The 55760-nt window shown below is 56.8% G+C and carries 53 protein-coding genes and 5 pseudogenes (2 of these 58 running past the window's edge); 22 read left to right on the forward strand and 36 right to left on the reverse strand.

All coding sequences use genetic code 11. The features are described 5' to 3' along the window. Positions 1–253: the end of an acyltransferase family protein gene (locus tag ACZ1GM_RS13945; RefSeq protein WP_472676978.1), read on the forward strand. Its footprint begins 755 nt before the window's first position; only the last 253 of its 1008 coding nucleotides appear in the window; its start codon lies beyond the left edge, outside the window; it ends in the stop codon at positions 251–253. A gap of 85 nt (positions 254–338) precedes the next feature. Further along, positions 339–749, forward strand: coding sequence for a hypothetical protein (locus ACZ1GM_RS13950; protein WP_472676979.1), 411 nt, complete (start codon positions 339–341; stop codon positions 747–749). A gap of 545 nt (positions 750–1294) precedes the next feature. On the opposite strand, the gene ACZ1GM_RS13955 is transcribed toward ACZ1GM_RS13950, so the two are convergent. The 3 genes from ACZ1GM_RS13955 to ACZ1GM_RS13965 are packed head-to-tail and all read right to left on the reverse strand — an operon-like array spanning position 1295 to position 4365. After that, positions 1295–2542, reverse strand: a complete 1248-nt coding sequence (locus ACZ1GM_RS13955) for a dicarboxylate/amino acid:cation symporter (protein WP_472676980.1) — start codon at positions 2540–2542, stop codon at positions 1295–1297. 10 nt (positions 2543–2552) lie between these two features. Next, on the reverse strand, positions 2553–3689 hold the full coding sequence (gene dapE, locus ACZ1GM_RS13960) for a succinyl-diaminopimelate desuccinylase (RefSeq protein ID WP_472676981.1): 1137 nt from the start codon (positions 3687–3689) through the stop codon (positions 2553–2555). 7 nt (positions 3690–3696) lie between these two features. After that, positions 3697–4365, reverse strand: coding sequence for a glutathione S-transferase family protein (locus ACZ1GM_RS13965; RefSeq protein WP_472676982.1), 669 nt, complete (start codon positions 4363–4365; stop codon positions 3697–3699). Between the two features lie 129 nt (positions 4366–4494). On the opposite strand from ACZ1GM_RS13965, the gene ACZ1GM_RS13970 reads away from it, so the two are divergent. The 3 genes from ACZ1GM_RS13970 to ACZ1GM_RS13980 all read left to right on the forward strand — a co-directional run bounded on the left by ACZ1GM_RS13970 (position 4495) and on the right by ACZ1GM_RS13980 (position 5664). Continuing rightward, positions 4495–4914, forward strand: a complete 420-nt coding sequence (locus ACZ1GM_RS13970; RefSeq protein WP_472676983.1) for a VOC family protein — start codon at positions 4495–4497, stop codon at positions 4912–4914. 225 nt (positions 4915–5139) lie between these two features. Beyond that, the gene (locus ACZ1GM_RS13975) at positions 5140–5394 is read left to right on the forward strand and encodes a cold-shock protein (protein WP_472676984.1); all 255 of its coding nucleotides are present in this window, start codon (positions 5140–5142) and stop codon (positions 5392–5394) included. A 75-nt stretch (positions 5395–5469) separates the two neighbouring features. After that, the gene (locus ACZ1GM_RS13980) at positions 5470–5664 is read left to right on the forward strand and encodes a hypothetical protein (RefSeq protein WP_472676985.1); all 195 of its coding nucleotides are present in this window, start codon (positions 5470–5472) and stop codon (positions 5662–5664) included. A gap of 335 nt (positions 5665–5999) precedes the next feature. Here the strand turns inward: ACZ1GM_RS13980 and yihA are convergent, their stop codons facing one another. The 6 genes from yihA to ACZ1GM_RS14010 form a co-directional block, all read right to left on the reverse strand. Continuing rightward, the gene (gene yihA / locus ACZ1GM_RS13985; protein WP_472676986.1) at positions 6000–6626 is read right to left on the reverse strand and encodes a ribosome biogenesis GTP-binding protein YihA/YsxC; all 627 of its coding nucleotides are present in this window, start codon (positions 6624–6626) and stop codon (positions 6000–6002) included. Beyond that, positions 6623–8389, reverse strand: a complete 1767-nt coding sequence (yidC, locus tag ACZ1GM_RS13990) for a membrane protein insertase YidC (protein WP_472676987.1) — start codon at positions 8387–8389, stop codon at positions 6623–6625. The genes yihA and yidC overlap by 4 nt, the downstream gene beginning before the upstream one ends. A gap of 80 nt (positions 8390–8469) precedes the next feature. Further along, entirely contained in the window at positions 8470–8679 is a 210-nt protein-coding gene (yidD, locus tag ACZ1GM_RS13995) for a membrane protein insertion efficiency factor YidD (protein ID WP_472676988.1), read from the reverse strand. Beyond that, positions 8676–9080, reverse strand: a complete 405-nt coding sequence (rnpA, locus tag ACZ1GM_RS14000; protein ID WP_472678585.1) for a ribonuclease P protein component — start codon at positions 9078–9080, stop codon at positions 8676–8678. Before rnpA ends, yidD begins: the two co-directional genes overlap by 4 nt. Positions 9081–9359: 279 nt before the next feature. After that, positions 9360–9479 carry a 50S ribosomal protein L34 gene (gene rpmH, locus ACZ1GM_RS14005; RefSeq protein WP_472676989.1) on the reverse strand — a complete coding sequence of 40 codons (120 nt, stop codon included), beginning with the start codon at positions 9477–9479 and terminating at the stop codon, positions 9360–9362. Positions 9480–9620: 141 nt separating this feature from the next. Then, on the reverse strand, positions 9621–10439 hold the full coding sequence (locus ACZ1GM_RS14010) for an alpha/beta hydrolase (RefSeq protein WP_472676990.1): 819 nt from the start codon (positions 10437–10439) through the stop codon (positions 9621–9623). Between the two features lie 164 nt (positions 10440–10603). Here ACZ1GM_RS14010 and ACZ1GM_RS14015 point away from each other — a divergent pair. Then, a pseudogene (locus ACZ1GM_RS14015) lies at positions 10604–12113 on the forward strand (YifB family Mg chelatase-like AAA ATPase). 230 nt (positions 12114–12343) lie between these two features. Continuing rightward, positions 12344–13018: a PEPxxWA-CTERM sorting domain-containing protein gene (locus ACZ1GM_RS14020; protein ID WP_472676991.1), complete on the forward strand. Its 675-nt coding sequence runs from the start codon at positions 12344–12346 to the stop codon at positions 13016–13018. 157 nt (positions 13019–13175) lie between these two features. On the opposite strand, the gene ACZ1GM_RS14025 is transcribed toward ACZ1GM_RS14020, so the two are convergent. Continuing rightward, positions 13176–13715 carry a winged helix-turn-helix transcriptional regulator gene (locus ACZ1GM_RS14025; RefSeq protein WP_472676992.1) on the reverse strand — a complete coding sequence of 180 codons (540 nt, stop codon included), beginning with the start codon at positions 13713–13715 and terminating at the stop codon, positions 13176–13178. 194 nt (positions 13716–13909) lie between these two features. Between ACZ1GM_RS14025 and ACZ1GM_RS14030 the strand changes: the two genes are divergently transcribed. Further along, positions 13910–14251 carry a DUF8200 family protein gene (locus ACZ1GM_RS14030; RefSeq protein WP_472676993.1) on the forward strand — a complete coding sequence of 114 codons (342 nt, stop codon included), beginning with the start codon at positions 13910–13912 and terminating at the stop codon, positions 14249–14251. A gap of 106 nt (positions 14252–14357) precedes the next feature. Here ACZ1GM_RS14030 and ACZ1GM_RS14035 read toward each other — a convergent pair whose 3' ends face one another. From ACZ1GM_RS14035 to galE, 3 genes and pseudogenes are all read right to left on the reverse strand, one after another. After that, entirely contained in the window at positions 14358–14972 is a 615-nt protein-coding gene (locus tag ACZ1GM_RS14035) for an HAD family hydrolase (RefSeq protein ID WP_472678586.1), read from the reverse strand. Positions 14973–15084: 112 nt separating this feature from the next. Continuing rightward, on the reverse strand, positions 15085–15210 hold the full coding sequence (ykgO, locus tag ACZ1GM_RS14040) for a type B 50S ribosomal protein L36 (RefSeq protein WP_007165381.1): 126 nt from the start codon (positions 15208–15210) through the stop codon (positions 15085–15087). A 119-nt stretch (positions 15211–15329) separates the two neighbouring features. Next, positions 15330–16344: pseudogene (galE, locus tag ACZ1GM_RS14045) on the reverse strand (UDP-glucose 4-epimerase GalE). Positions 16345–16458: 114 nt separating this feature from the next. Here galE and ACZ1GM_RS14050 point away from each other — a divergent pair. Both ACZ1GM_RS14050 and ACZ1GM_RS14055 read left to right on the forward strand, forming a co-directional pair. After that, positions 16459–17061, forward strand: coding sequence for a DUF4136 domain-containing protein (locus tag ACZ1GM_RS14050; RefSeq protein WP_472676994.1), 603 nt, complete (start codon positions 16459–16461; stop codon positions 17059–17061). Beyond that, positions 17058–18189, forward strand: a pseudogene (locus ACZ1GM_RS14055) (M14 family metallopeptidase). Before ACZ1GM_RS14050 ends, ACZ1GM_RS14055 begins: the two are co-directional and overlap by 4 nt. Positions 18190–18226: 37 nt before the next feature. Here the strand turns inward: ACZ1GM_RS14055 and ACZ1GM_RS14060 are convergent. The 3 genes from ACZ1GM_RS14060 to ACZ1GM_RS14070 form a co-directional block, all read right to left on the reverse strand. Continuing rightward, positions 18227–18658 carry a cytidine deaminase gene (locus ACZ1GM_RS14060; RefSeq protein WP_472676995.1) on the reverse strand — a complete coding sequence of 144 codons (432 nt, stop codon included), beginning with the start codon at positions 18656–18658 and terminating at the stop codon, positions 18227–18229. 143 nt (positions 18659–18801) lie between these two features. Further along, positions 18802–19464 carry a glycoside hydrolase family 25 protein gene (locus tag ACZ1GM_RS14065; RefSeq protein WP_472676996.1) on the reverse strand — a complete coding sequence of 221 codons (663 nt, stop codon included), beginning with the start codon at positions 19462–19464 and terminating at the stop codon, positions 18802–18804. Between the two features lie 66 nt (positions 19465–19530). Then, positions 19531–20037 (reverse strand): UPF0262 family protein, encoded by a 507-nt coding sequence (locus ACZ1GM_RS14070; RefSeq protein WP_472676997.1) that lies wholly within the window; start codon positions 20035–20037, stop codon positions 19531–19533. 198 nt (positions 20038–20235) lie between these two features. On the opposite strand from ACZ1GM_RS14070, the gene ACZ1GM_RS14075 reads away from it, so the two are divergent. After that, positions 20236–21780, forward strand: coding sequence for a replicative DNA helicase (locus ACZ1GM_RS14075; protein ID WP_472676998.1), 1545 nt, complete (start codon positions 20236–20238; stop codon positions 21778–21780). A gap of 16 nt (positions 21781–21796) precedes the next feature. Here ACZ1GM_RS14075 and ACZ1GM_RS14080 read toward each other — a convergent pair whose 3' ends face one another. After that, positions 21797–22999 carry a phospholipase D-like domain-containing protein gene (locus ACZ1GM_RS14080; protein WP_472676999.1) on the reverse strand — a complete coding sequence of 401 codons (1203 nt, stop codon included), beginning with the start codon at positions 22997–22999 and terminating at the stop codon, positions 21797–21799. 104 nt (positions 23000–23103) lie between these two features. Here ACZ1GM_RS14080 and rpoZ point away from each other — a divergent pair, with 104 nt between their 5' ends. Next, positions 23104–23448, forward strand: coding sequence for a DNA-directed RNA polymerase subunit omega (rpoZ, locus tag ACZ1GM_RS14085; RefSeq protein WP_472677000.1), 345 nt, complete (start codon positions 23104–23106; stop codon positions 23446–23448). Positions 23449–23459: 11 nt separating this feature from the next. Here the strand turns inward: rpoZ and ACZ1GM_RS14090 are convergent, their stop codons facing one another. Further along, entirely contained in the window at positions 23460–24380 is a 921-nt protein-coding gene (locus ACZ1GM_RS14090) for a sterol desaturase family protein (RefSeq protein WP_472677001.1), read from the reverse strand. 15 nt (positions 24381–24395) lie between these two features. Between ACZ1GM_RS14090 and ACZ1GM_RS14095 the strand changes: the two genes are divergently transcribed. Continuing rightward, positions 24396–25526, forward strand: coding sequence for a DUF3667 domain-containing protein (locus ACZ1GM_RS14095; RefSeq protein WP_472677002.1), 1131 nt, complete (start codon positions 24396–24398; stop codon positions 25524–25526). 84 nt (positions 25527–25610) lie between these two features. Here ACZ1GM_RS14095 and ftsH read toward each other — a convergent pair. Together ftsH and ACZ1GM_RS14105 are read right to left on the reverse strand one after the other, a co-directional pair. Then, a pseudogene (gene ftsH / locus ACZ1GM_RS14100) lies at positions 25611–27576 on the reverse strand (ATP-dependent zinc metalloprotease FtsH). Between the two features lie 153 nt (positions 27577–27729). Next, on the reverse strand, positions 27730–28299 hold the full coding sequence (locus tag ACZ1GM_RS14105) for a TetR/AcrR family transcriptional regulator (RefSeq protein WP_472677003.1): 570 nt from the start codon (positions 28297–28299) through the stop codon (positions 27730–27732). 176 nt (positions 28300–28475) lie between these two features. Between ACZ1GM_RS14105 and ACZ1GM_RS14110 the strand changes: the two genes are divergently transcribed. From ACZ1GM_RS14110 to ACZ1GM_RS14125, 4 genes are read left to right on the forward strand one after another with little or no spacing between them, the layout of a single operon-like run. Beyond that, the gene (locus ACZ1GM_RS14110) at positions 28476–29609 is read left to right on the forward strand and encodes an ABC transporter permease (RefSeq protein ID WP_472677004.1); all 1134 of its coding nucleotides are present in this window, start codon (positions 28476–28478) and stop codon (positions 29607–29609) included. Then, a complete protein-coding gene (locus ACZ1GM_RS14115; RefSeq protein WP_472677005.1) occupies positions 29606–30310 on the forward strand; it encodes an ABC transporter ATP-binding protein in 705 nt (234 codons plus the stop codon). Before ACZ1GM_RS14110 ends, ACZ1GM_RS14115 begins: the two co-directional genes overlap by 4 nt. Before the next feature lie 8 nt (positions 30311–30318). Beyond that, entirely contained in the window at positions 30319–31335 is a 1017-nt protein-coding gene (locus ACZ1GM_RS14120) for an efflux RND transporter periplasmic adaptor subunit (protein WP_472677006.1), read from the forward strand. Continuing rightward, positions 31332–32771, forward strand: a complete 1440-nt coding sequence (locus ACZ1GM_RS14125; protein WP_472677007.1) for an efflux transporter outer membrane subunit — start codon at positions 31332–31334, stop codon at positions 32769–32771. The genes ACZ1GM_RS14120 and ACZ1GM_RS14125 overlap by 4 nt, the downstream gene beginning before the upstream one ends. On the opposite strand, the gene ACZ1GM_RS14130 is transcribed toward ACZ1GM_RS14125, so the two are convergent. The 7 genes from ACZ1GM_RS14130 to ACZ1GM_RS14160 are packed head-to-tail and all read right to left on the reverse strand — an operon-like array spanning position 32741 to position 39499. Next, positions 32741–33103, reverse strand: coding sequence for a HupE/UreJ family protein (locus ACZ1GM_RS14130; RefSeq protein ID WP_472677008.1), 363 nt, complete (start codon positions 33101–33103; stop codon positions 32741–32743). The two genes, ACZ1GM_RS14125 and ACZ1GM_RS14130, sit on opposite strands and share 31 nt — an antisense overlap. Next, positions 33081–33713, reverse strand: coding sequence for a HupE/UreJ family protein (locus tag ACZ1GM_RS14135; protein WP_472677009.1), 633 nt, complete (start codon positions 33711–33713; stop codon positions 33081–33083). Before ACZ1GM_RS14135 ends, ACZ1GM_RS14130 begins: the two co-directional genes overlap by 23 nt. Further along, a complete protein-coding gene (locus ACZ1GM_RS14140) occupies positions 33710–34522 on the reverse strand; it encodes a peptidyl-prolyl cis-trans isomerase (RefSeq protein WP_472677010.1) in 813 nt (270 codons plus the stop codon). Before ACZ1GM_RS14140 ends, ACZ1GM_RS14135 begins: the two co-directional genes overlap by 4 nt. A gap of 7 nt (positions 34523–34529) precedes the next feature. Then, entirely contained in the window at positions 34530–36446 is a 1917-nt protein-coding gene (locus ACZ1GM_RS14145) for a DUF3604 domain-containing protein (RefSeq protein ID WP_472677011.1), read from the reverse strand. Positions 36447–36501: 55 nt separating this feature from the next. Then, positions 36502–36954, reverse strand: a complete 453-nt coding sequence (locus ACZ1GM_RS14150) for a MaoC family dehydratase (protein WP_472677012.1) — start codon at positions 36952–36954, stop codon at positions 36502–36504. After that, positions 36951–38372, reverse strand: a complete 1422-nt coding sequence (locus ACZ1GM_RS14155) for an aldehyde dehydrogenase family protein (RefSeq protein ID WP_472677013.1) — start codon at positions 38370–38372, stop codon at positions 36951–36953. Before ACZ1GM_RS14155 ends, ACZ1GM_RS14150 begins: the two co-directional genes overlap by 4 nt. A gap of 26 nt (positions 38373–38398) precedes the next feature. Further along, positions 38399–39499 (reverse strand): CaiB/BaiF CoA transferase family protein, encoded by a 1101-nt coding sequence (locus ACZ1GM_RS14160; RefSeq protein WP_472677015.1) that lies wholly within the window; start codon positions 39497–39499, stop codon positions 38399–38401. Between the two features lie 152 nt (positions 39500–39651). On the opposite strand from ACZ1GM_RS14160, the gene cysD reads away from it, so the two are divergent. The 4 genes from cysD to ACZ1GM_RS14180 are packed head-to-tail and all read left to right on the forward strand — an operon-like array spanning position 39652 to position 44593. Next, positions 39652–40563: a sulfate adenylyltransferase subunit CysD gene (cysD, locus tag ACZ1GM_RS14165; protein ID WP_472677016.1), complete on the forward strand. Its 912-nt coding sequence runs from the start codon at positions 39652–39654 to the stop codon at positions 40561–40563. Beyond that, a complete protein-coding gene (cysN, locus tag ACZ1GM_RS14170) occupies positions 40563–42470 on the forward strand; it encodes a sulfate adenylyltransferase subunit CysN (protein ID WP_472677017.1) in 1908 nt (635 codons plus the stop codon). Before cysD ends, cysN begins: the two co-directional genes overlap by 1 nt. Continuing rightward, the gene (locus ACZ1GM_RS14175) at positions 42467–43207 is read left to right on the forward strand and encodes a 3'(2'),5'-bisphosphate nucleotidase CysQ (protein WP_472677018.1); all 741 of its coding nucleotides are present in this window, start codon (positions 42467–42469) and stop codon (positions 43205–43207) included. The genes cysN and ACZ1GM_RS14175 overlap by 4 nt, the downstream gene beginning before the upstream one ends. A 45-nt stretch (positions 43208–43252) precedes the next feature. Then, complete coding sequence (locus ACZ1GM_RS14180) at positions 43253–44593, forward strand: alpha/beta hydrolase family protein (RefSeq protein WP_472677019.1); 1341 nt, start codon at positions 43253–43255, stop codon at positions 44591–44593. A gap of 93 nt (positions 44594–44686) precedes the next feature. Here ACZ1GM_RS14180 and ACZ1GM_RS14185 read toward each other — a convergent pair whose 3' ends face one another. After that, positions 44687–45466 (reverse strand): M48 family metallopeptidase, encoded by a 780-nt coding sequence (locus tag ACZ1GM_RS14185; protein WP_472677020.1) that lies wholly within the window; start codon positions 45464–45466, stop codon positions 44687–44689. Positions 45467–45507: 41 nt separating this feature from the next. Continuing rightward, positions 45508–46935, reverse strand: a complete 1428-nt coding sequence (locus ACZ1GM_RS14190; RefSeq protein WP_472677021.1) for an aldehyde dehydrogenase family protein — start codon at positions 46933–46935, stop codon at positions 45508–45510. 148 nt (positions 46936–47083) lie between these two features. Here ACZ1GM_RS14190 and ACZ1GM_RS14195 point away from each other — a divergent pair, with 148 nt between their 5' ends. Continuing rightward, positions 47084–47746 carry a flavin reductase family protein gene (locus ACZ1GM_RS14195; protein ID WP_472677022.1) on the forward strand — a complete coding sequence of 221 codons (663 nt, stop codon included), beginning with the start codon at positions 47084–47086 and terminating at the stop codon, positions 47744–47746. A 34-nt stretch (positions 47747–47780) separates the two neighbouring features. On the opposite strand, the gene ACZ1GM_RS14200 is transcribed toward ACZ1GM_RS14195, so the two are convergent. The 7 genes and pseudogenes from ACZ1GM_RS14200 to rpoC form a co-directional block, all read right to left on the reverse strand. After that, the gene (locus ACZ1GM_RS14200; RefSeq protein WP_472677023.1) at positions 47781–48932 is read right to left on the reverse strand and encodes an acyl-CoA dehydrogenase family protein; all 1152 of its coding nucleotides are present in this window, start codon (positions 48930–48932) and stop codon (positions 47781–47783) included. Beyond that, positions 48929–49972: an acyl-CoA dehydrogenase family protein gene (locus ACZ1GM_RS14205; protein ID WP_472677024.1), complete on the reverse strand. Its 1044-nt coding sequence runs from the start codon at positions 49970–49972 to the stop codon at positions 48929–48931. The genes ACZ1GM_RS14200 and ACZ1GM_RS14205 overlap by 4 nt, the downstream gene beginning before the upstream one ends. Before the next feature lie 17 nt (positions 49973–49989). Continuing rightward, positions 49990–51912 (reverse strand): acetate--CoA ligase, encoded by a 1923-nt coding sequence (acs, locus tag ACZ1GM_RS14210; protein WP_472677025.1) that lies wholly within the window; start codon positions 51910–51912, stop codon positions 49990–49992. Between the two features lie 81 nt (positions 51913–51993). Then, positions 51994–53328, reverse strand: a complete 1335-nt coding sequence (gene gltX, locus ACZ1GM_RS14215) for a glutamate--tRNA ligase (RefSeq protein WP_472677026.1) — start codon at positions 53326–53328, stop codon at positions 51994–51996. Positions 53329–53477: 149 nt separating this feature from the next. Then, positions 53478–54107, reverse strand: coding sequence for a PEPxxWA-CTERM sorting domain-containing protein (locus tag ACZ1GM_RS14220; protein WP_472677027.1), 630 nt, complete (start codon positions 54105–54107; stop codon positions 53478–53480). A gap of 303 nt (positions 54108–54410) precedes the next feature. After that, positions 54411–55118 carry a PEPxxWA-CTERM sorting domain-containing protein gene (locus tag ACZ1GM_RS14225; RefSeq protein WP_472677028.1) on the reverse strand — a complete coding sequence of 236 codons (708 nt, stop codon included), beginning with the start codon at positions 55116–55118 and terminating at the stop codon, positions 54411–54413. Between the two features lie 416 nt (positions 55119–55534). Then, positions 55535–55760, reverse strand: a pseudogene (gene rpoC / locus ACZ1GM_RS14230) (DNA-directed RNA polymerase subunit beta') (its annotated part continues 3945 nt past the right edge of the window); the annotation flags it as partial.

Below are 55760 nucleotides of genomic sequence, written 5' to 3' on the forward strand. Positions count from 1 at the left end.
GCTCAGTGTGCCGGTGGCTGTTTGGCTCGGCGAAGTATCATTTGGTATGTATCTGTTGCATCGCCCGGTTCAGGTGCTGACCAACAAGATATACCTGACCGAGCTACCCACCATGTTCGAGCTACCCCTACGGTTCGCCATCCTGTTCGCGGTGTCGCATCTGGCGTTGATCCTGCTTGAGCGCCCATGTCGTTCAGCGCTTCGAAAATGGGGCGAGAAGCTGGTCGAGCCGACGCCCGCCAGCCAGCGGTAAGAGGGATCACGACTTCTTCCGCGTGGAAGAAATCAGCGGTTCAGGAGCGATCGTGATATTGTGGCTGGTCTGAAGGAGACCCACCATGCGTAACACCATTCTGCCAATCCTGCCTTGTCTGGCAATCGCCTGCGCCCCAACAGAGGAGCCGCGCGAGTTTGTGAGCAAGGCCCCTGCGGCGAGCGTGGTGGGGGAACCGGAAACCTGCATCTCGGCATCGCGCATCCGATCCTCGGTCGTTCACGACAAGCGCACGATCGACTTTACCGTGACCGGCGGAACAACTTACCGCAACACATTGCCGCGCAATTGCCCCTCACTCGATGTGCATGAAGCAATCACGTATGATGTGCGCGGCGACCAGCTTTGCTCGCCGCAGATTGTTTATGTGCTGGAGAATTTTGGCGGATCGATCAGGCGCGGCGCAGGCTGCGGCCTCGGCAAATTTGTGCCGATTGAGTATGTCGACCGCGATAAGGATATGATGGCGGAGTGACCTGATCTGATTGGGACACCGATCTGCACAGCTTTAGAAAAGTGCTGAAGGCGCCAAGGGGGCGATGGTCGATTAGAAATTATATGATCCTGAGTCGCTCGAACCATCGAAGAAAACCTCGCTAACGTTCACTGTGCGACCTTCGAGCTCGAAGGTAAGTTTTGATCCACGCCCGGACCAAGCGCCCGGCCCAGTTCCTGGTCCACCCTCGTTTATCATGCGAGTCCTAATTAGGTTGCCTTCAATCATACAGTCGTATTCGAATGAACGACCATCATCTCTCGTATAAGCAAGGCGAACAAGGTCGCTCTGAAAAGTTGCAGTCATGTCTTTTGGGTCTCGGCCAACCGAGTGACCATGTCCGGCACGGCAAATGCGCACACGGTCTTCATCTTGCAGGTCTGGGAGCTTAACCATGTCCGAGTCTGCTAATGACACTGAGTCTTCACTGGTGGGGTATTGATGACCTTCGCCCTCTGGTTGCCCGCAGGAGACCAGCACAGTTGCAGCAAGAATAATCGTCGCTTTTCGCATCGTTCATGCCCCTAAACATCATCCGCGCTGATCATTTCGGCCCGGTCGATTTCGCCGGTCATGCTTGCCACGGTCGTCGCGACCGCCGCATCACCTGAAACATTCGTTGTTGTACGCATCATATCCATGATCCGGTCAACGCCCGCGACAAACGCAATCGTTTCCAGCGGAACGCCAACCGCGCCAAACACCAGCGCCATCATGATGAGTCCCGCCCCCGGAATGCCCGCTGCGCCAATCGCACCCAGCGTCGCTAGAATCGAGATCAGGAAGTACTGCCCCCAAGTCAGGTCAACGCCGAAAATGCTCGCACCAAACAGCGTCGCAAGGCCGAGATACATCGCGGTGCCGTTCATATTGATCGTCGCGCCGAGGCTGACCACAAAACTCGCCACCGAATTGCTGACGCCCAGATTGCGCCGCACACAGCGCAAGGTGACCGGCAGGGTCGCATTGGAGCTGGCGGTGGAATAGCTGACCGCAATCGCATCCACGATACCGCGGAAATAATCGATCACCGGTAGCTTCGCGATCAGCTTTATCATCGCCGAATACATCACGCCGATAATTAGCAGGCAGCCCGCATAATTGAGGACGACCAGCCAGCTCAAAGCCTTTAATGCATCAACGCCCAGCGTGCCCGCCACCCATGCCATCAGCGCGAAGACGCCAAACGGGGTCAGCTCCATCACGATCATCGTGACCTTCTGCATGATGACCGCGCCGCTATCGAAAATCTTCTGAACCGGCTCGCCCTCTTCCTTGGCCATCAAGATGCCAATGCCGATCAGCATGGAGAAGACGATGAGCGGCAACACCGCCACGTCTGCCATCACCTGCACCGGGCTTTCCGGGACGATGGAGAGGATCATATCAACGGCGGTGGTTTCATTGGGTTCGGGCGTGGCGACTTCCGGCGTGCCGAGCTCTTCCTTGCTCGGGAACAGACCAAGATTGACCGCGCCAGTGCCCAGCGCGAGCCCGAGCCATACCGCGATTTGCCCGCTGACAAGGAACAGGATCATCGCCCGGCCGCCCACTGCACCGAGCTTGCGCAGATCGCCAATTGCCGCGACGCCGGACACAAGGCTGAAAAAGATCAGCGGTACAACCAGCATCTTGATCGACTTGATAAAGAAGTCGCCAATCCACTTGATGCTTTCCGCCTCTGGTCCCCAATAGAGGCCCAGCGCCACACCCAGGATCAATGCCCCGATCACCCGCTGCCAAAGCGGAATGGCAAACCATTTACTCAGCATCAAATCCCTCTCAAAGCTTCAGCGAAGCTTTCGCCACGCTGGAATAGATGCGCGCCAACCGATCGAGATCATCGATCGCCACCGCCTCATCGCGTTTATGCATGGTCGCATTGCAAAGGCCAAACTCAATCACCGGGCACACCGCACGCAGGAACCGTGCATCGGATGTGCCGCCGGTTGTTGACCGCTCTGGCTCAAGCCCAGTTTCTGCGGTGATCGCCGCCGCGATGATGTCGGAGAATTCGCCAGGAGGCGTGAGGAAAGGCTCACCCGAAATGATCGGCTTGGCTGTGCCCCCATGCCGTTCGGCAATCGCAATCACGCGATCGGACAGCGATTGCCCCGTATGCAGATCATTAAAGCGGATCGAAATGCGCGCCTCGGCCCGTGCGGGGATCACATTGTGCGCCGCGTTCACCGCTTCGATATGCGTGATCTCCAGATTGGAGGGCTGAAACCATTCGGTACCGGTGTCGAGTGTTAGCGCGTCCAGTTCAGCCAGAATTGCGGTGAGCTTCGGAAGTGGATTATCGGCCAGATGCGGGTAAGCGACATGCCCCTGCGTCCCCTCAACCTCCAGCCAGATATTGACCGAGCCGCGCCGCCCAATCTTCATCATATCGCCCAGTTGATTGACGCTGGTGGGTTCACCGACAAGGCACAAATCGGGCTGAATGTCCTGTTCGCGCATATAATCGATCAGCGCTCGCGTGCCGAACAGCGCTGGGCCCTCTTCATCGCCCGTGATGATAAAACTGATCGTGCCCGCATCAGCTGGCACATCGGCGACCGCTGCAACCATACTCGCAATAGAGCCCTTCATATCGACCGCGCCGCGACCATAGAGCAGCTCGCCGCGTTCTTCTGGCTCGAACGCATCGCTGGTCCAGCCTGCGCCGGGCGGGACAACATCAAGATGGCCCGCAAAGGCAAGGTGCTTTGATCCCTCTGGTCCGCGCCGAATAGCAAACAGGTTCTCAACCGGGGCCTCTGGCGTGCCTTCCGCGCCGTCGCCAGCCACAAAGCGATGCACGTCGAAGCCTAGCGGCGTCAGCATCGCTTCCATTGCGTCAAACACCGCGCCGGTCGCGGGCGTGACGCTGGGCGCAGCAATCAGCTGTTTAGCAAGCGAAAGAGTGTCAGTCATTTCCGCCTCACCCATTCTGAGGAGTGACCTCATATTGCTCTATCACCCATTCCTCTTCCTCAGAGGCTTTGACCCATTCCTGCATCCAGTCATGTTCCCAGATGGCCTGCATGTACGCGGCGGCGAAGCCCGGCACTGCAACCTGATAGCTGATCAGGCGGCTGACCACCGGGGCATAGAAAATGTCCGCCGCACCGAATGTGCCGAACAGAAATGGTCCGCCTGAACCAAAGCGAGAGCGTGCCTCTGCCCACAGGCCGAGCACACGCACAATGTCTTCCTGACACGCGGGCGACAGCTTTGCGCCTTCAAACTTGCGGCGGATATTCATAGGGCATTCGCTGCGCAGCGCCGCATAAGAGCTGTGCATTTCGGCCACCATGGACCGGGCCATGCCGCGCGCGGTTGCATCCTTGGGCCAATAGCGATCCCGCCCAACCCGGTCCGCAAAATATTCCATGATCGCGAGGCTATCCCAAACGACATTGTCGCCGTCCCACAGGATAGGAACCTTGCCGAAACTGGGCTGGAGGTTCTCGGTCTCGCGCCGCTCATCCCAATGCTCGCCAAACAGCGGGGTGATGATCTCTTCAAAGCCAACGCCCGACTGTTTTGCGGCAAGCCAGCCGCGCAAAGACCAGCTGGAATAGTTCTTGTTACCGATAATGAGCTTCATGTGAGCGATCCACCTTTCACCTGTCATTCGCGCAGTAGGTGTTCACAGTTACGCTGTCGAGGCTGAACAAGGTGCTTTTCAGGGTCATGGTGGTTTTCGGGTCTTGATAGCGCTGATATGTAAGAACCCATGACACTGCGCCCGTTCCACCTCGCTTTTCCTGTTCATGACCTTGACGAGGCACGCGCGTTTTACGGCGGCGTGATGGGCTGCGCAGAAGGGCGTAGTTCAGATCAATGGATCGATTTTGATTTTCGCGGGCATCAGATTGTGGCGCATCTCGCACCGGAGCGCTCGCAAGACACCGCCAGCAATCATGTTGACGGACATGGCGTACCTGTGCCGCATTTCGGCATCGTGCTGACTATGGAGGATTGGAAGGCGCTGGCGGATCGGCTCCGCGATGCGGGGACGGAGTTTGTGATGGAGCCAACAGTGCGCTTCAAAGGCAAACCGGGCGAGCAGGCCACGATGTTCTTCCGCGACCCCAGCGGCAACGCAATCGAGATGAAAGCCTTTGCCGATGATGGGATGATTTTTGCGAATTAGCGCGAAGAAATTTCGCCTAGACCCGGATTGCAGGCATTCTCAATGGCACATATAATTCGATGGTACGGTTGTAACCGTGGCCTACCGTAACCACTTAAGACTAAGCTACCAGTCGCAATCGACGGTCTCCGCTTCCACGATCGGGAGCCCTTTCCTTCAGTTCCGCCTCTTAGTCGCAGCCGGGTCACTTCTGGCGCGCTGCACACTCGTTCGAAGGAATGACACATGACACATTATGGCAAAATCAAGAGTTACGACAGCAGCATGGGCACTGGCTCGATCACCCCAGAGAAGGGCGGCGACGCAATCCGATTCAAGAAGGCGGACCTACAGCAGGAAGGTCAAGTGCCGAAAATCGATCAGCGTTTCAGTTATGAAACCAGCGAGGTCGACGGCGGCAAGAAGAGCGCCGTGAAGTTGCAGCACCAGCAGGGCGACGGCCAGAATCAGAAAGAACAAGCCAGCAATCAGCAAGGCTAACGCCCACAGCAAGGCCGGGGGTTTCAATGCTCCCGGCTCCCGCTCAATCCCTCTCGCAAGGATTTTCCTATGCCGATGAATCAGTTTCTTTTCGATCACCAGCTTGCGGCGATGAAGGTCGACCGCTCGGGTTCGACTGAAGAGCGCAAGGAGGCCGTCGATCTGCTGGGACGGCGCGCGAAGCGGATTGCAGAGTGGCGGCAGGCGAATGGCCTGTGCAGTCTGGGCTGGCCGCGTGACACGCGTCACCCCGATCATATCGGTGCATGACGTGAGAATTGTGCCAACAGCAGCAACTCCCGAGCAACCTGGAACCAGCGAATGGGAAAGTGAAAGCGGCTCTTTGAAACCGGATCCTCCAGCCTTGCTTCCGGAAGGGATCACCGCTGTAACCTCGGTCCACTATAAAGTCGGACCATATTCATACTCCGGGCTTGACGACGCCTTGGCAGAACTTGGCCGCCAGTCAGGTAAGTGAGAGTCGTACCAGAAGCGCCATTGGCGATGGACAGCGGCGTTCATTTTCGAACCGCGTCGCAAAAAATCACATGTATGTATATAGCTCAGAGTGTCCGCTTTCGATCCAAAGATTTCACCTGTGCCATTCACTCCAACCTTAGCGCATCCTTCATCACAGCTGCGCGGAGTTCGCCGATGCCCATGCCCTTTTCCGCGCTAGTCACGTGGATTTCAGGAAAGGCAGCGGGGTGCTTGCGGGCTTCTTCGGTGACCTTCGCGAGCGTCTTCTCCAGCTCGCTGGCCTTGATCTTGTCAGCTTTGGTCAGGACCACGCGGTAGCTCGCCGCAGCCTCATCAAGCATGGTCATCATCTCGCGGTCGACATCTTTCAGCCCATGGCGGCTATCGACCAGAACCAGCGTCCGCTCCAGCACTGCGCGCCCGCGAAGGTACGTCTTCACCAGGTTCTTCCAGCGCTCGACCACCTTCACTGGCGCCTTGGCGAAGCCATAACCGGGCATATCGACCAGCCGGAACTGGGTCGGGTCGCCAACCTCGAAGAAATTCAGCTCCTGCGTGCGGCCCGGCGTCACTGATGTGCGCGCAATTGCGCGGCGCTTGGTCAGCGCGTTCAATAGCGAGCTCTTGCCGACATTGGAGCGCCCACAAAAGGCGATCTCGGGATAGTCCGGCTCTGGCAGGAACTTCAGCTGCGGCGCGGAGAGCAGAAACTCCACGCGGTCGGAGAACAGCCGATTGGCGCGCGTACTCATCCGTCCGCTTTCGCAGCTTCTGCCGCTTTAACCTTCTCCGCCTTCTCTTTCTCCATCGCTGCCTTCAGCTGCGGATGTTTGGAGTAGAGATATTTCTGCTGCGCCAGTGTCAGGATGTTGCTGACGTTCCAGTAGACCAGCAGACCAGCGGCAAACGGTGCCATCACGAACATCAGTACCCATGGCATGATGTTGAAAATCTGTTGTTGCACGGGGTCCATTGCGCTGGGGTTCAGCTTGAAGGTCAGCCACATCGTCACACCCAGACCAACTGCCAGCACACCGATGCCAAGGAAGCTTGGCGGATCGAATGGCAGCAGGCCAAACAGATTGAGGATCTTTGCCGGATCTGGCGCGGACAAGTCACTGACCCACAAGAATGGGCGATGACGCATCTCAATCGCAAGGTAGAGCACCTTGTACAGCGCGAAGAAGATCGGGATCTGCACGATCAGCGGCAGACAACCCGCCAGCGGATTGACGCCCTCTTCCTTGAAGAGCTTCTGCATCTCCTGCTGGGCTTTCAGCTTGTCGTCTTTGTGCTTGTCTTGAATCTCTTTCATGCGCGGCTGAACCGCTTTCATGCCAGCCATGGAGGCAAATTGTTTTTGCGCAATGGGGAAGAGGAGCCCGCGAACAACAACCGTCAGCAGGATGATTGCAACCCCGAAATTGCCGACGAAATCATAAAACTGATTGAGCAGCCACAGCATCGGCTTTTCAAACCAGCGGAACCAACCCCAATCGATGGCCAGGCCGAATTTGGCGATCCCGCCGTCCTCATACGTATCGAGGAGCGCGCTTTCCTTCGCCCCAACGAACAACTGAGTCGTGCGCGTGACCGCCTGGCCTGATGGAATCGTGATCGGCTCGTAAATCACGTCGGAGCGGAACTGTTCATTGCCCAACGAACGGAAGTCTGTGCTCGCCGCTGCGCCCTTTTCAGGCACCAGAGCGGACAACCAATAGGTATCAGTGAAGCCAAGCCAAGCCGCGGCACCATCTGGCGTTACCGTGCCAGCTTCCTCCACATCGTCGTAATCGTAATCGTAATTCGCCGCATCGCCGAACACGCCCATCGGGCCGGAATGCGCGATCCACTGATCAACGGTCGCATTGCGCGAGGATCGGCTGATAGTCGCAAATGGTTGCGCCACCGCTGCGCCGTCGCCGGTGTTGGCAACGCGCTGCTCAGCGGTCAGCATGTATTGGTCATCGATCGACAGCGTCACACTGGTTGTGATGCCATCGGCACCTGCGCGAGTAAGTGTGACCGGGTTTTCCGGTGTCAACGTTTCGGCGTTTGCCTGCCAAGCGCCACCCTCTTGCCGCGTGCCATTCAGCAGAAATCCGAACTCGGCAAAGTGCTGCTCCGGCGTGCCTTGCGGCGCGAACAGACGCACCTGTCCGCTGTCATCATCAGTGGTCTCATTATAGTCGATAAGCTCGATATCATCGATTGCGCCAGTGGCCAGATTGATTGAGCCGGTCAGGCGCGGTGCCTCGATCCTCACACGCTCCGGGTTAGCCAGCGCGCTCGACAAGTCGACAGGCTCCTCGCCAGCGTTGGCTGCCCCAGCCAGCTCAGTCGCACCAGCAGCGGTCGCCGTCGTCGCGCCCTCAATGGCCGAATCTGTCGTTTGCTCCGCCGTCTGAGCACTCTGCGGTGGGGCCGGATAGAGATACCCCATCAAGGCATCCCACCCGATCAACAGGAGGAATGACAAAGCAACGGCAAGCAGAAGATTACGCTGATTTTGCAAGATAGATTTCCGTGATTTCGCTCGGATCCAAGTGGCGGATATAGGCAGGTGTATTAGGTAATCAAGACAGCTTGAGGCGATTACGGTACCGGATCGTGCCCATGCCCGCCCCAAGGGTGGCAGCGCAATATACGCTTCATCGCCAACCATCCACCCTTGATTGCACCATGTTTGTGGAGCGCCTCAATCGCATATTGGCTGCAGGATGGCGCGAACCGACATGTAGGCGGCAAAATACGGCTTGGGCCCCATTGCCATGCGCGGGCAATCCAGATCAGCGGGTACTTCATTTGATGGGCTTGTGCGCGGTGGGTTTACTGGGGCGTGATTGGCGGTTGCGTCGTCTTTTGTCGCCCTTCCCGTCAGCCGCACGGGCCAGAGCCTGGACCAAATCCTCTTGAAGCAGGGCAAAATCGCGCGTCAGCCCCGCATCACGCCCGATCAGCACATGATCGTGATCAGCCAATCCTTTCTTTGGAAGAGCATCACGCAACAGCTCACGGAAACGTCGCTTGATTCGGTTGCGAACCACGGCGTTACCAATCTTTTTGGTCACGGTTATGCCATAGCGTTTGCCAGAACCGCCGTTTGGCTGAGCCAGCAGGACAAAGCCCGGTCGCGCGACACGTAGCCCGCGATTCGCCGCGAGAAAATCAGCACGCTTGCGCATCACAGAGATCGGTTTGGTCATTGTCGCAACGGTAACGTGATATGCACGCGGAGTCTTTTTGTTTTCCGCAAACGCCTCCGCGCTTGCGATGTCCTCGCTCACACGATCAAAGATCGCGTCGCTGTGGGCGGCCAGTCGGCCTTGCGGTGCTTCGCACCGTTTCAACAAGTGCCAAACAAGAAACGGACTCCCATTGGGAGTCCGCAAGGGCAAGTGCCCGTCGCGCCCACTGGCGCGGAAGCCTAAGGCTGCGGACGCAGCCGCCGGCGCTTGAGGCTAAAAAACTACGCGCAGAGGTTCTTACGTACCGCGGTTGCGACGTGCACGTAGTACGTTACGGCCACCTGGCGTCGCTTTGCGAGCGAAGAAACCGTGACGGCGCTTACGCACCAGGTTGGAAGGCTGGAATGTCCGCTTCATCGGAATATCCTCAATAGTAAGTTCGCGAGCGCTTGTTCACCAAGACACTCTAACAAAAAAGGCCGCCTAATCAGGCGACCGCCAATTACGAAGCGCGCGCTTAAGCGAAGCCTCGCGATCAGTCAAGCAATTCACGCGCACTCACATCTGGCCGATCACGCCCGTAAAATCCGTTTCTGCATGAGCGAAATTTGGCAGAGCATCACCAAACCCATTCCATTGGCGCATTTCGCCAGCATTCATCCAGCGGGCACGATAATGCGGCACGGAATTGGTCATGGCGTAAAAATCGCGCGCTTGCGCCTCGTCCATGCCCATAGCGCGGTAATAGTCGAGATATTTGCGATTTTCCGGAGCAGTCATGGAGAAATCATCGGCTTCGCGCCCCTGATCATCCCGCCAGCTGTGCACCGCGAATTCCGCCCCGTCTTCAATCTGACGACGTGCCCCCGCGAGGAAAAGTTCAACTGCGCCCGAGCGCACCGAACCGATCGCCGGAACATATGTGTTGAGCCCCGCATCGCGAATCATGCGGCCAAGTTGCAGATTGGCGATGTCATCACGTGTGCCGGGACACTCAACCATATCAAGCTGCGTGATGCCGGGGAAATCGTGCTGAAGCTGCGCAAACCATTGGGGGCTATTCCGGTCCGTCTCTCCGATCAGCGCGATCCGCGTATCATCGATCACGCGGAACGGCCCGTAATCAGCGATACCATAGTTGTAATTGATCGCCCGGGTTTGAACGAGCCTTGCCGCTGGTCGCGGAGCAGGTGCAACCGTCGAATAGGTAACTGACGCATCATCAGCCTGCCACGTTGGAAGGTCGCTCGGCATCTCTAGAAAGAGAACCGGCCCGCCGCCAGAATAGTCAGGTGCGATGTGCATATCCTGCGCAGCAGCAGGCGCGGCGAAAACCGCACATCCAGCAATTAGCGCAAGAGAGCCATGACGAAACATGAGGCTTGGATTGCCAGCCTCGCCTTGCCAACCTCCAAAGACGCGTCCTTAAAAACGCGTAAATTTGGCGCGATCGCCCTTTGGATTTGTTTAATCTTGTATCGACACGGCCAAGTATTGCGGGCAAAGTTTGCAATATTCGTTCACACGCTATTGGGGGTATTGTGGTCGCACTGGTTCGCACCGTCGCTTATCTTGGGTTGGAGGCGCGCGCGGTCGAGGTGCAGTGCTCAATCGCCCCGGGCCTGCCCAAATTCAATATCGTCGGCCTGGCGGATAAGGCCGTGGGTGAAAGCAAGGAGCGCGTTCGCGCGGCCCTCGCCTCTATGGGGCTGGCCCTGCCGCCCAAGCGAGATCACGATAAACCTGTCACCTGCCGATTTGCCGAAAGAAGGATCGCATTACGATCTGCCTGTGGCGCTGGCTCTTTTGGCGGCGATGGGTGTGACCGATGCTGAGCAGCTTAACGATTGGATCGCGGTAGGCGAGCTCTCGCTCGACGCACGCATAGTCGGCTCACCGGGCGTGTTGCTTGCGGCCTTGCACGCAAGTGAGGCTGAGGCTGGGCTGATCTGTCCAGCTGAACAGGGAAGTGAGGCACAATGGGCAAGCGACGTCCCGATTTGTGCGGCACCCGATCTGGCCAGCCTGCTTAATCATCTTAAGGGGACGCAGCAATTGCCACCGCCGCCGAAAGGCAAAGTAGAGCAGGCTGCACCGGGGCCTGATCTAAAGCAGGTGCGCGGGCAAGAAACGGCTAAACGCGCGCTCGAGATAGCCGCAGCAGGCGGTCACAATATGCTGATGATTGGCCCTCCGGGTGCAGGCAAGTCTCTTCTCGCATCATGCCTGCCCGGTATTCTGCCTGAATTGACGCCGCCAGAGGCTCTTGAGGCCAGTATGGTGCAATCGGTTGCAGGCTTGCTCGAAGGGGGCGCGATCAGCCGCGCCCGCCCGTTTCGTGCGCCGCATCACTCCGCCTCAATGGCGGCGCTGACGGGCGGCGGATTAAGAGTGAAACCGGGCGAAGTCAGTCTGGCCCATTTGGGTGTGCTGTTTCTCGACGAGTTGCCAGAGTTCCAGCGGGCGGTTCTTGATTCGCTACGACAGCCGCTCGAAACGGGCACCGTCGATGTCGCTCGGGCAAATGCGCATGTGAGCTTTCCCGCCAATGTTCAACTGGTGGCAGCGATGAACCCGTGTCGCTGTGGTCACCTTGGCGACCCAGCCTTGGCGTGCAGCCGCGCCCCGCGCTGTGCAGCAGATTATCAGTCAAAGGTTTCGGGTCCGATGCTCGACCGGATTGATTTGCATGTTGAGGTTGATCCAGTAAGCGCCGCCGACCTTGCTCTGCCCCCAGCCGAGGAAGGAAGCCAAGAAGTCGCAGCCCGCGTACGGTGGGCCCGCGCGATTCAGTCAAGCCGCCAAGAGCACACCGGGGTGCGCACAAATGCAGACCTTGCGGGCGATGCGCTTGATGAGTTTGCCGCGCCTGATGAGGCTGGCCGTGCGTTATTAATGCAGGCAGCCGATACGATGCGCCTGAGTGCCCGCAGCTATACCAGGATGCTGAGAGTCGCCCGGACCATTGCGGATTTGGCGGAGGCGGAACAGGTTGGCAGGGTCCATATTGCCGAGGCGCTGAGTTATCGTAGGCAGCCGCCGCGCGCATAGTCAGGACGGGCGAGGGCAGCTCTTTGACGAGTGCCGCGTAACATCAATTTACGGATGTAAAATCGATGTTCCCGATATGGGACAGCGGCTCCAGCACGATGGAGCACGGCGTTAAAATATCCTATTCCGAAAATCACCGAAACAACCCTGAGTTGTTGTGCAGCGAGCTGGTCGTCTTGCTGATGCAAATTTGAGGCTCAGATCCACTTCAAGCTCTATTGGGGGCAACAATGAAAAAGACACTCGCTCTTACAGCGCTGGCAGGCGCTGCATCACTGGCAACCGCTGCGCCGGCGCAAGCCGAAATCCTGACATTCAACGCGTCAAATTACACCGGCGGTTCGCACGGACTTTGGACTAATCAGTTCAACGTTGGCTCTGACCGATACTATTCATTCCAGAACGACGTTCTGTTCGTGGTGGATACCGATACTGGAACCGGAACATTTACCGGTACCGCGATCAACGGTAGCGGCGCAGTTGCAACGCTCGATCTGTCTCTCAGCAATTTTCTTGAGACGACATTCGGCACGGCCTTCGCTTACAAGAAAGAAGGCGGCGCGGTTTATGATGCCGAGAATGACATCAATGATGTCGATTTCTTCTCTGGCATGTCTGGCACGATCACCATCGACGGTGACGTATTCAACATCAACGACCCTGCATTCGCTTCAAATACGCTGTTTCAATACGGCCTCGGCGCCAATGCGAAGAACGCGAATGAGTTTGGCGGTTCGTCATGGCTCAACGTCGAGGGGCAAAACGCTCACTGGGACATCAACTTCAATCTCACCGCTGTGCCAGAGCCCAGCACATGGTTGATGATGATCCTCGGCTTCGGTGCGGTTGCAGGCGCGATGCGGTCGAACAAGCGCCAGTCACGCATGCGGGTCGCTTACAACTGATCTGAAAAAATTGGCTAGTCCCGTTTCAATGGTCGGCGGGACTGGCCCATCTTTCCCGAAAGAGGGAAGCTAGACGCCCCGCTATCAAAAGCGGGGCGTTTTTGCGCGCTAGGTTAAACCTTCAAACAGGCGAGAGCCCTTAAGAGGTGTCCCGAAGTCAGCGGCGGCTGGAAAGGGAAACGACCTGTGCTTTGCCGTCTGCGTCGCCTGCAAGTTTGGCAATGCTGCCATCCTCGCGGATTCCCAGCTGGCTTTGATCGACCAGTCGTAGATCTTCATGCGTGAGCACGCGGCCATCATGTGCGCGAATAGAAATCGGCCCTAATGGCAGGCGATCTTGCTCATCGACCAGAACCGGGTTCTCAACGACCTCAGCGTCGTATTTCTCGCCCCATTGGCGCAGCGCCAGCATTGCTGGCAGCAGATCAAAACCTTTGGGCGTCAGACGATACTCAATCTTGCGCTTGTCCTCGGCCATCGGTTGCCGGGCGAGAATTTCGTGCTCGACCAATTTGGCGAGGCGGTTAGACAGGATGTTTCGCGCAATACCCAGCTCACTCAGAAACTCCTCAAAGTGATGCAGGCCATTGAAACTGGCGCGCAGGATCATGAAGCTCCAACGCTCGCCCATGACTTCCAACGCACTCGCAAGTCCGCAGTCGCTTAGCTCGCGCAGCGGCTCTCTAATATCGCCCATAACAGTCCTTTCCTGAAACCTTTGTAGCGCGAAAATCGCGATCTGCAAAAAAGTTTCAGTTTTTAGTTGCAACTGAAAACCTAATCACATAGGTAGCGATTCGCAACTGGTTGTTATTTGCAACTCAATTGCGACGAATGCAAGCCGATCTGAAATATCTGAAATACCTGCAACCCCATAGAAGGATAAACTAGATGACGATCTCTCTCCCCCGCATCACCCGCGTCTGGTCTCTAAGTGTCGCTGCACTTCTGACCGCGATGACCTTCACCACGGTACTCGCCCCGGCCCCAGCAGCCGCCAATGATCACAAGATCTTCTACAAGGCTGAACTCGCTCAGCCCGCTTCTGAAAAACGCGCAATTGCTGGCGGTGTTGCTTGGAGCTGCAAGGGCACAATGTGTGTCGCGGCGAAGGGCAACAGTCGCCCGATCCGTGTGTGCCGCGAGCTTCAGCGCGAGGTCGGCGAAATCGCTAGCTTCGCTGCCAAGGGCAAAATCCTCGCGGACGATAAGCTGGCCCGCTGCAACAGCTGAGCCACCAACACTCTTTCTGAAGCCCACCTCTCTCCATCAGGTGGCTCTCCTCAAAGCCTCCGGTTCCCCCACCGGAGGCTTTTTTCTTGAACGTAGTCGAAATGACTCAGCGCAGCAGATCGCGGCTTTGCAGGTCTTGGCGGAGCGTTTTTGCATCAGCAAAGTGGTGCCCATGCCAGCCACAATCGCGCGCCGCATCAATGTTGGCTACATTGTCATCAATGAACAGCATTGCTGATGGTTCATATCCAAAACGCTCGGCAGCCAGCGCGTAAATTTCCGGATCAGGCTTAACCAGGCATTCCTTACCGGATACGACGATATCCCGGAACAACTCAAAAATCGGCTGAGTCGGACAAAAAACATCCCAAAATTCCGCCCCGAAATTGGTGATCGCGAACAACGGCGTACCGCGTGCGTGCAGCTCGTGCACTATCTCTAGGCTCCCCGGAACAGGTCCAGGCACCGTCTCGTTGAACCGTGTCGCATACGCATCAATCACATCGGCATAGTCCGGGAATAGCGCTTTACGCTCAGGCACCATATCAATCAGTGGGCGTCCGGCATCGTGTTGAAAATGCCATTCCTCGGTGATCACGGTGTTGAGGACGAATTCCAGCTGATCCGCATCATCAATCAGCTTTTCAAATAATGCCCGCAATTGCCATTGGAACAATACCCGTCCTACATCGAATACCACTGCTTCGATTCTACTATCCATCATACCGATGCCACCAACTCACAAACAGAAAAGGCCCGCGCTTCCCATAAGAAGCCGGGCCGTTCTCACAAAAACCAGAAATCACGACCCGTAGCGAGTCGCCATAATCGCGCTAGCCCTGACGAGCCTTGAAACGACGATTGGTCTTGTTGATGACATATGTGCGCCCGCGGCGACGAATCACGCGGCAATCGCGGTGGCGATTTTTGAGCGATTTAAGGCTGTTGCGGATCTTCATGGTTATTCTCGCCCGATCAAAAGGGTTCTGTAAAAAAGTTTTCTGCAAATAAATACGCGCCGAGGAACGCCCCGACGCGTCGTTTTCTGGGGGCCAGATAGCCACGAACCCCCGATAGGTCAAGATTCGTTACGTATCTCTGAAAGGCGCCGCTCCCATTGCAGCGCATGAGTCACAATCTTGTCGAGATCAGCGTATTTCGGCTGCCACGGGAGTGTTTTGCGAATCTTTGATGGATCAGACACTAACGAACCGGAATCACCCGCACGCCGTGGCTCCATCCTGCGCTCAATGGTCGCATTCGTGACGCCGTCGACAGCATCGAGCACCTCAAGCACAGAAAAGCCGCGCCCATATCCGCAATTCATGACCATTGACCGATCAGGCTGCTGAAGCAGCGCCTCAAGCGCGAGCACATGCGCTGCAGCTAAATCGCTGACATGAATATAGTCGCGCACTCCGGTGCCATCCGGCGTGTCATAATCAGTACCGTAGACAGACACATGACTGCGCTTGCCGGTGGCCGCTTCGCAGGCGACCTTGATCAGATGCGTCGCGCCAGCGGTTGACTGGCCTGTGCGTCCTTCCGGGTCAGCCCCTGCCACATTGAAATACCGCAAGGCGCAATAATTCATCGGGTGAGCTGCCGCACTGTCTGCCAGCATCTGCTCTGTCATCAGTTTCGACCAACCGTAAGGATTGATCGGCACAGTTGGGGTCTCTTCGCGCACCGTTGCCTCATCCGGCATGCCATATGTCGCCGCGGTTGAGCTAAAAATGAAATGCGGCACACCAGCCTTCACGTACCGCCGCCATCAGCGCGCGGCTTTTGACCGTATTGTTTTCATAATATTCAAGCGGCTTCTCAACCGATTCTGGCACCACAATTGAGCCGGCGAAATGCATGATCGCGCCGATCTTGCGCTCAGCGAAAATACGCGACAGCAAATCTGCGTCGGCAATATCGCCCTCATATAACGGTACGTCATCGGGGACCGCGAAACGAAAGCCCGTGGTCAGATTATCGATGATGGATACGTCCCAGCCCGCATCTTTCAAAGCGAGCACTGCATGACTGCCGATATAACCGGCACCGCCAGTGACCAGAACCGGACATTGTGTGATTGCGTTCATATGGGCTGCGCTAGCACAGCCATGTTACGGGATTAAATGACTGAATTGGTAAATCTCATGTATATTGGCATCGTGGGACACAGTGTGCCCGCCAAGTAAACAAGGAACCGCACCATGATCCGCCCAGCTCTCGCCGCAAGCGTCGCATTAACTCTCTCGGCCTGCGCCACCGCCCCAGGCCCCGTCGAGGTCACGCGATTTGTTGCTCCGCAGCAATCGGGGCAACTCGGCAATGGAACTATATTCGTTTCGGCAAAGGCAACCTCGGACCGTTCACTCGAAGATGCGCCCTATCGTACGGCTGTGGCGCAAGAACTTTCAGCATTGGGCTATGCCGAAACCTCTAACAGTGAGGCTGCTCAGGTCGCAGAGGTCAGCGTGGAACGATATGTGCTCGACAATGGCCAGCGACGTCGCGGCCCGGTGAGCGTCGGCGTAGGCGGCTCAACCGGCAGCTATGGCTCTGGCGTGGGTCTTGGCGTTGGGATCAATCTGGGCGGCGGCAATAGTGGGCCGAAACTCGGCACAGAACTGTCCGTCACGATCCGCGACAAGACAAGCGGCGTAACTCTTTGGGAAGGACGTGCTGATTTTGCGGTCAGTGAGAAGTCTTCGCTTGCACAAGGCGCGGCCAATGCGCAAACGGTCGCCTCAGCATTGTTCCGGGAATTCCCCGGCAACGATGGGGAAACGGTTAGCGTAGAGGTAAGCGAGTGAGCGATATTCGGATTGATGCCAATTTTGACAGCGGCAACATAGAAGTTCTGTCGATCAATGGTACGACAGCAAAGCTTGCAATCCCTCTCGATGACAATGCCGAATTCAAACAGTGGTTTCATTTCAGAGTGTCTGGTGCCGCTGGGCGCGAACTGGAACTCACCATTATCGGCCTGAATGAAAGCGCCTATCCCGGCGGATGGCCAGGCTATGACGCATGCGTATCGGAAGATCGCGAATTTTGGGGTCGGGCCCAGTCAAGCTTCAACAAAGATACAGACGATGGCGCGCTGACCATTCGTTACACGCCGGCAAGCGATATTGTCTGGTTCGCGTATTTCGCGCCTTATTCAATGGAGCGGCATCACGACTTGGTGTCTGAAGCTGCGGCGTGTGAAGGTGTGTCGCACCGAACACTGGGCACAACGCTGGATGGCCAGCCAATCGACTATCTCTCTATCGGCAAAGGTGACAAGAGCGTGTGGCTATATGCCCGCCAGCACCCCGGCGAAACGCAGGCCGAATGGTGGATGGAAGGGGCATTGGAAGTGCTGACCGATCCAACGGACAGCGTCGGGCGGTTACTGCGCCAGCATTGCACATTCCATATCGTGCCCAATTGCAATCCTGATGGATCGCGCAGAGGAAATTTGCGCGTAAACGGCGTGGGCACCAACCTCAATCGTGAATGGGCCGATCCAAGCGCTGAAAAATCGCCAGAAGTCGTCGCAATCCGCAATGCCATGGACGAGACGGGCGTTGATTTCGCGATGGATGTCCACGGCGATGAAGCGATCCCTGTTGCCTTCCTCGCGGGGTTTGAAGGCATACCCAGCTGGACTGACGAGTTGGGCGAGAGCTTCTATCGCTATCAGCGTATTCTCGACCGCCGTACGCCTGATTTCCAGACCGAGCTTGGCTATCCTAAATCCGCGGTACGGAAAGGCCAACCTGACCATCAGCACCAATCAGGTCGCAGAGCGCTATGGCGCGACCGCGATGACATTGGAAATGCCGTACAAAGACAACCCCAAGAGCTCAGAACCAGAGCAAGGGTGGTCACCGGAACGATCTAAACAATTGGGCCGCGACTGTATGGGCGCGCTGCTGGAATGGTTGGAAGGTTGAGTTCGGCGCAGGTGGCCAGTTCTTTAGAACGACTACCTTACCCCAGGTTCGCAGGTCCAAACGCGGCGGGAAGCAACGCAGAGAGCTTCACAGTTTTAACCGTGTCAGACCCATCATCGGCAACCCCGACACAGTGAACATCCGGATCAGTACCGCCTAACTGCGCAAGCTCATTCAACACCTGACGACAGCGACCGCACGGGGTTATCGGCGCACCGCCGCCTTTGTCTTTGGGGCCGGTCACGGCCACTGCGGTCAGGCCACCCCGCCGACCATCTGCCATTGCTTTAGAGACAGCCACCGTCTCGGCGCACAAAGCCAGCCCGTAGCTTGCATTTTCAATGTTTGTGCCTGTCACCACAGTGCCGTCTTCAAACAACAATGCCGCTCCCACGGCGTAATCGGAATAGGGCGAGTAAGAATGCGTCGCGGCATCGCGTGCGGCGGTAATTAGGTCGGTTTGGTTCATCTACGCAGTTTCCGTTCGCCCTGAGCCTGTCGAAACCGCAGGTGGGCTGCAAGCCCTACGGTACCGTTCTTGCTCTTCGCAGCGCCACTACATCCAAATGCGATGCTTCGACAAGCTCAGTATGAACGGGTTTTGAGGTGGCGTCACGGGCGCACAACCACCCAGGATAGCGGATCGTCAGCGGCTTCTGTGCGAAGGCTGTCATTCGCAGTCCATAGCGTCCACGGGCGCCCGCCATAGGTCGGCTCAAGCCAGTTTTCACTGAGCCACAAATTGCGCTCAATCCGCGTGGCAATTCGAAAACGTTCCTCGAAATCGCGATCGATGGCCAAGATCACAGGCTTTCCTGAATGCGCCTCAATCTGATTGATCAACGTCATCATCTCGCTTTGAATGGCAGCACGCGTCACCCGGTCAGGGCAGTTCTCACCCGTCTCGCGCAATGCAATGGCCGGGGGCAGCAAATTGGCATCACGTGGCACAACCGTCACGAAATTCGCGGACTGCTGGTCTGCCAGTGTGCAGGGGTCGAAAACGTGCACAGCACCGATTGGTAGAGCGACATCGCGCGCTGCGGCGAAATTGTCCGCAAATCGACCATCCTGATCATTCGCACCCAAGCTCGCCTCGAGATATGCAAAGCCAGCACCCAGACCTTTCAACGTCTGGAAATTCACCGGACCATCTTCATCTGCAATCAGCGCGCCTTGATCGGGCCATTGCGCTTCATCGGGCTGCCAGCGTTGCCCTTCCCACCAGGCCCATCCAGCGGCCATCAAACCAATCAGCAGTAGAAATGCCAGCATGCGGGTGCCCCACCCCGCCCCGCGTTGCTTCCTTTTACGGCCGGTCTTTCTGCGCGCCACTCGTCTCTAGCCCTTGATATGTAGCACGCAGATCAGCGTGAAAAGTCGCCGCGCCGTGGCGAAGTCAGTTTCGATTTTCCCTTCGAGCCGTTCCAGGAGAAGTTCAGCGGCGTTGTTGTGAATTCCGCGCCGCGCCATATCGATCGTCTCGATTTCCGCAGGCGTAGCCTTGCGGATCGCCTGATAGTAGCTGTCACAAATAGCGAAATATTCTCGGATGGGTCGGCGAAAACGCGCCAATCCAAGAATCAGTTCCTCGGCAACCTCGCCGCTCGTGTCAGCAATCCTGAGCGCCAGCCGACCATCAATCACACCGAGTTTCAAATTGTAAGGCCCGGTGACACCGCGCTCGACCGATTTCAGAGGCTTGAACGTATTTTCCTCAATGAGATCGAAGATCGCGACCCGCCGCTCTTGCTCAATATCCGCATTGCGCCAAATGATCGTCTGCTCGTCGAGCTCGATCGCGGCAATACGGTATGCGTCGGCGGAGGGTGTGGCGGATTCGCTCATGCTGGCACCCGCTTTCGCAGACGCGGCATGGGCGCTGCAAGCCCAGCCTGCACTGGCTGTCATTTTTTTGTGAATTTTGCGTGGTTATGCCTGGCCACCAGCGCCCTTCAACTCTTTCCACGCTATCCACAAGCCTGCCAAAAAAGATTGATGATTTGACAGCTTGTCGAGGCACAGTGTGTAGCCCATTAGGGCCGGATGTCCGAAGACGATCTCATGATCCGCCCCGATGATTCGACTGCTAACGAAGCAAAGCAGCATGGCCTTAGTGCAGGCGATGCTGGTCGTACGTTGCCGTCTAACGTTGAGGCAGAGGCGGCCTTTCTTGGTGCGGTGCTGATCGACAATAAGGTGATCGAGGAATTGCAAATCCCGATCCGGCCTGAGCACTTTTTCGAGCCACTGCATCAACGCATTTACGAACGCGCAATCACGCTGATTGATCGCAACGCGCTGGCCACGCCAGTAACGCTTAAGCCTTACTTCGAAGGGGATGAAGCGCTCTCGCAATTGGGAGGAACCACCTATCTGGCGCGGCTCACCGCAGATGGGCAGGGATTGTTGAACCCGCGCGAATTGGCGAGCCAGATTTACGATCTGGCGCTGCTTCGTGAGCTGGTCAGCGTTGGCCGCAATCTGGTGGAGGGTGCGCTTGACACGTCCGAAACGCTGGAACCGATGGAACAGATCGCGGCTGCGGAAGCGGATTTGTTCAAAGTGGCTGAGGGTGCCACTGGCGATGCGTCAGAAACTGATTTCCGCACGGCGTCGCTTGCCGCGCTGAAAATGGCCGAAGCCGCCATGAACTCTGATGGTGGTCTCTCCGGAAAGACATCGGGTCTGGCCTCAATCGATGAAAAGACCGCCGGTTTGCATGAGTCAGACCTCATCATCCTTGCTGGCCGCCCTGGTATGGGCAAAACCTCGCTCGCCACGAATATCGCGTTCAATTGCGCAGAAGCCCATCTGGAACATCAACGCGAAGGCGGACCATTTAACTATGGCGGGGCGGTTGCATTCTTTAGCCTGGAGATGAGCGCGGACCAGCTTGCAACGCGTATTCTGGCAGAGCAGGCTGAAATCACGTCTGAAAATCTGCGATCAGGTAAGATCACGCGAGAAGAGTTCCAAAAGCTGTCTTTTGCGAGCCAGAAGCTCGCCGAACTGCCGCTGTTTATTGATGACACCCCAGCTCTAACAATCGCCGCGCTGCGCACGCGGGCAAGACGCTTGAAACGACGTCACGATATCGGCCTGATCGTGGTCGATTACCTGCAATTGCTCCAGGGATCGGGGCGGGCGCAGGATAACCGCGTTAATGAAATTTCTGAGATCAGCCGAGGTCTCAAGACGCTGGCAAAAGAACTGAACGTGCCTGTGATCGCCCTCTCTCAGCTCAGCCGTGCGGTTGAGCAGCGCGAAGACAAACGCCCGATGTTGTCCGACTTGCGGGAATCCGGCTCGATTGAGCAGGACGCTGATATGGTCTGGTTCATTTATCGCGCAGATTATTATCACGAAGCATCGCGGCCTGATTTCCCAGGCGCGGAAAGCAGCGCGGACGTTCAGGAAAAATACCGTATCTGGGAAGAACGCTATCTGGAACTGCGCAACAAGGCGACGCTGATCGTTGCCAAACAACGTCACGGTTCCACCGGCAATGTGCCATTGCACTTCCAGGCCGAGATCACCAAGTTTACCAGCCCTAGCAAGCGCGACTATTCAGACTGGGGCGAAGGCTAAGCTCGCGGCAGCCGAGCTACATCCCAGCATTCAACCGCCGCGTGACTGTATAGTCCAGCGTAGTCACCAGGAACCATCCCGCCCACCATCGCAGCTTTGAGAAGAAGCCCCGCCGCTGGCAATGCACATCATAGGTAACATGCTCGGACGCATCGGCGAGACTATCGATAAAGTCGCGCACTTGCGCCGCCAAATCGGGATCTTCAAACCGAAACATCAATTCCAGATTCAATCGGATTGAGCGATGATCAAAATTCGCGCTGCCGAAATATACAGCATCGTCAATCACCAACAGCTTCATGTGCAGCTTGCAGGGCTGAAACTCATAGATCTGCGCGCCCTTTCGCAGCAACGAGCCGTAGGTCGCTCGCGCTGCGCCAACAGTCGCCAGATTGTCGGTTCTGCCTGCCATGACAAGCCGCGCATTGCCACGCTTCGCGATACGCCGGATAAGACGGCGGAAGCTGCGCGGCGGAGAAAAGTACGCCATTACAAGATCAAGCCGCGTGGCCGTACGTAGATCCGCCTTGACCTGTCGGGCCCAATTGCTGGGCGCTGCCGTCGGGCCGCCCACCAATAGCTCGACCGGCCCATCACCCGGATCCCATTCTCGCACCATTGATCGCACCGCGCGATATCGTTGGTCTGGGCTGTTGGCCCAATCAGCAATTTGTCCGTACCAGTCGATCAGACGATCAACGACTGGCCCCTTGATCAGAACGCCTAAATCACACCAGCCATTCTCCTCAGGCGGCTTAAAATAATGTTCCGAAATGTTGAAACCACCTACAATGGCTGTTTTCTCATCGGCAATCGTCATTTTTTGATGGTTGCGGATCATGTATCGGCGGCCCCAGCGGGGGTTGAAAATGGCAAAGCGACCTCCGACCGCCTGCAGGGGCTGGAAGAACGTTTCTCCCGCGTCGGTTCCAAAACGGTCAACGATTAGCTCAACCGACACACCGCGCTTAGCAGCCTCTACCAATGCGTCACGCACGGTTCGCCCGGCATCATCATCCTGAAACATATAATAAAACAGGTGCAGCGATCTTTGCGCACTCTCAATCAGTTCCAGCAAGGCATCGAAGCGGTGAACGCCATCAGGCATGAAGAGCAGCTCGTGACCATGGCTTTTCGCCTTGAAAGGCTCTGCATGCGCGAACGCACGGTCGGCAGGCTTTATGCCTGCTTCCACCGGGTCTTGCGACGGCTTTGTCACTCTGCTTCACTCACTGTATTCACCAATCACGATTCCTTGACTCGTTCCCTTAGCGCGCCTATTTGCCCATTTCCCCGAAATGCTCGGATTTATTGGAGTGCTTAATGGCGCGCGTTACAGTCGAAGATTGCGTAGATAAAGTTCCTAACCGTTTTGACCTGGTTTTGCTGGCCGCTCAGCGTGCTCGCGAAATTTCCGGCGGTGCAGAACTGACCCTTGAACGCGACCGTGACAAGAACCCGGTTGTCGCCCTGCGCGAAATCGCTGAGCAGACGATCCGGCCCAAGGATCTGCAAGAAGCAGCCGTTACCAATCTGCAGAAAATCCTTCCCGATGATGAGGAAGATGCAGATGAGGTAAGCTCTCTGAGCCAGTCCGCCGAAGCATTGCGGATCACAGCATCGGCACCGACCCGCTCGACATCAATCGGCGCTGACTTCGAAGGCTAGTCTAAGGCGACCTAGTCCGCCTCGGAGACTTCAGGCGCAGGTCGTTCGTTTTCGAACGGCAGCAACAGACTAAAACCTAACCCCGTTGGTCGGCTGTCCTGATAATCAGGCATCCCGATGGTGATGCCCTGCCTGCCGTCGCGCGAGGCATCGCTATACGTGCCGAAGATGCGATCCCAGATACTCAGCAAAGTTCCATAGTTACTATCGCTCTCTTGGCGATGAACCGAGTGATGAATCCGATGCATATCGGGCGTAACGAAGAGCTTGCGGACGATCCGATCAATGCGCGGCGGCAGGCCCAAATTCGCATGTGTGAAAATGGTCGCGGCGTTGAACACAATCTCAAACACAAAAACCGCCAGCGCCGCTGGCCCGATAACGATCACACATGCCATTTTGTAAAGCATCGACGCCATAATTTCGATTGGGTGGAAACGTGCCGCAGTCGTTATGTCAAAATCGGGATCGGCATGATGAACCTTGTGAAGTCGCCACAAAAACGGCACGCGATGTGTCACCCAATGCTGAAAATAGATGATCAGATCGAGCAATAGAAACGCGATCACGAATTCGACCCAGACCGGTAGGCTAACGAGGTTGAGCAAGCCCCATCCCCGCTGCTCCGCCACCATAGCAGCCCCGACCATAAGCAGCGGGATCAGCAGACGCACGAGCGCCGTATCGAGAGCGAACAGCGCCAGATTGGTCACCCAGCGCCGCGTCTTCGAATGTTTCGATCGACGGTGTGGCACGACCAGCTCCAGCAGTGCGAACAGCAGAAATACCGCCGCCATCGCGCCAATGCCTAATAGGCCATATTCCGCTGGATCAAATTGCATGCCCTCCACATTGGCATGACCGCTCAGTGATACAAGGCCAGGATTAACGCGCGCATTGCGCATAGCCGTATTACCGATATAACTCGCCACTATGAGGGATCATCAATGAGCGATATTGGCGAAGCAATCGGTACCGTGGCAGAGGGCGGCTTGCTGGCGAAGGCAGTCAGCAAACGAAACGCGGCCAAAGCCAAAAAGGACGCTATGCGCCAGAAAGGTCAACGCTCGCCGATCACGACAGATATTGTGAAGGGGCACTTCGCCGAACAAAGCTGCCTCAACTGCGGGACTGAGCTGATCGGTGCGCATTGCCATTCTTGCGGGCAAAAGGCGCATTTGCATCGCACGATCGGTGCGTTTGTGCATGACATCCTACACGGCGCGCTGCATTTTGATGGCAAGACATGGCGCACTTTGCCGAAACTTCTGTTCAAGCCCGGCAAGCTAACTCGGCGGTATATCGACGGTGAGAGAGCCCGGTTTGTATCGCCGATCGCATTGTTTCTGTTCAGTGTCTTTCTGATGTTTGCGGTCTTTCAGGCGATTGGTCTAACCCCGCCGACACAGATCAACAGCGAAGACACTATCAAGGCCGGCATCGCAGAGATACGTGCTGAAACGCAGGCGGATCTTGAAGAGGCACAGACAAATTTCGAGGCACTTGATACCGATGATCCGGAACGTGAGGTAGCCGAGCAGCGTATTGTCGATGCGCAGCAGGCGCTTGCAGGACTTACAATGGCAGAGAACAATATCTCGAGCGGCGGCGGTCTTTCCACACTCGGCATTTCGGGCACCGGCATCCCGTGGATTGACGACAACATTGTCAAGAAGTGGCGGGAAAACCCAGGTCTGATGCTCTACAAGCTTCAGAATAACAGTTATAAATTCAGCTGGATGCTCATCCCGCTGTCGATCCCTTTCGTTTGGTTACTCTTCTTTTGGAGACGGCGCTTCCGCGCCTATGACCATGCGATTTTTGTGACCTATTCATTGTCATTTATGTCACTGTTGTTCGTAGCATTATCTATCGCCCATGCGAGCGGAGCGGCGACACCCCTAATCGCGTTGGCGGCCATCTTCATCCCACCGATCCATATCTACAAGCAACTCAAACATACGTATGAGCTCAGCCGTGCTGGCGCATTGGTTCGCACGTTCCTGCTCACCAATATCGTCGTGTTCATCGTACTGTCGCTGTTCCTATGGCTGCTAATTGCGCTGGGCGCTTTCTAGCAAGAGCTCTCAAAAGCGCGCAGCGAAAAGGACGCCCAAATTGAGCGCCCTTTCCTTTGCCATTCTGGCACAAACGGTAAGCTGCTAAGCTCCCTGCGGGGCAGCTCCGCCTTCTCCGCCGAATTTCTTGCCGGCTTTTGGTATGGCTGAGCCATGGATGGGCTTGGCAATTTTGGGGCCACGCGGTTCATCGGGACGATCAATCTTGCCGTCGTTCATAAGCTGGTCGATTTCGTCGCCGGTCAGCGTTTCATACTCAAGCATAGCTTGTGCTAGCAGGTGAAGCTTGTCTTCCTGTTCGGTGAGCACATCACGCGCGCGCTTCAGGCCGCCTTCGACCAAATCTTTGATCTCGGCATCGACCAAACGGTTGGTCTCTGCACCTCGCATAATCCGCGCGCTCTGACCCATGCCGAGGTAGCCTTCCTGGCTTTCCTCATATTGGAGAGGACCGAGCTTGTCCGACATGCCCCATTTGGTGACCATGTTGCGCGCAAGGTCAGTGGCATACTGAATGTCGCCGGACGCACCACTCGAGACCTTGTCGTGACCGAAAATGATCTCTTCAGCCACACGACCGCCCATGGCAACCGCAAGGTTCGCGTGCATTTTGTCGCGGTGATAAGAGTAATTATCCCGCTCTGGCAGGCGCATCACCATACCTAAAGCGCGACCGCGCGGAATGATTGTCGCCTTGTGAATCGGATCAGACGCCGGTTCATTCAGACTGACGAGAGCATGGCCCGCCTCATGATAGGCAGTCATCTTCTTCTCATCCTCAGTCATGACCATGGAGCGGCGTTCCGCACCCATCATGACCTTGTCCTTAGCGTCCTCGAACTCCTGCATAGCGACCAAGCGCTTGTTACGGCGCGCGGCCAGCAGTGCAGCTTCGTTCACAAGGTTGGCGAGATCAGCACCAGAGAAGCCCGGTGTACCGCGCGCAATCGTACGGCTGTTCACATCGGGTGCCAGCGGTACTTTCTTCATATGAACTTCGAGGATTTTTTCGCGGTACGTCGATGTCCGGCACAGGCACCACAACCTGACGGTCGAAACGCCCGGGCCGCAGCAGCGCAGGGTCAAGAACATCGGGGCGGTTGGTTGCAGCGACGATGATGATGCCTTCATTGGCTTCAAACCCGTCCATCTCAACCAGCAGCTGGTTCAAAGTCTGCTCGCGTTCATCGTTGGAGTTGCCGAGACCGTGGCCACGAGAGCGGCCAACCGCATCAATCTCGTCAATGAAGACGATGCAGGGTGCGTTTTTCTTTGCCTGTTCGAACATGTCGCGCACGCGGCTCGCGCCGACGCCGACAAACATTTCAACAAAGTCAGAACCTGAGATGGTAAAGAACGGCACACCGGCTTCACCCGCAATTGCGCGCGCGAGCAGCGTCTTACCTGTACCCGGCGAACCAACGAGCAGTGCGCCCTTGGGTATCTGTCCGCCAAGTTTTGAGAAACGCTGCGGGTCTTTCAGAAACTCGACAACTTCTTCCAACTCTTCGCGCGCCTCATCGATACCAGCGACGTCGTCGAATGTGACTTTGCCGGAACGCTCGGTAAGCATCTTGGCTTTCGATTTGCCAAAGCCCATGGCACCGCCTGCGCCGCCACCCTTCTGAACCTGACGCAGCGCAAAAAACGCGATGCCCAAGATCAGAATGAACGGCAGGGACTGGATCAAAACATAGGTGAGGACGCCCATTTCCTCTTTCTCAGCACCCGAATATGGCACGCCATTTTCTTCCAACAGAGCTGGCAACGTGCTGTCACTGGCTACCGGCACAGTGGAGAATGTGTCGCCATTCGTCAGCGTGCCCGTAATCTGATCTTCCGCAATCTGGACGTCTTTCACAGTGCCTTCCGCAACTTTATCACGGAACTCTGAATAGCGCATCTGCTCACCAGCCGGCTGCTGCCCGCCACCGAAGGCAGACACAGTTACCAACAATGCGAGAAACACACCGCCCCAGATCAGGAGGCTCTTAATCCACGGATTCGGGCCTTGCTCCTGCGGATCGCCGGGCTGATTCTGGTCACTCATGAGCACTTAGTCCTTTCGTGAGGGCTAATGTAGGGTCGCCGGGGTGAATGGCAAGTTGACACCAGACCAATTAATTCGCCAATTTTATCGATGGCACAATTCGAGAAACTTGGCTGCCAAAGGTTAACATGGCTCGCCGCAGCCTCTCAGCACTTACTTATCAGGTCTGGCCCCGTAGGCTTGGAGGAAAACGTCAACGGCCCCCGTGATCCTCTGCTGATTTCGTTTTGGGTCGATCGGTTCGCCAAAGCGGCGCTCAAGATCACCCATACCCTTGCACATAGAGACGAACTGCTCGGCTGCCAGTTCATGATCTTCGATGACAAGCTCGCCAGCATCACACATCGCTTTTAACAATTGCGTGAAACCCGATTTCATCCGATGCGGACCCGCGGCGAGAAAAGCTGCTCCAATGACGGGGTCTCGCTCGGTCTCTGCGGCAATGCGACGTTCAAACTGAACCATCTCGTCCCGCGAAAGAAAGGCAAGAATGGCTTCTCCTAGCACCATCATGCGGTCGCGCACCGTGCCAGATGGCATATCCGGCACCTCCAAATAGCTGCGCATCTTCTCACATTCATGCTCAACAGCCGCCGTGAACAGCGCTTTTTTATCGCCAAAGCGATTGTAAATCGTGACTTTTGAAACGCCGGCATCCGCCGCAACCTGTTCAATTGACGTTGCCGCGAAGCCGCGATCGAAAAAGCTGCGCGCGGCGGCCATAACAATTGCGTCCCTTTTTTCGGGATCGACTGGCCGACCGCTGCGTTTTGATTCGAGACTTGACAAAGTGAACGCTTCCGTTCAGTTGAACGACACCGTTCAGTAATGCCCGAGTCGGCTAGCAAAGGCAAGTTAAGCAAAGCAAGCCGCCCCCACTCAGGAGCGACCGAAGTACCGTGATCTGGATTGCCATCAGGATGCTCACTGGCGACGCCCAAAAGTTCTATGGGCTTGTATTCGGTATAGCGTTTTCGACCCTGCTCATCACACAGCAACTGACGATTTTCATCAACCTGCTCGAGCGGGGAGCCAGTGGGGTATACAACGAATCCAACGCCGATGTCTGGGTCATGGATACAGTCAGCCGTACGACCGATGTGGCTTATGCCATGCCTTCGACAGCTCTTGATAAAGTTCGCGCTGTGCCGGGTGTGGAATGGGCCGTGCCGCACATCCGGGCGCAGGCATCCGTTCGAACGAAGGACGGTGACCTGGAAGGCGTGGCTATTATTGGCGTGGATGACGCCACGCTGATTGGGCTGCCTAAAAACATGCTGGAGGGCAGCCGTGACGTCCTGTCGCAACCGGACAGCGTGATCATCGATGATGTTGGCGCGACCCGCATGTTCCCGGATGCGAGCCCGATTGGCGAGCGGCTTGAACTCAATGACCAGCGCGCGGTTATTCGAGCCATGGCAGATGCCGTCCCAAGTTTCACCAGCACCGTGGTGCTTTACACCAAATACAGTCAGGCTTTGCGCTATGTGCCCGGCACCCGCAACCGATTGTCATTTGTCTTGGTTGGCGCGGCAGATGGCGTCACCGCTCAGGAGTTAACCGACCGCATCGAGGAAACGACCGGTTTGAGAGCCCGCACGCGTGAAGAATTTGCGCGCGATGGCGTTGATTTCATTATTGAGAACACCGGCATCCCGCTCAATTTTGGGATTACGGTTTTGCTTGGCTTTATTGTCGGCGTGGCCATCGTTGGCCTCACCTTCAGCCTGTTCATTCGCGATAACATCAAGCAATTTGGTGCGCTCAAGGCCATTGGCGTCAAAAACACCAAGATTCGTCGTATGGTCGCCGCACAAGCGGGACTGGTCGGCCTGATCGGCTATGGATTGGGCATTTTGGGCACTGTCCTGTTCATTCAGGGATTTTCTGGCGACCCAACCTTCAAGGGATTCTACATCCCTTGGCAAATCCCGCTAATCAGCATGGTTGCGGTGTTCGTCATTCTTGGACTGACCGGCTGGATTGCGCTGCGCAATGTGCTGAAGACAGAGCCGGCGGCGGTGTTTCGATGAGCGAAACGGCAATCTGTACACGCGGTGTCACCCGTGATTTTCAGGCGGGCCAGCAGACCATTCGAGTGCTGCATGGCATTGACCTGGATGTGAAGGCGGGCGAGCTAACATTTCTTGTCGGGGAGTCTGGATCTGGCAAAACCACCATGATCTCCATCATGTGCGGGATCCTGTGGCCGACCGATGGCGAAGTGAAAGTCTTTGGCACCGATATCTATGACCTATCGGATGATGAACTGGTCGATTTCCGCCTGCAGAATATCGGCTTCATCTTTCAGCAATACAATTTGATCCCTTCGATTGATGCCGCGAGTAATGCTGCTGTGCCGCTGGTCGCGCAGGGTATGGATAGGCTCGAGGCCCGCGAGCGGGCCAAAGCCATGCTGGACAAGCTCAATATCGGTGACCAGTCAGACAAGCTGCCCAATCAACTTTCCGGCGGGCAGCAGCAACGTGTCGCGATTGCGCGCGCTCTGGTGCATAAGCCGCGCTTGGTCGTATGCGACGAGCCAACCGCCGCGCTTGATGCGAAGTCTGGCCGCCGCGTCATGGATTTGCTGCGCGAAGTGGCCGTCGCCGAAGACCGCGCTTGCATCATTGTGACGCATGACAACCGTGTTTTCGACCTCGCTGACCGTATCCTCGTGCTTGAGGATGGGCACATTATTCATGACGGCACTGACATGCCGGAAGATCACTAGGACGTCCCATGGCTTTGCTCCCCGAAAATGTAAGCTTCTCCCGCAAGGTATTGCCGGCAATTGCCATACTCGCGCTGATCGCGGCGGCCATTTACATCGCGTTTGGCTTGCCCAATCGAGATTTGTCCGAACCCGAGCGCGAACCCCCTCGCGCGACTGGCGAGTTAGCCGATGGCGCCCGCGTGGCGGGTGCCGGTGTGGTTGAGCCATCGAGCGAGTTGATACAAATCGGAACCGCTCTATCGGGCCTTGTCACCGATCTGCGTGTCCAGCCCGGTGATTTTGTCGAGAAAGGTCAACCGCTCTTCACCGTCGACACTCGCGCCATTCAGGCATCGGCGCGCGAAGCGAACACCGCCATCGCCGAGGCACGCGCGGCCATAGCGGAAGCGCGTAGCGCGCGAGCCACCGCTGCCAGCCAATTGGCTCTCTATCGTAACGTCTCTGATCCTGCCGCTGTCAGCCGCGCTGAGGTGATCCGCGCGGAAGGCGAAGCGTCTGCCGCAAATGAGCGTTTAAGACTTGCTCAGGCGCGTTTGAGTGCCGCTCAGGCCCGCGCAGGTGCGGTGCAGACCGAATTGGGCCGCGCGGTGGTACGCGCTCCGATTGCCGGTGAAATCCTCGCAGTCAACATCCGCCCTGGCGAATTCCTGTCCACAATGGGTGGCGGCTCGATACCGTTTATCGAGATGGGTGAGACCCGCCCGCTTTATGTTCGGATCGATATTGACGAAGAGCAGGCACCCCGCCTTGCGATGGGCGCAGAGGCAACCGTTTCGCCGCGTGGCGCCGCAAGCGAGCAGGTTAAGGCCAAATTTGTGCGCGCCGAGCCGCGTGTCGTCCCCAAGCGGTCGCTAACCAACAGCGCGCAGGAACGGGTCGATGTGCGAGTCCTGCAAGTGCTGTATGAACTGCCAGCCCGTGACGATGGCCTGTTCCGGGTCGGTCAGCAGGTCGATGCGTTTATTCCAGCGCGCGACCGCGCAGCGCAAGAGAGCGATACAAGCGAGGGAGAGGCCGAGTGACCCGCGCTCGTTTCGCGCCGCTCCTTGCCGCGATTGCGTTGACGGCCTGTGCTGGAGGTCCGCCACCCGAAATCGCGACGCCCACACCACCACTGCCAGCAGAATTCCTGTTCGCGGCGAATGCAGATGAGACCGCCTCGCTGGAGGCGTTGCTACATTCCGGCGACCCGGCCTTTATCAGCCTGTCCGAGCAAGCGCTGGCGAACTCCCCAACATTGGGCGAGGCACTTGCGCGGGTCGAACAAGCCCGCGCCAGTGCAGCACGCGCTGGTGCAGAGCGTTTGCCGAATATTGGTGCAGACGCCTCGATTGCGCGAAGCCGTACGAATATTGGCACATTCCCCGAAAACGCACCATTCGATCTCGATCTGACACAGACAAACTACGCGGCGAATATCACGGCGCGGTGGGACCCTGACATCTTTGGCGCGTTACGTGCACAGGAACGCGCAGCATTGCTACGCACTGATGCTGCAGAAGCGGGCGCAGATGCCGTACGCTTGGCTCTGTTGGCGGAGATTGCCGTCACAGTGATCGATTGGCGCACATTGGCGAACCGCATAGATGAACTGCGCAGCGATCGCGACGCAGCGATAGAACTTGCGCGGCTCGCGAAGGTGCGAGAGGATGCGGGAATAGCGCCGGGTTTCGACCGTGTTCGCGCCGAAAGCGCCGCCGCTGCATCACGCAGCAGACTGGCTGCGCTAGCAAGCGAACGTAATCGGCTTGCGGGACGGCTAGTGACACTGACCGCGCAGCCAATGCCGGAGGTGTTGCAGGCTCTCACGCAACCTCCAGCCCCGCTGTCGCAAGCTGCTCCGCCAGCATCATTACCGTCAGATTTGTTGAACAATCGTCCTGATGTTCGCCGCGCTGCAGCCAATCTTGCCGCAGCCGACGCAGACCTCGCCGCGACCGCACGTCGCCGTTTCCCGCAATTCACTCTGTCAGGAGCTATCGGCCTCCTCGCTTTTGACCCATCTGACATTTTTGACGAGGATAGCATCGTCGGATCGCTAGCCGCAGCCGTCGCCGGGCCTTTGCTCGATTTTGGTCGATTGGAGGCTGAGATTGATAACGCTGCTGCAGGCAAAAAAATCGCCTTTCAAGCCTATCGCGGTGCGGTATTCACCGCATTGGGCGACGCGGAAACTGCTTACGGACTGGTTGCATCCAGCGATGCAGAGGCCGCAGCGGCTATTGTCGAACGCGACAGCGCTCAGCGCGCTGCAAGGCTTGCCAATGATCGCTATGAAGCAGGTCTCGCCGACTTCCTGACCGTGCTCGAGGCGCGTCGTTCAGCTGATGCGAGCGGAGAAAGAGCCGCAGCGGCTATTGGGCGCGCTCAGCGGGCACGTGTGTTGCTGTGGCAGGCGCTAGGTGGCGACCCAAGCGCATCGCGTGATCAGGAAACGAGTCGCTCAATCAGCCAGTAAGAACCGGTAATGCCGATGCCGTAAGCAGCAATCTTTGTTACAGGTTCCTCAGCCGACGAAGTGAGGCGCTGTATCGCAAATCGCAGCGCAATCACTGCAGCGATCACCATCAATTGGCCAGCCTCAACACCCAGATTAAAGCTGATCAGTGCCGCTGGAATCTCTCCCTCTGGCAAACCAATTTCTCGCAATGCCCCGGCAAAGCCGAAACCATGAAACAATCCAAACCCGAAAGCGACCAACCATGGCAGGCGCCGGGTAATCGTATCGACATCGCCGCGCGCCACCTCGACGGCAAGAAACACAATGCTAAGCGCGATCAGCGCCTCCACTGGTTTTTGCGGCAGACCAGCGAAGCCCAGCGTGACGTACCGCAAGCGTGATCGAATGCGCAACAGTGAACGCTGTTGCTGCCTTGATAACCGACCAGACACCAGACACCAGCAACACCAAAGCGGTGACGAATAGCAGATGGTCCCAGCCCTCAAGGATATGCTCGACGCCGAGCCCGAAATAGCTGCGCCAAACCTGCCAGCTATCGGGTTTTTCGGCGATAGTTGCGCTTGGTTCTACGCTGGTCAGACGAAAGGTTTGCACCGGCCTTTCCAATGGCTGCACGCGAAGAAGAGCATCGCCCGTGATGACAAGATCAGGCGCGCTGATCTGATCCCCGACAGGATCGCCATCACATCGCACCTCAACCTTGCCGATGAGTGCTGCCGTCGCTCTCCGCTCGCTTGGCCTCCCAACCATCGCGCAGCCGCCTGGTACTATCGGTAGGGCCAGCCGATCAGTGGGGCGCGTCAGCGGCTGCTTCCAAGCGAGAGACCATGTTTCTGCATCGACCTGCGTGAAAGAAAGAGAGGCTGGGCGCAGTTCGTCAGCGTTTGCAGGCGTGTTACATAGCAACGCCAACAGGGCGGTAACTATCAGGCGGATCACTTCTCCACCGACACGCTGTAGGCACCGCGCAAAAGTTGATACGCTGCTTCGCGTCGCGCGCCGATTGTGGCCGTTCGCCATTCATCCTCAACGCGCTGCCGAATATCGGAAAAAGGCGGTACCTCCCCCATCCCTTTTTTGCGCACTCGCACAATATGCCACCCGAAGCCGGAGGAGATTGGCCCCGTCCATTCCCCATCAGGTTCGATCGCGACAAGTTGTGCGATAAACTCCGCTCCAAAACGCGTCTCGATCTGCTGTGCTTCTTCGTCTGTCACTGTCGAAGGCAATGATATGTCCTCTCCCAGTTCCTGCCACTCATCGAAGCCATTCACACCCCGCAACGCATCGCGCGCAGTCAGTTCTTCTGCGAACCAGAGCTGGTCGAAATGATAGGTGGTTCCGACGGCAAATCGCTCTGGATTGTCAGCCAGCCATTGTTTCAGGGTCGCATCGCCCGGGCTTTCTGTTTCCGCTTCTGCCCCAGCTAACCCATCCATCTTGCGCGAAAGACGTCGCCTGACCACGGCATCGTCACGATCAAGGCCAAGCCGGATCGCCTCGCGATACAAGACCTCATCCCTTACCCAGCGGTCGATCAATCCATCGAGTTCAGCATCGGTCGGTGAGCGCTGGATTGTCCGTTCAAACTGTAGAGCGAGTGCGGCCTGCACTTCGCGTGTGACGGTGATCGACCGGCTTTCCGGATCAACCTCTCCGCCACGCCAGGCGAAAAAGGCAAACAATGCCGCGCCAGCTATCAGGAAATGGATGAGCGGGTCGCGCATCCATCGTCTTGCAACGCTCATGAGCCGATCACGAAGCCCCGGCGGCTAGGCGGGCAGGATTGAGCCAGATTGGTGAGCTGTAGGCACGCTCTTGCGATACCACGTCAGCATCGATTGGCAGCTCAATGCCGAAACGGACCTTGTCAAACAGTACCCAACGCGGCGTCGGTATCTCGATCACTCGCACATAGTAAAAGGCGCGTTGTCCTGCGACATAGCCTGGATCGGACCAAGTGACGCGCAATTCCGCTGCACCAATGTTATTGGTATAAGTGGCGGCGTCCCGATCCACGGTATCGCCTACAGGATCGACCCCGTCTCCTGTGCGACGCCGTGCTTCCATATCGCTCCACACGACATCATAAACGCGTTCCTGCGCTTCGCCGTTGGCATCAACCCAGCCCTTTACGACCTGAACCCGGTCGAGATTGGCCCCATCGGGATCCTTGAGAGCCGAAATCAGAAAGCTCGGCGCGCTGCCAGTGTCACTCAATTCGCCACCCATCGGGACACCGCGCGCATAGCCTTCGCGCACCCAATCCCCATCCCAATCGCTTTCGGTGAAATCAAACCCACCGAAAACGCGAACGGTCATGCGCGGTCCTGTGGTCGCATAGACTTCGCGCCGGGCGAATGCGTCAAAAATCTCTGCACGTGTATTCCCGCGAGCCCAGGCCGCGGCATATCCGCCGGCGAGATAGTGCCACCCAAACCGCCCCTCACGGGTTCCAAGATTCTGCGCCTCTCCAGCGCGACCTTCCCGCGGTTCGTTGCCGGTATGTTTGCCGAAGAAGTTATCTTCGTCAGCCGTGGCAAGCGACGTATGGCTATCGGTCGAACCGATCATACCAAAGGCATAAGGATTAACGCCGATCTGTTCTTCGATCGTCAAACCGCGCTTTAATGCCTCACGCACGTAATTGCCGCGATGCATCTCTGGCTCTGTTTTCGCCGTGAGCGGCAGATTGCCCAGCTCCCAGCCAGTATTGCCAAAGCCAGCAAACTCGTCATTGGGCGACATGAATGGGTGGGCTTCGCTGTCACCCTTGATTTGCGTGACCTCAACAACTGGCTCATATTTCGCACGCTTGCGCGCGTACTCCACGGTCATCGGCCCGCCGCCAGGCATCGTCAGTTCAAACATCAGTCCGTTGGAAAGGTTTGAATTGTGCGGGATGGCCAGCACCCTGCCGCCGGTGGCTTCTTCGTAAGCCGCCATATAGTCCCACAAGCCTTCTACTGCGGTGGTTAGGCCCGGATAAGGGACGACCTGACCGGTCCGCGCACTCCCGTCGCGGAACATAACCACGCGGTGCAGGTTATTGCCGTCCGGCATCAGCGTATATTCAAAACCCGCCAGCGCCGTGAATTCTCCCGGCACATTATAGCGATCTAGCGTTTTGAGATGCGCACCCCAGATTTCTTGAGTCGCTTCAGCCTGTTGTTCGGGGTCTGCCAATGCTTCAGGCAAATTTCCGTTTGCTGCTGCCGTGATCAGTTCAGCAATGGCCAGCTGCGACTGCTCCGGGCCTTCGTGCATCATGTCATACCAACGCAGCAAAGTGTCATCGCCCATGGCAACCACGCCCAAACGCGGGGCATCGTACAGCCGCCGAGTAGCTCCGAGCCCGTCAGAGTGATCAGCGATAACCAAGAAATCGAGCGGCCTTGCGAGCTGCGCGCTCATGCCCGTGGTTGCGGTGACTTCATCACCGCGTGCGAATTTCAGCGCCTCTTCTGGCCCAAGCCTGACGCCGAAGCCAAAGGCATCAACCGAGTTGTCTGTATGAAGGTGGGTGTCCCCCCAATACGGTCGATCGGGAAATTCAGCGAGCTCGATAGTGCCTTCGCCATCACCGCTTTGGCTCTCGTCAACAGTCTCGCCGCACGCCGCAAGCGCAATTGCCGCAGTACAACCAAGCATTCCAGCCCAGATCAAGCGCATGCTTACCTCCCCTTTTATCTCCGAGAGGGAGTTTGGGCTTAGCGGGGCAAGCGAGTCAAGCCGGGGCGGATTTCAGCAGGGCTGACCGCGTGCAGCGACATACGATTTCATCGCGTTGATTGATGGCCTCGTGCTTGAAAGTGACAATGCCCTGTCCCGGGCGCGACTTACTTTCGCGCAGGGCAATTACCTCGCTGCGCGCGCGGATCGTATCACCGATAAAAACCGGATTGGGCGTAACAACATCATTGAAGCCTAGGTTCGCGACCAGCGTGCCAAGCGTAGTGTCGCTCACTGACAGCCCCACGAGCAAAGAGAAGGTGAAAGTGGAGTTGACCAAGATCTGACCAAAACCGCTTTTCTTCGCCGCCTCGACATCGAGATGTAGCGGCTGAGGATTGTGAGTCATGGTGGAGAACAGCAGATTATCCGTCTCAGTAACCGTCCGGCGAATGTCGTGCTCGATAGTCTCGCCGACTTCCCATTGATCAAAGAACTTGCCGCTCATGAACTGTATCCCATCACGGCTTTGATCTCGAGAAACTCGTCGAAACCAAAGCGGCCCCATTCGCGGCCATTACCGCTTTTCTTGTATCCGCCGAATGCTGCGTGCATGTCATAGCCGCCGTTGATCGCGACGCGTCCCGCGCGAATGCGACGCGACAACTGGCGAGCGGTGTCGATATCCTCGCCCATGATGTGACTGGCTAGGCCGTATTCGGTGTCATTGGCAATACGGACGGCATCGCCATAATCCTCATAGCCAAGGATCGTAAGAACCGGTCCAAATATCTCTTCGCGCGCGATCGCCATGTCATTGGTGACGTCTGCGAAGACGGTCGGCGTAACGAAATGTCCGGTTTCCAGCCCCTCAGGCTTTCCCGGGCCGCCAGCGACCAAAGTCGCACCTTCATTGATCCCGGCTTCGATCAAGCGCTGAATCTTATCCCATTGGGCTTTAGATACGACAGGGCCGATGGTGGCATTGCCTTTCGGATCACCGGGAATGACTTTGTCCGCTGCTTCCTTCGCCGCCGCCTTAGCTTCCTCCATCCGTTCATAGGGGACCAGCATCCGGCTGGGTGCAGTGCACGTCTGGCCGGAATTGCTCATCATAGCGGTCGTGCCGCTCGCAACGCTATGCGCAAAGGCGCCGTCGTCCAAGATGATGTTGGGGCTTTTGCCGCCCAGCTCTTGCGCGACGCGCTTGACCGTCGGCGCTGCATTGGCCGCGATTGCGATGCCTGCGCGGGTTGAGCCGGTAAAGCTAACCATATCGATATCGGCATGCCCGCTGATCGCCTCGCCAACTCCTAGCCCATCACCGTTGATCAGGTTGAACACACCCGCTGGCACGCCTGCCGCATGCATGATCTCGGCAAAGATATAGGCATTGAACGGCGCAATTTCGGATGGCTTGAGGATCATAGTATTGCCCGTCGCGAGCGCTGGAAAGACTTTGCAAGCGATCTGATTAAGCGGCCAATTCCAGGGGGTGATCATGCCGACTACGCCAACGGGCTCGTAAAGATGCAGCGTTGGTCCATCCCAGCGCTCGAACTCAAAGCCTTCCAGAATTTCAATCGCAGTTTGCAAATGTCCGGCCATCAATGCCGTGTGCGGACCATTCGCCAGCGACATCGGCGCACCCATTTCATCACTGATCGCGGTCGCCATTTCTTCGCGGCGCTTGTCAAACTCGCTCGCGATCGCACGCATCAGTTCAAGGCGGGTTGCGCGAGAGGAGAACTGCCAATCTTCAAACGCACGCCGCGCCGCGGCAACCGCGCGGTCAACATCGGCAGCGCTGCCGAAACTGATGTGGCCGATGGTTGCTTCCGTCGCCGGGTTCTCGACCGCCTGCGGATTTGGCTGCGCCGGATCGACCCATTGGCCGTCGATGTAGAACTGCGTGAAGTCGCGCATTGGGTCTTTTCTCCTCTGCGCCCGGCTTAGCCTCCCCCGGCTCCCTCATCAATCCAGCGCGCCACCACTGATGCGCCTTCCTGATCGCTGTTGCGGATAGTGCTTTGGCTACGACTAAAACGCGGGGCAGGCGCGGTGTGCCACATGCCATCGCGCTCCTCATAAAGCCCTCGCGCCTTCATATGCGGATGCTCTCGCGCTTCCTCGAGCGGGATTACAGGTGCGAAACACGCGTCGCTGCCTTCGAGCAGTTCTGTCCATTGCACTTGTGTCTTGGTCTTGAACAGAGCGGCAAGTTTGAGCGTATAATCGTCCCAATTGGCGGGATTCATTTGCCCGTTGCGAAGCTCCGCTGGCGCATCAGCTTTTTCCAACAACTCAGCATAGAATTGCGGCTCGATCGCGCCGACGCTGATCTCTTTGCCATCAGCACATTCATAACACCGATAGAAATGCGCCGCACCGCCCAGCATTCCTTCGCCGCGACTAGTGGTCAGGTAAGGCATGTGCCGGACGCCGAAGAAAAAGCTCATCAGGCTGGTCACGCCATCGACGATCGCCGCGTCAACAACTTGCCCCTTTCCTGACCGCTCTCGCTCAAAAAGCGCCGCCAGAATGCCGAGCGCGCAATACATCGAACCGCCGCCGAAATCGCCGACAAGGTTTTGTGGGGGTACCGCCGTTTCGCCCTTGCGACCGACTGCGTCCAAAGCGCCTGTGATCGCTATGTAATTCAAATCATGACCCGCCGCATGGGCCAGAGGCCCATCCTGTCCCCAGCCGGTCATCCGCGCGACAATTAAACGCGGGTTGGCCGCGAGCAAATCGTCAGGGGCCAACCCCATCCGCTCTAGCACGCCCGGTCGAAACCCTTCCAGCAAGACATCCGCATGGCGCAGCGCATTGCGGCAAAACGCCAGCCCTTCCTCGCTCTTCACATCGACTTCTACGCGATGGCGCGCGCGCTCAACAACAGGGTTGGCTGGCTGCGTGCCGGCACGCTCGATACGGACAACCTCGGCCCCCATATCAGCGAGCAGCATGCCCACATGCGGGCCCGGCCCGATCCCAGCAAACTCTACCACCCTTACTCCAGTAAGCGGCCCGTTCTGCCCTGTTTCGTTCATTGCGCACTCTCTCCCATATGCCACAAGGTATTGGCGGACCGCATACGGATTTGGCAAGCCCATTCGCGAGCGAACCGAAAAGGCAAACTTCCCACCCTGCAAGCAAGCCGTGGTTGTATGCGAAGGCGCGAGAGCAGACATAGCGGCGCAATATGACGGCCCTCAATCATCTCCAGCGCCTCGAAGCAGAGGCGATCCACATTATGCGCGAAGTCGTGTCGGAGGCTGAAAAGCCGGTGATGCTCTATTCCGTTGGCAAGGATAGCGCGGTGATGCTGCATCTGGCGCGCAAAGCGTTTTATCCCTCGCCACCGCCATTCCCGTTGCTGCATGTCGACACGACCTGGAAGTTTCGGGAAATGTACAAGCTGCGCGGCAAGGCCGCTGAAGATGCTGGGATGGAGCTGCTGATCTGGCAAAACCCCGAAGCCAAAGAGCGCGGCATCAACCCATTCGATCACGGCCCGGTCCACACCGACATGTGGAAGACGCAGGGGCTAAAGCAGGCGCTCGATCACTATGGATTCGATGCGGCCTTTGGCGGCGCGCGCCGCGATGAAGAAAAGAGCCGCGCGAAAGAGCGTGTGTTCTCATTCCGAACGACCAGCCATGGCTGGGACCCGAAGAACCAGCGACCGGAACTCTGGAACCTCTACAACACACGCAAGAGCCGAGGCGAAAGCATCCGGGTATTTCCACTGTCCAATTGGACCGAACTCGACATTTGGCAATACATTCAGCTGGAAGAGATCGAGATCGTCCCGCTCTATTTTGCAGCGCCTCGCCCGACTTTCATGTGGAATGGCGGGCTATTTATGGCGGACGATGTGGAGCGACTTGAGACAGTGCTCGGCACAATGCCTGAGATTACCGAGCGATCAGTGCGTTTCCGAACGCTCGGCTGCTTCCCGCTTACTGGCGCGGTGGAATCGGGCGCAACCACCTTGTCCGAAGTGGTGCAGGAAACATTACTGACAACCACGAGCGAACGTCAGGGCCGCGTGATTGACAAAGACGCTGGCGGTGCCGGTATGGAAAAGAAAAAGCAGGAGGGGTATTTCTGATGACGGAGCCCCGTTACCAAACTGACGCGCTCATCGCTGAGGATATCGAGGCTTATCTCGAACAGCATCGCAACAAGGATCTGCTGCGCTTCATCACTTGCGGCAGCGTTGACGACGGCAAATCAACCCTGATTGGGCGCCTGCTTTACGATTCCAAAATGGTGTTTGAGGATCAACTCGACGCGCTGGAAAACGATAGCAAAAAACAAGGCACACAAGGCGAGAATATTGACTTTGCCCTGCTCGTGGACGGGCTCGCAGCGGAGCGTGAACAGGGCATCACCATTGATGTCGCTTATCGGTTTTTCAATACCACAACGCGCAAGTTCATTGTCGCCGATTGTCCAGGGCACGAACAGTACACCCGCAACATGGTCACTGGCGCATCGACCGCCGACCTTGCAGTAATTCTGATCGATGCACGCAAGGGCGTACTCGTACAGACCCGTCGACATTCTTATCTGTGCCATCTGCTAGGCATCAAGAACATCGTGCTGGCGGTCAACAAGATGGATCTGGTCAATTATGACCAGAAGACATTTGACGATATTCTTGCCGACTATCGCACCTTCGCCAGCGAGATTGGCATCGAGGATTTTACCGCGATCCCGTTGTCAGGGCTGGTCGGCGACAATATCACCGGCAAATCCGATGCCATGCCGTGGTACGATGGCCCTACCCTGATGGAGCATCTGGAAAGCGTTCCGGTGAACAGCGCCGTCGCGTCTGAGAAGCCGTTCCGGATGCCGGTGCAATGGGTCAATCGACCCAATCTCGATTATCGTGGATTTGCTGGCCAGATCGCGACGGGCGACATCACGGTTGGCGATGCAGTTCGTATTTTGCCGTCAGGCAAAACTACAACAGTCAAAGCGATCACGACGTTTGATGGCGACCTCTCTCACGCGAGCGCTGGCCAGTCGGTCACCCTTACACTCTCGGACGAGGTAGATTGTTCACGCGGCGATGTGATTGCGGAGGCTGACAATCCACCGCAGACCGCCGATCAGTTCGAGGCGACAATCGTCTGGCTTGATGAGGAAGAATTGCTGCCTGGGCGTGGATATTGGCTCAAACTGGCATCGCAATCGGTGACGGCGACAGTCCAAGAGCCCAAATGCGAAATCAACGTTAATACGATGGAACAGCTCGCAACGAAAACGCTTGCGCTGAATTCCATCGGCATTGCCAAGCTGGCGACTGACAAGCCCATCGTGTTCGAGCCCTACGCTGATAGTTCAGCGCTTGGCGGCTTTATCCTGATTGACAAGATTACGAATCGCACGGTCGGGGCAGGTATGCTGCACTTCAGCCTGCGCCGTTCGCAGAATGTGCACTGGCAGGCGGTTGACATCAGCCGCGAAGCCCATGCGCGCCTGAAAAACCAGACACCTCGTGTGCTGTGGTTCACCGGTCTTTCTGGCTCGGGCAAATCGACCATCGCCAATGAAGTTGAGAAACAGCTCAATCTGATGAACCGGCACACCTTCCTGCTCGACGGAGACAATGTACGGCACGGGTTGAACAAGGATCTGGGCTTTACCGAGGCTGACCGGATTGAGAATATCCGGCGCATTGGCGAAGTCGCAAAATTGATGGCGGATGCTGGCCTGATTGTACTGACTGCCTTTATCTCACCTTTCCGAGCGGAACGCGACATGGTCCGCAAAATGCTACCCGAAGGTGAGTTCACCGAGATTTTCGTCGATACTCCTCTAGAGGTTGCGGAAAAGCGCGATGTTAAGGGCCTTTATAAGAAAGCACGCAGCGGCGAGTTGAAGAACTTCACTGGGATCGACAGCCCTTATGAACCACCTCAGAACCCTAACATCACAGTCAACACCGTCGAGATGACGCCAGAAGAGGCGGCCAAGCACATCATAACCGAGATCATGCCCCTAAAATGAGTATGACTGACGGGGAACTGGCCGCGCATCTGGCGTGCGAAGCGGGTGAACTTTCGCTCAAGCTGCGCGAGCAGTCGACCCTTGAAGGTAAAGAGCTGGGCAAAGCGTGCGATAAGGCGGCCAATCAGTATCTGGTGAAGCGGCTACGCGAGGAGCGCGCGGAGGACGGTCTGCTCTCTGAAGAGAGCAAGGACACAGAAGAGCGCCTGTCTAAAGACCGTGTTTGGATCATAGACCCGGTCGATGGCACACGCGAATATGGCGAAGGGCGGCATGACTGGGCCGTGCATGTCGGCCTTTCGGTGGGCGGCAAACCTGTGCTCGGCGCAGTTGCCCTGCCCGGTCTCGGCGAAGTTTTGCGCAGTGATGAACCGCGCGCCATCCCCGACACGCTGCCATTGCTACGCATGGTCGTCAGCCGTTCGCGCCCGGCGAAAGAGGCCGTGGCCGTCGCGGAAAAACTGCATGCTGAGCTGGTCCCGATGGGAAGCGCAGGTGCCAAGGCAATGGCGGTCATCCGCGGCGAAGCGGATATTTACCTGCATTCCGGTGGTCAGTTTGAGTGGGACAATTGCGCACCTGCTGCGGTGGCGATTGGCCATGGCCTGCACGCCTCGCGCATTGATGGTTCGCCGCTCATTTACAACAACCGCGACCCCTACATGCCCGACCTGTTGATTTGCCGAAAAGAGCATGCGGTCCGCGTGCTGGACGAGATCGCCAAACTTGCGCCATAAGGCGTTGTGGTGGAGGCATCAAACCGGTGCCAGCAGGGAGAGATCATGAAGAAACGCCATATAGCGTTAGCCGCGTTAGCGGTCTTAGGCTTGGGTCTCGGTGCGACAGCCTATGTCGCGAGCCCGACCATTCATGCAGGCGCACCGGGCGAGGCGCCAGAGCTTGGTCGACCGGGTGTACATACCGTTGGCACACAAGAAGTGGCCTACACTCTGCCGGACCGGGTCACATTCCCGAAGCTGGGCCTTGCGACAGGACAAATCGAGCGCAAAGATCGGAGCCTGCAGGTGCGCTTCTGGTATCCTGCTGAAGCCAGGGCGACGGCTGATCCGGTCACCTATACGCATACCATGGCACCTCCTGATATGGAGCCTTTTACTTTGGAATTCGCAGGGCGCGCTTTTGCCGATGCGCCGCCCGCTGACGAGAGCACCTACCCGCTCGTGTTGATTTCGCACGGCTTCAACGGTTGGTCGACTCAGCTCAGCAATCTCGGCGAGCATCTCGCATCTCACGGCTATGTTGTCGCCTCAATCGATCACGCCGATATGAAGCTCGAAGGGGCAACAGACTTCCTCTATTCCTTTGCGAAAGTCCTGGTTGATCGGTCACTCGATCAGCGCCAAGTGCTCGCGCACATTCTGCAACAGAAGACCGAGAGACAAAATGGCATTGCATCGATTGTCGATAGCGAACAGATCGCGCTCATCGGCTATTCTATGGGCGGATATGGCGCGCTGGCCAATGCGGGTGGCACTTACGATTTCGAAAGCGATACTTTTGACGCAGTACCAGGCGATGCCCTTTCCGAACTCAAAGCAGAGCTAGCAGAAGCTGCACCCATTAATGCCGTCATTGCGATGGCTCCATGGGGAGGTCAGCCAGACAACCGTGTTTGGAGCGCCGCGACACTGAGCCAGGTTGAAATCCCAGCGCTGATCATCTCTGGCGGTATCGATGATGTTAGCAATCACGCCGAAGGCATCAGCTGGATTTTCGATCAATTGTCAGGATCAGATCGGCATATGCTGGTGTTTCGCGAGGCGCGCCATAACATCGCGGGCAATGCATTTGAATTGCCCGAAGGCGCACCCTTTCGCGCTATCGAATTTCTCAATGAGCCAGTGTGGCGGCAGGATCGTATCAATGGCATCAATCAGCATTTCGTGACCGCCTTTCTGGACTTGCACCTGAAAGGCGAGGAAACGAAACGCGCCTATCTCGACGTGCCTGTCCCAAATGCAAATGACAGCCAGTGGCAAGTCAGCTTCGGTGATCAGCTAAACGGCAAACTGGCTGGTGAGAGCGAGCCAGAGCACTGGCGCGGCTTTCAGCGGCGTTGGGCCGTAGGTTTGGATTTTGTGTCAAAGAATGCGGGCGAGTAGGGGTTTAGTGCTTCTGACAGCCCAGCCACAAAGACCAATAGAAAACGGCCGCCCAGTTTCCCAAGCGACCGCATTTCTCGTCATTTGGAGCGGTCAGAGCTTTTTGCGCATCCGGTCGGCGCGGCTCTTTGGGCTCGGATGGGTCTGAAGAAGTTTGATGCCGGGTCCACCGCCGCTCAACGCAGCCAGTTTTTCCATCGCAGTGATGCAGCCTTGCGCATCATATCCATTGGACTTCATAAAAGTCAGCGCATAATCGTCAGACTGACGCTCCGCCTTCTGAGAGTGCTGCGCGGTCACAACATCACCAAACAGCTTGCCCAGCTTTGAATCAGCAATCCGCGCGACTTTATCGCTCGCTGTTGACGCGACACTCACGGCAGCATCCTGTTGCAGTGCGCTGCGCATGCGTTTCTTGCTGTGCTCAAGCTTTACATGGCCAATTTCGTGACCAATGACGCAGCGGACTTCATCATCGTTGAATTCGTCCATCAGCCCGGCGAAAATGCGCACCGTGCCGTCACCCATGGCAAAGGCGTTCACGTCTTTGACCAGATATGCCTTGATATCGAGGGCAAGGCCATCATAGCTTTCGAGCCCGTCAGTAAGTGCGGCAAGCCTTTGACCATAAGGATCATCCATGGTGGCGATCGGGTTCTGGCTATCCATTTCTTCAGACATCTGGCTGAAGAAAACGATCATTTCCTCGTCAGAATAATCAGCAGCTTCCGCCACTTTCTTTGCAGAGTCGAGCGCCTTACCGATTTTGAACTGGGCCGCCGAAGGCACGGCCAATCCGACACCCGCGATCAAAGCAGCGGCGAACGCGGCCTTCCCACCAAACACACGTTTTTTCCAACTAAAAGCTGACACAGCTCAATCCCCTCAAAAATGTACAAGCATCTGCCCCCAAACTAGGCAGGAACGTTATCCTTTTTGACAGTGATTACTTGAGGATACGTAAATTCCAGCAAGCCCTCTTTACCATATTCAGCACCGAAGCCCGATTGCTTGTGACCGCCGAAAGGCGCAAACGGGGACAGGTGCAGATACTCGTTCACCCACACTGTGCCGGTTTCAAGTTGCTCCGCAATCTCGACGCCCTTGTCCGGGTTTGATGTCCAGACCGCACCGGCAAGCCCATACTCTGAATTGTTGGCACGCTCGATCACTTCGTCCTCAGTGGCGAACTTCATCAGTGGCATGACCGGGCCAAACTGTTCCTCGGCGACAATACGCGCATCTTCGGGTGGGTTATCGAGAATGGTGATCGGCACGTAATAGCCTGTGCCAGATGGATCACTGTCGCCACCTGTCAGGAACTGATAGCCGTTGTCTTTAGCATCTTGGATCAACTCAAGCACGCGTTCGTACTGCTTCTTATTCTGGATCGGACCAACACCTGTGCCCTGCTGCGAACCGTCCCCCACTTTAACGGATTTGGCATACGCAGCGATTGCTGCTGAAAGATCGTCATAGATGTCTTCGTGAATGTAGACGCGCTTTGCCGCGACGCAGATTTGCCCGGCATTGGAAAAGCTTGACCAGAACAGCTGTTCAGCCACTTTCTCAACATCGGCATCGGGCAAAACAATCGAGGCATCATTGCCGCCAAGCTCTAGGGTAATCCGTTTGAGATCAGCGCTGGCGCCTTCCATGATCTTTTTACCGGTCGCGGTTGAGCCGGTGAAAGTGATTTTGTCGATGTCCGGATGCTGAGTGATCAGCGGACCAAGGGAGTCTTCACCCGTGATGATATTCACCACGCCGGCGGGCACCACGTCTTTGATCAGTTCCGCGATACGAAGCGTCGCGAGCGGAGTAAATGGAGACGGCTTGAGCACGATTGTGCAGCCGGAAAGGATAGCTGGCGCAATCTTCTGCATCGCCATCATCACCGGGAAATTCCACGGCACAATACCGCCCACGACGCCGACAGGCACGCGTCGGGTGCGACTAAGCCGTGTATCGCTATCCTCATTGATTTCATCTTCGAGGTCGAGTGTCGCCTGAGCGCCGGCCATTCCTGCGGCACCGTAAATTTCGCCCTTGGCCTGATCATGCGGTTTGCCCTGTTCCGATGTCAGCAGCTGGTACAACTCATCAGCATTTTCCTTGATTACACCGGCGATTGCCTGAACCACCTTACGGCGATCCTCAATCGGGGTTTTTGACCACGCTTTGAATGCACGTCGAGCTGCAGTAACCGCTTTGTCGAGCTCCGCTTCGCCGCACGCAGGCACGAGCGCGATGACCTCTTCATTCGCTGGATTAAGCACTTCCATGGTGCTCGCAGTTTCCACCAGTTCGCCATCAATCAGGTTGGGGAATGTCTTGGTCATGTCTCTCTCCATACGTGCGCTCTCAAGGACGCGAATCTCAGTTGCAAATCCAAACGTACATGCAAGCTGGGCATCACGCCACTGTTTGCAACAGCGTTTTGCTGCGTGGCCCTATGAATTCCAACCGACCGCCCCTAGATAACGGCATATGAGCCCCGTACGCACAGATGCCAGAGAGTTTCGTGATGCGCTCGGTTCGTTTGCAACAGGTGTGACGATCGCCACAACGCTTGGCCCAAATGGTGAACCAATCGGCGTAACAGCGAGCAGCTTTAATTCGGTCAGTATTGATCCGCCGCTGGTGTTGTGGTCGCTCGCCAAAGATAGCCTATCGCGCCCCGCCTTTTGCAAGAGCGGCCATTTTGCGGTGCATGTTTTGTCGGCCGATCAAGAAGAGCTAGCCAATCGCTTTGCGCAAACTGGCGCGGACAAGTTTGCCGATCTTGAGTGGGCGAGGGGTAAGCTCCGCTCACCGGTCCTGGATCACTATGCTGCAAAGTTCGAATGCCGGACTCAACATCAGTATGACGGTGGCGATCACATAATCATGGTTGGTGAGGTAATTGATTTTGAGGCGCATGACGAGGCGCCATTGCTGTTCCATGGGGGACGTTATGGCGATCACCGGCCACGTACAGAACCGCAGACCGAGAGCGGTACCGTGAGGAAGAGACGGTATTATCTCTCGTCGCCAAATTGCATGCCCTTCTCGCTCGCCGCGCCGAAAGCGACGATGCACATATGGGCGACCTCAATATTGACGATATGCGTGACGCCGAACGAAGCCTTTTGCGCCTCATCGACCGCATAGAAGCCTCAGCCACATCTGACTAAGAGAGCGCCCTTCACCGCAAGCCAAGCCCCCGCGCGATAATCCCGCGCAAGATCTCACGTGTACCGCCGCGTAGACTGAATGAGGGCGACACCATGACGAGATGATTGAGAACGGCCAGTACATCTTGTGTCGCTTCGCTGCGCGGTGCGAACTCGATAAGCTCGCGCGCGACGGCGGGTATGTCCTGCTCTAAAACCGCGCCGAGGTCTTTGATGATGGATGCTTGCAATGCCGGGTTTTCGCCATTCTCCAGCATTGTGGCTACCCCGCGCGACAAACGCCTGAGGACGACAGTATGCGACACCATCCGACCTAATGCAGCCAGCGCATATGGGTTACTTGATCCAGCCAAAATACGCGTCAGCTGAACCACAAGTTCAAACGAAGAAAGAAAGCGCTCCGGACCGCTACGCTCAAATGCGAGTTCGCTCATCACCTGATTCCAGCCATTGCCTTCCTCGCCAATCAGTGCATCTGAAGAAACGAATGCGTCCTCGAACGTTACCTCGTTAAAATGTTCCTGCCCGGCCAGATCGCGGATGGGCCGGATCGTAATCCCGTCAGTGCTCCTCAGATCAATCAGCAACTGGCTCGTACCGGACTGACGATTTTCCACCCCTCCACTGGTCCGACAAAACAGGATCATATAATCCGCGCGGTGCGCGTTCGTTGTCCATAGCTTGGTGCCGTTAATGCGATAGCCGCCATCGACAGGTTCTGCGCGGGTGCGGGTCGCCGCAAGATCCGAACCGGAATCAGGTTCGCTCATACCGATGCAGAAAACACATTCTCCCGCCGCGATTTTTGGTAGTATCGCTTGACGCTGTGCCTCTGTCCCAAGGTTCAAGAGGAGCGGGCCACTTTGTCTTTCGGCGATCCAGTGCGCCGAAACCGGCGCGCCAGCAGCCAGCAATTCTTCGACCACTACGTAGCGTTCAAAGGCTGACCGTTCCTGCCCGCCGTATTGTTTTGGCCAGGTCATGCCGAGCCAACCTTGTTCCCCAAGCTTACGGCTGAAGTCTTGATCGAAGCCATCCCAACTGCGTGCCTTGCTCAAAGGCGTCTCACCAACCATTTCGCACGCCAGAAATGCTCTAACTTCCGCGCGCAACTCCTCTGCGGCAAGGCTCGCAACTGGCTGGGGGAACGGTATCTGGGTCATGCCAGTTCGGTAATCATCGGCCAAAGCTGCTCCGGTCCGGTTTTGGCAGCAGCCTCGCCCAGCTCACGATTCCAATAGGTCTCGCTGCCAAACTCATCACGCCACGACCAAAGCGCGCGCGTGTACTGATTGAGATCATGTTCTTGAGTGAAACCTATTGCGGCAAATATCTGATGAGCGATGCTCGCCCCCTCACCGGTCGCTTCGCTAGCGCGCGCTTTCGCTGCGCCAAGCGTTAATCGCGAGACACGAACGGCAAAGCTGCTTGCTGCAAGATCTGCGGCACCATTTGCCGCCACGCTTTCACCAGCCAATCGCGCAAGGTTTTGCTGCACCGCCTGAAATTTCGCGATGGGTCGCCCGAACTGCACCCGGTCGCCCGCATAAGTCACGGCCAAGTCCAACACGCGCTCCAATGCCCCTGCGATGGCCGCAGCGCGCATTGCCGCTCCCGCTTGCTCCACCATCGGGGCAGGCAAATCGGTCGCTTCACCGACGGAATCATCGGAGAGCTTCACATCAAAAGTCAGATCGTCGCGGGGATGGCCTGCTAGGTTTGTCCCATTTCGAATACCCACGTGCTGATGATCCAACCGTATGATGTGACCATCGACCCAAAAAGCCGTGCTGGCGAAGCGTCCCCATGGGACGGCGCGCAAAGTGCCCGCCGCGTGCCAGGCATCACCGCGCCTTTCCAAGATCACATTCACATTCCTGGGATCGACGATGGTAAGTGGGTCATCACTCGGCGCGAGACCAGCCTTTGCCAAAAGCCAATTGGCAACCATCGTCTCCGCAATTGGTAACGGCACACAATGCCTCGCCGCTATCCGGACAACCGCCAGCGCATCTTGTGCAGGAAGAGCGAATCCGCCTTCCTCCTCGGACAACAGCATAAAGGGCGCACCAAACTCAGCAATCGCACGCCAAGCCTGCACCAGCCATTCGCCCTGCTCCGCACGGCGGACTGCCGCGCTATCAATAGCCCCCGCAAAGACACGCTCAGCGGTGTCGAGCAAAGGCGTCACGTCATCGCTCATGAACTATCGGCCAAACGTCACTGACGGCCCTCAATCAGCCTATCGACCAAGCTCGGATCGGCAAGTGTCGAAGTGTCGCCCAGCGAGCCAAAGTCGTTTTCCGCAATCTTGCGCAGAATACGACGCATGATTTTGCCAGAGCGAGTTTTGGGCAACCCATCGGTGAACTGAATCTTGTCAGGTGTCGCGATTGGCCCGATTTCCTTGCGCACGTGCTGCTTCAGTTCGGCGAGCAGCTCACCCGATCCATCCTCGCCAGCATTTAAAGTCACGTAGCAGTAAATGCCCTGCCCTTTGATATCATGTGGATAGCCAACGACCGCAGCTTCTGCGACGAGGTCATGCAAGACCAAAGCGCTTTCGACCTCTGCCGTACCCATGCGGTGTCCAGAGACATTGATGACATCATCGACACGACCGGTGATCCAGTAATAGCCATCCTCGTCACGGCGACAGCCATCACCAGTGAAATACTTGCCCATATAAGTGCTGAAATAGGTTTGGATGAACCGATCATGGTCGCCATAAACACTGCGTGCCTGGCCTGGCCAGCTATGCGTCAGACATAGATTACCGTCCGTCGCGCCTTCCAGCACTGCGCCGTCATGATCAACAAGCTGCGGTGCTACCCCAAAAAACGGCAGGCCAGCACTGCCCGGCTTCATGTCGTGGGCGGATGGAAGTGTAGTGATCATACAGCCGCCCGTTTCTGTCTGCCACCACGTATCGATGATCGGGCAACGCCCTTCGCCAACAACGTCAAAGTACCAGCGCCATGCCTCTGGATTGATGGGCTCACCCACACTGCCAAGCAGGCGCAGGCTGGAGCGATCACGATTGGTCACAAAGTGATCGCCTTCACGCATCAGCGCCCGGATCGCAGTAGGCGCCGTATAAAGAATATTGACCGCATGCTTATCAACTACGTCCCAGAACCGCCCATGATCGGGATAGTTCGGCACGCCCTCAAACACGACCTGCGTCGCGCCGTTCATCAGCGGGCCGTACACGATATAGGAATGGCCCGTGACCCAACCGATATCGGCAGTACACCAGAACACTTCGCCCGGCTGATAATCGAAAATGTAATTGAAAGTGGTCGCCGTCCATACCCCATACCCGCCTGTGGTGTGCAGCACACCCTTGGGTTTGCCGGTGGACCCTGACGTGTAGAGGATAAACAGCGGGTCTTCCGCCTTCATCGGTTCGCAGGGGTAGGCTGCATCCGACGCGAGATCGTGATACCAATGATCCCGTCCGCCATGCATGGGGATGTCTGCGCCTGTATGCTTGACGACTAACACGCCTTCAACATCAACTCCGGGTAGCTCTAATGCCGCGTCTACATTGGCCTTGAGCGGGATCGGCTTTGCTCCGCGCAGCCCAGTATCGGCGGTGACGACAAATCGGCTTTGGCAGTCCGTGATCCGGCCAGCCAACGCATCAGGTGAGAACCCACCAAAAACGACAGAGTGAATTGCGCCGATCCTCGCGCATGCCAGCATCGCAAGCACGCCTTCGATTACCATTGGCATGTAAATCGTGACACGCTCGCCCTTGGTCACGCCGAGCGATTTCAGGGCGTTGGCCATCTGCACGACTTCAGCCTTAAGCTGCCCATAGGTGAGCGTGCGACCGGGGGTGCTCGGATCATCCGGCTCAAAAATCAAGGCTATGGCGTCACCGCGACCCGCGACCACATGGCGATCAACTGCATTGTGGCACAAGTTCAATTTGCCATCGGCAAACCACGTGATTTCAACTGGATCGTATGACCAATCGCCACCTCGAGTCGGAGGTGTAACCCAGTCTAAACGCTGGGATTGCTCCAGCCAGAAACCGTCGGGATCAGCGAGTGAACGGTCGTACATCTCGCGGTATTGTGTAGCGTCACAATGTGTGGCGCGATCTGTATTTGGCCTGCCGACAAAGTCGCTCATGGATAAATCTCTCACATTGATTTTTGCTCGAACCCTAAGGTGCACATGCCGGGAATCCAAGCAGTTCCCACACCAGGATCGCTATGTTTGATTGACAGCGCCTTCCAACCTCGCGCGCGCCTCTTGTTCACCGATGAGAGGCAGGAGTTCACCCATGTCTGGCCCGTGGCTCATGCCAGTAAGTGCCTGCCTCAGGGGCAGAAACAGAAGCTTGCCTTTCCGACCCGTGCTCTCTTTCAGAGCAGACGTCAGCGCGCTCCACGGATCATCTGACCAACTCAGTGTCTTTGCTGCCTCGGCCAGATAAGCGCGATCTTCGTCGGAGAACTCGGGTTGCTCAATTGGGCCAGTCACCAAACGCCACCACTCGTCTGCCTCCGGAACGGTCGCAACATTAGGCCTGACGGCATGCCAACCGGCTTCGTCCATACCTTCTGGCAAGCGCCCGGCAACATCAGCAAATGGAAGCTCGTGCACTATTGCCGTGTTAACCCGATCGAGCTCTGCGTCATCGAATTTCGCTGGCGCGCGTCCAAAAGTGGACAGATCAAATGTTTCAAGCAGCTTGGTTCGGTCCACAATAGGCTCGACTGGCAAAGAGGTGCCCAATCGCGACAACAGCGCAATCACAGCCTCTGGCTCAAGCCCACGTTCGCGAAACGCATCACACCCCAGCGACCCCAGCCTTTTGGACAGCTTGCCTTCCTTGCCAATTAGCAACGCCTCGTGGGCAAAGTTTGGTGCTTGAGCACCCATTGCCTCAAACATTTGGAGCTGTACCGCTGTGTTCGAAACGTGGTCTTCCCCGCGCAGCACATCGGTGATGCCCATGTCGATGTCGTCGACCGTGCTGGGCAACATATAAAGCCAGGAGCCATCTGCACGCCGGATAACCGGGTCAGAAAGCTGCGCTGGTTCAAATTTTTGGGTACCGCGAACCCCATCTTCCCATTGAATAGGTGCGCTATGATCAAGCTTGAAGCGCCAGTGCGGGGCAATCCCGTCTGCCTCTTTCGCCGCACGATCCGCATCGCTCAGATCCAGGGCCGCGCGGTCATAAATCGGTGGCAACCCCCGACCCAGTTGTATTTTGCGTTTCAGCTCCAGTTCTTGCGCCGTTTCATATGCGGGGTAGATGCGCCCGCTTTCCTTGAGCCGCGCAAACGCCGCCTCATAGCTCTCCAACCGATTTGATTGGCGTTCTTCGCGATCAGCGGACAGCCCCAGCCATGCCATATCCGCACGGATCGCCTCGACATATTCCTCTTTCGACCGCTCTGCATCGGTATCATCGATACGGAGCACAAATGTGCCACCAGAACGACGGGCAAGCATCCAGTTGTGAAGTGCGGTGCGGATATTGCCGACATGCAGACGGCCAGTGGGTGACGGGGCGAAGCGTGAAATCGTGGACATGCGCGTTGCTATAGGCATTCCAGCGAAGAGCGAAAGCGTTGAAAGATGTTTTGCAAATGTCGGTGTCACTAGAACGCAAAAGGGCCGCGAGACATGCTCACGGCCCCTTCCCCTGTTCTACCTGTCGCTGACGCGGACAGGTAACCTGATCAGACGTAGCGTACGCGTGTGTTCACACGAGCTTGCTTGCTGCGAAGCATGCCACCAAGCGCGAAGAAGCCGAGAAGCATCATTGCCCAAGTTGCGGGCTCTGGAACAGCCGACGCAGTGATTACGCGGATGTAGTCGCCCGGTGTACTCGCGCGCAGATCTACGAATACCTGATTGCCCGCAAAAGACGCAGAATCATTACCCTCAAGGCCGCGCAGACCAGGGTTTTGATATGTCACATTTGGATTGCCGAGCAGCGCATCGGTCGCCAGCATTTGGCCGGTGGCGGTCAGGATCGCCAGAACTTCGCCATCGAAAGTAACATTACCTTCCATGGTCGTGCTGTTTTGCGGATCAAAGTACACATAGTGACTGTTGATGAAAGTACCCGCCGTGATGCCGGCAAGGTCAGCGAGCAGTTGCACGTTCTGCGCTTCGTCAAAGGCAAACAGATTTGGCGATTGCTGCTGATTGTTACCAACGATAAAGCCAGGCATGGGGTTTTCTTGAACAAATACCCCACCTGAATTGCCGCCGGTCACTTCACCAGCAACAACCGCTGCGTTCGCAGAAGTCGCACTTATTGTCGCGGTTGCACCAAGCACCGCCAGTTTTGCAAGTTGTTTCATATCATCCTCCAAAATCGATCCACGCGTTCCCGATATGGAAACACGTTTTTCATGGTCGCTTTGCCCGAAGGAGGTTTCCACCTGAGGCGGAGAAGCCGTTTTTAAGAATCGGCTTTCGTATGGTTGATGGGGTATTAAGTACATTTGGGTAACTGCGCGTGTACAGAACCGACACCAAGGCCAGTTTTGTGATCGCACAACATGATTGTCCCGCATTGAGACAGCTTCAAAGCAAGACCCCGCCAGAGCGAACTGCTCCAGCGGGGTCTTTGTCATTTTCGTCCGCGCGAGCGCGGAAGCTTGTTATACGTAACGAACGCGTGTGTTCACACGAGCTGGCTTGCTGCGCAGAACGCCGCCAAGTGCAAAGAAGCCGAGAAGCATCATCGCCCAGGTTGCTGGCTCTGGAACAGCACCGCCAGGTACGGCAGCACCCAATGTAATGTTGTCAAAACCGATCTGGTTGGCGACGCCTCCGAAGTCGACCGACATAGCCGTACCAGCAAAGTTCACACCAAATGCATCCCACTGGCAGAATGGCGTTCCGTTCGGATCGCCCACACAATTGCCGCCGTTCGGGGTCAAGTTAAGCTGAGCAAGGATGTTGCCAGTGCCATTCAGCCCATCCCAAACGGTTACGATGCCGGCGTCGTTGGCATTCGAAGCGTAGAAAAATGAGAAGCCAGTATCAAAACCGGCTGCTACGTTCATAGTCGCTGCACCACCATCAAGGAAAAACACAATTGTGTCCGGGCTTGGTTCGTTCCCGAAATTCCCGCCACCGCCAGCGTCAGCGTCAATCAGGCCAAGCGAGGTGCTCGAAAAGCCGATGCCGTAGTTAGTGCCTGAGTTTCCTTCACTATCTGTGCCACCGTTATAGAAGTCATTGACGGACGCACCGTCACCCACACCCTCAAAGTCGAGAACGATTGTCGATGCCGAAGCCGATGAAGCCATTGTAAGGCCAGCAACAGCAAACGCTGTGGTGGCAAGTGTTTTGCTAAGTTTCATTGTATTCCCTCGATTACTGATGCGCGAACGCATGCCTCCATTGAGTGTGCTGGTTTACGTACCAGCACTCGAATCGACCCCTATTTATGGTTGATGAGGCTTTAACCGAGTTCCTGGGTTTAGATTAGTACAAACGCGACACGCGAACATTCTGTGCCGTGCTGGCACACAAAACCCCGCCGAAGCATAAGCTCCGACGGGGTTTTTCTCACAATGCAATAATACACCGTGGTGTAGTTTACTCAGCCTATTCAGCGTCCGGAGCAGGCGTCTCCGTTTCAGGAGCAGCTTCCGGCTCAGCAGGTGGGGAGAACCAGCTGCCATGGCAGCAGCCATAGCATCGGCATTCATCACCTCAGCCTCAGGCTCCGGCTCGCTTTCACCCGACGCAGCAAGAGCTTCCTGCTGTTTCTTCCACTGAGCGCGCAAGGCAGCATCGCGGCTGGAGGCCGTTACACGCATACGGTTCATGCCAGCACCCGTACCAGCAGGGATCAGACGGCCCACGATCACGTTCTCCTTGAGACCGATCAGCGTGTCCTTCTTGCCCTCTACCGATGCTTGCGTGAGAACCCGGGTCGTTTCCTGGAACGACGCAGCTGAGATAAAGCTGCGCGTTTGCAGCGATGCCTTGGTAATGCC

It is taken from the genome of Qipengyuania sp. JB2-7, assembly GCF_055693485.1.

What these genes read in the sequence shown, in the direction of transcription:
- ACZ1GM_RS13955 (WP_472676980.1), bottom strand. Translation starts at nt 2,542, where the DNA reads ATGCTGAGTAAATGGTTTGCCATTCCGCTTTGGCAGCGGGTGATCGGG.
- ACZ1GM_RS14190 (WP_472677021.1), bottom strand. Translation starts at nt 46,935, where the DNA reads ATGACCAAGACATTCCCCAACCTGATTGATGGCGAACTGGTGGAAACT.
- ACZ1GM_RS14140 (WP_472677010.1), bottom strand. Translation starts at nt 34,522, where the DNA reads ATGAGCGTTGCAAGACGATGGATGCGCGACCCGCTCATCCATTTCCTG.
- ACZ1GM_RS14200 (WP_472677023.1), bottom strand. Translation starts at nt 48,932, where the DNA reads ATGACCCAGATACCGTTCCCCCAGCCAGTTGCGAGCCTTGCCGCAGAG.
- ACZ1GM_RS14180 (WP_472677019.1), top strand. Translation starts at nt 43,253, where the DNA reads ATGAAGAAACGCCATATAGCGTTAGCCGCGTTAGCGGTCTTAGGCTTG.
- ACZ1GM_RS14025 (WP_472676992.1), bottom strand. Translation starts at nt 13,715, where the DNA reads ATGGGCGATATTAGAGAGCCGCTGCGCGAGCTAAGCGACTGCGGACTT.
- ACZ1GM_RS14115 (WP_472677005.1), top strand. Translation starts at nt 29,606, where the DNA reads ATGAGCGAAACGGCAATCTGTACACGCGGTGTCACCCGTGATTTTCAG.
- ACZ1GM_RS14160 (WP_472677015.1), bottom strand. Translation starts at nt 39,499, where the DNA reads ATGAACGAAACAGGGCAGAACGGGCCGCTTACTGGAGTAAGGGTGGTA.
- ACZ1GM_RS14175 (WP_472677018.1), top strand. Translation starts at nt 42,467, where the DNA reads ATGAGTATGACTGACGGGGAACTGGCCGCGCATCTGGCGTGCGAAGCG.
- ACZ1GM_RS14195 (WP_472677022.1), top strand. Translation starts at nt 47,084, where the DNA reads ATGAGCCCCGTACGCACAGATGCCAGAGAGTTTCGTGATGCGCTCGGT.
- ACZ1GM_RS14095 (WP_472677002.1), top strand. Translation starts at nt 24,396, where the DNA reads ATGAGCGATATTGGCGAAGCAATCGGTACCGTGGCAGAGGGCGGCTTG.
- ACZ1GM_RS14010 (WP_472676990.1), bottom strand. Translation starts at nt 10,439, where the DNA reads ATGTTTCGTCATGGCTCTCTTGCGCTAATTGCTGGATGTGCGGTTTTC.
- cysD (WP_472677016.1), top strand. Translation starts at nt 39,652, where the DNA reads ATGACGGCCCTCAATCATCTCCAGCGCCTCGAAGCAGAGGCGATCCAC.
- ACZ1GM_RS13980 (WP_472676985.1), top strand. Translation starts at nt 5,470, where the DNA reads ATGAATCAGTTTCTTTTCGATCACCAGCTTGCGGCGATGAAGGTCGAC.
- ACZ1GM_RS14060 (WP_472676995.1), bottom strand. Translation starts at nt 18,658, where the DNA reads ATGAACCAAACCGACCTAATTACCGCCGCACGCGATGCCGCGACGCAT.
- ACZ1GM_RS14035 (WP_472678586.1), bottom strand. Translation starts at nt 14,972, where the DNA reads ATGGATAGTAGAATCGAAGCAGTGGTATTCGATGTAGGACGGGTATTG.
- rnpA (WP_472678585.1), bottom strand. Translation starts at nt 9,080, where the DNA reads ATGACCAAACCGATCTCTGTGATGCGCAAGCGTGCTGATTTTCTCGCG.
- ACZ1GM_RS14225 (WP_472677028.1), bottom strand. Translation starts at nt 55,118, where the DNA reads ATGAAACTTAGCAAAACACTTGCCACCACAGCGTTTGCTGTTGCTGGC.
- ACZ1GM_RS14070 (WP_472676997.1), bottom strand. Translation starts at nt 20,037, where the DNA reads ATGAGCGAATCCGCCACACCCTCCGCCGACGCATACCGTATTGCCGCG.
- acs (WP_472677025.1), bottom strand. Translation starts at nt 51,912, where the DNA reads ATGAGCGACTTTGTCGGCAGGCCAAATACAGATCGCGCCACACATTGT.
- ACZ1GM_RS14220 (WP_472677027.1), bottom strand. Translation starts at nt 54,107, where the DNA reads ATGAAACAACTTGCAAAACTGGCGGTGCTTGGTGCAACCGCGACAATA.
- ACZ1GM_RS13975 (WP_472676984.1), top strand. Translation starts at nt 5,140, where the DNA reads ATGACACATTATGGCAAAATCAAGAGTTACGACAGCAGCATGGGCACT.
- ACZ1GM_RS13965 (WP_472676982.1), bottom strand. Translation starts at nt 4,365, where the DNA reads ATGAAGCTCATTATCGGTAACAAGAACTATTCCAGCTGGTCTTTGCGC.
- ACZ1GM_RS14105 (WP_472677003.1), bottom strand. Translation starts at nt 28,299, where the DNA reads ATGGCCGCCGCGCGCAGCTTTTTCGATCGCGGCTTCGCGGCAACGTCA.
- ACZ1GM_RS14030 (WP_472676993.1), top strand. Translation starts at nt 13,910, where the DNA reads ATGACGATCTCTCTCCCCCGCATCACCCGCGTCTGGTCTCTAAGTGTC.
- rpoZ (WP_472677000.1), top strand. Translation starts at nt 23,104, where the DNA reads ATGGCGCGCGTTACAGTCGAAGATTGCGTAGATAAAGTTCCTAACCGT.
- ACZ1GM_RS14145 (WP_472677011.1), bottom strand. Translation starts at nt 36,446, where the DNA reads ATGCGCTTGATCTGGGCTGGAATGCTTGGTTGTACTGCGGCAATTGCG.
- ACZ1GM_RS14075 (WP_472676998.1), top strand. Translation starts at nt 20,236, where the DNA reads ATGTCCGAAGACGATCTCATGATCCGCCCCGATGATTCGACTGCTAAC.
- ACZ1GM_RS14020 (WP_472676991.1), top strand. Translation starts at nt 12,344, where the DNA reads ATGAAAAAGACACTCGCTCTTACAGCGCTGGCAGGCGCTGCATCACTG.
- cysN (WP_472677017.1), top strand. Translation starts at nt 40,563, where the DNA reads ATGACGGAGCCCCGTTACCAAACTGACGCGCTCATCGCTGAGGATATC.
- ACZ1GM_RS14150 (WP_472677012.1), bottom strand. Translation starts at nt 36,954, where the DNA reads ATGAGCGGCAAGTTCTTTGATCAATGGGAAGTCGGCGAGACTATCGAG.
- ACZ1GM_RS14155 (WP_472677013.1), bottom strand. Translation starts at nt 38,372, where the DNA reads ATGCGCGACTTCACGCAGTTCTACATCGACGGCCAATGGGTCGATCCG.
- ACZ1GM_RS14065 (WP_472676996.1), bottom strand. Translation starts at nt 19,464, where the DNA reads ATGCTGGCATTTCTACTGCTGATTGGTTTGATGGCCGCTGGATGGGCC.
- ykgO (WP_007165381.1), bottom strand. Translation starts at nt 15,210, where the DNA reads ATGAAGATCCGCAACAGCCTTAAATCGCTCAAAAATCGCCACCGCGAT.
- ACZ1GM_RS14050 (WP_472676994.1), top strand. Translation starts at nt 16,459, where the DNA reads ATGATCCGCCCAGCTCTCGCCGCAAGCGTCGCATTAACTCTCTCGGCC.
- gltX (WP_472677026.1), bottom strand. Translation starts at nt 53,328, where the DNA reads ATGTCCACGATTTCACGCTTCGCCCCGTCACCCACTGGCCGTCTGCAT.
- yihA (WP_472676986.1), bottom strand. Translation starts at nt 6,626, where the DNA reads ATGAGTACGCGCGCCAATCGGCTGTTCTCCGACCGCGTGGAGTTTCTG.
- ACZ1GM_RS14120 (WP_472677006.1), top strand. Translation starts at nt 30,319, where the DNA reads ATGGCTTTGCTCCCCGAAAATGTAAGCTTCTCCCGCAAGGTATTGCCG.
- ACZ1GM_RS14205 (WP_472677024.1), bottom strand. Translation starts at nt 49,972, where the DNA reads ATGAGCGATGACGTGACGCCTTTGCTCGACACCGCTGAGCGTGTCTTT.
- yidD (WP_472676988.1), bottom strand. Translation starts at nt 8,679, where the DNA reads ATGAAGTACCCGCTGATCTGGATTGCCCGCGCATGGCAATGGGGCCCA.
- ACZ1GM_RS13950 (WP_472676979.1), top strand. Translation starts at nt 339, where the DNA reads ATGCGTAACACCATTCTGCCAATCCTGCCTTGTCTGGCAATCGCCTGC.
- ACZ1GM_RS13970 (WP_472676983.1), top strand. Translation starts at nt 4,495, where the DNA reads ATGACACTGCGCCCGTTCCACCTCGCTTTTCCTGTTCATGACCTTGAC.
- rpmH (WP_472676989.1), bottom strand. Translation starts at nt 9,479, where the DNA reads ATGAAGCGGACATTCCAGCCTTCCAACCTGGTGCGTAAGCGCCGTCAC.
- dapE (WP_472676981.1), bottom strand. Translation starts at nt 3,689, where the DNA reads ATGACTGACACTCTTTCGCTTGCTAAACAGCTGATTGCTGCGCCCAGC.